Source organism: Pseudomonas sp. ok266 (assembly GCF_900110195.1).
Taxonomy (GTDB): Bacteria; Pseudomonadota; Gammaproteobacteria; order Pseudomonadales; family Pseudomonadaceae; genus Aquipseudomonas; species Aquipseudomonas neuropathica.
Window position 1 is genome coordinate 171,171 of sequence record NZ_FOCU01000009.1, and the last position, 57,671, is coordinate 228,841.

At 59.1% G+C, this 57,671-nt stretch carries 52 protein-coding genes (2 of these 52 cut by a window edge); 14 read left to right on the top strand and 38 right to left on the bottom strand.

What is annotated here, in order from left to right:
• The 14 genes from rfbA to mtnA all read right to left on the bottom strand — a co-directional run.
• On the bottom strand, window positions 1-440 hold the 5' portion of the coding sequence (rfbA, locus tag BMY54_RS18280; protein ID WP_093435282.1) for a glucose-1-phosphate thymidylyltransferase RfbA. The gene continues 451 nt to the left of window position 1, outside the view; 440 of the gene's 891 nt are visible here — the first part of the coding sequence; its start codon is at window positions 438-440; its stop codon lies off the left edge, out of view.
• Window positions 437-1,318 (bottom strand): dTDP-4-dehydrorhamnose reductase, encoded by an 882-nt coding sequence (gene rfbD, locus BMY54_RS18285; RefSeq protein WP_093435284.1) that lies wholly within the window; start codon window positions 1,316-1,318, stop codon window positions 437-439. The genes rfbA and rfbD overlap by 4 nt, the downstream gene beginning before the upstream one ends.
• Window positions 1,315-2,391 carry a dTDP-glucose 4,6-dehydratase gene (rfbB, locus tag BMY54_RS18290; protein ID WP_175559626.1) on the bottom strand — a complete coding sequence of 359 codons (1,077 nt, stop codon included), beginning with the start codon at window positions 2,389-2,391 and terminating at the stop codon, window positions 1,315-1,317. The genes rfbD and rfbB overlap by 4 nt, the downstream gene beginning before the upstream one ends.
• Before the next feature lie 223 nt (window positions 2,392-2,614).
• Window positions 2,615-2,854, bottom strand: coding sequence for a lipopolysaccharide assembly protein LapA domain-containing protein (locus tag BMY54_RS18295; RefSeq protein WP_093435289.1), 240 nt, complete (start codon window positions 2,852-2,854; stop codon window positions 2,615-2,617).
• Between the two features lie 30 nt (window positions 2,855-2,884).
• A complete protein-coding gene (gene ihfB / locus BMY54_RS18300; RefSeq protein WP_003189779.1) occupies window positions 2,885-3,181 on the bottom strand; it encodes an integration host factor subunit beta in 297 nt (98 codons plus the stop codon).
• A gap of 151 nt (window positions 3,182-3,332) precedes the next feature.
• Window positions 3,333-3,611, bottom strand: a complete 279-nt coding sequence (locus tag BMY54_RS18305; protein WP_007908433.1) for a hypothetical protein — start codon at window positions 3,609-3,611, stop codon at window positions 3,333-3,335.
• Window positions 3,612-3,814: 203 nt separating this feature from the next.
• On the bottom strand, window positions 3,815-5,500 hold the full coding sequence (gene rpsA, locus BMY54_RS18310; protein ID WP_093435292.1) for a 30S ribosomal protein S1: 1,686 nt from the start codon (window positions 5,498-5,500) through the stop codon (window positions 3,815-3,817).
• A gap of 119 nt (window positions 5,501-5,619) precedes the next feature.
• Window positions 5,620-6,309: a (d)CMP kinase gene (gene cmk, locus BMY54_RS18315; protein ID WP_064391442.1), complete on the bottom strand. Its 690-nt coding sequence runs from the start codon at window positions 6,307-6,309 to the stop codon at window positions 5,620-5,622.
• Window positions 6,306-8,513: a bifunctional prephenate dehydrogenase/3-phosphoshikimate 1-carboxyvinyltransferase gene (locus tag BMY54_RS18320; protein ID WP_256573919.1), complete on the bottom strand. Its 2,208-nt coding sequence runs from the start codon at window positions 8,511-8,513 to the stop codon at window positions 6,306-6,308. The genes cmk and BMY54_RS18320 overlap by 4 nt, the downstream gene beginning before the upstream one ends.
• A gap of 28 nt (window positions 8,514-8,541) precedes the next feature.
• Window positions 8,542-9,654: a histidinol-phosphate transaminase gene (hisC, locus tag BMY54_RS18325; RefSeq protein ID WP_093435297.1), complete on the bottom strand. Its 1,113-nt coding sequence runs from the start codon at window positions 9,652-9,654 to the stop codon at window positions 8,542-8,544.
• A gap of 12 nt (window positions 9,655-9,666) precedes the next feature.
• Window positions 9,667-10,761 (bottom strand): prephenate dehydratase, encoded by a 1,095-nt coding sequence (pheA, locus tag BMY54_RS18330; protein ID WP_016770924.1) that lies wholly within the window; start codon window positions 10,759-10,761, stop codon window positions 9,667-9,669.
• Entirely contained in the window at window positions 10,761-11,846 is a 1,086-nt protein-coding gene (gene serC / locus BMY54_RS18335; protein WP_093435299.1) for a 3-phosphoserine/phosphohydroxythreonine transaminase, read from the bottom strand. Before serC ends, pheA begins: the two co-directional genes overlap by 1 nt.
• A 223-nt stretch (window positions 11,847-12,069) precedes the next feature.
• Window positions 12,070-14,844: a DNA gyrase subunit A gene (gene gyrA, locus BMY54_RS18340; RefSeq protein ID WP_093435302.1), complete on the bottom strand. Its 2,775-nt coding sequence runs from the start codon at window positions 14,842-14,844 to the stop codon at window positions 12,070-12,072.
• A 423-nt stretch (window positions 14,845-15,267) separates the two neighbouring features.
• Window positions 15,268-16,344 (bottom strand): S-methyl-5-thioribose-1-phosphate isomerase, encoded by a 1,077-nt coding sequence (mtnA, locus tag BMY54_RS18345; protein WP_093435305.1) that lies wholly within the window; start codon window positions 16,342-16,344, stop codon window positions 15,268-15,270.
• 108 nt (window positions 16,345-16,452) lie between these two features.
• Here mtnA and BMY54_RS18350 point away from each other — a divergent pair, with 108 nt between their 5' ends.
• The 5 genes from BMY54_RS18350 (at window position 16,453) to BMY54_RS18370 (ending at window position 21,321) form a co-directional block, all read left to right on the top strand.
• Window positions 16,453-17,787: a TRZ/ATZ family hydrolase gene (locus tag BMY54_RS18350; RefSeq protein WP_093435307.1), complete on the top strand. Its 1,335-nt coding sequence runs from the start codon at window positions 16,453-16,455 to the stop codon at window positions 17,785-17,787.
• Window positions 17,788-17,843: 56 nt separating this feature from the next.
• A complete protein-coding gene (ubiG, locus tag BMY54_RS18355; protein ID WP_093435309.1) occupies window positions 17,844-18,542 on the top strand; it encodes a bifunctional 2-polyprenyl-6-hydroxyphenol methylase/3-demethylubiquinol 3-O-methyltransferase UbiG in 699 nt (232 codons plus the stop codon).
• 4 nt (window positions 18,543-18,546) lie between these two features.
• On the top strand, window positions 18,547-19,218 hold the full coding sequence (mupP, locus tag BMY54_RS18360; RefSeq protein ID WP_093435311.1) for an N-acetylmuramic acid 6-phosphate phosphatase MupP: 672 nt from the start codon (window positions 18,547-18,549) through the stop codon (window positions 19,216-19,218).
• A 72-nt stretch (window positions 19,219-19,290) separates the two neighbouring features.
• Window positions 19,291-20,031: a YciK family oxidoreductase gene (locus BMY54_RS18365; RefSeq protein WP_025113079.1), complete on the top strand. Its 741-nt coding sequence runs from the start codon at window positions 19,291-19,293 to the stop codon at window positions 20,029-20,031.
• A 363-nt stretch (window positions 20,032-20,394) separates the two neighbouring features.
• Complete coding sequence (locus tag BMY54_RS18370) at window positions 20,395-21,321, top strand: GGDEF domain-containing protein (protein ID WP_093435313.1); 927 nt, start codon at window positions 20,395-20,397, stop codon at window positions 21,319-21,321.
• A gap of 134 nt (window positions 21,322-21,455) precedes the next feature.
• Here the strand turns inward: BMY54_RS18370 and BMY54_RS18375 are convergent, their stop codons facing one another.
• From BMY54_RS18375 to BMY54_RS18405, 7 genes are all read right to left on the bottom strand, one after another.
• Complete coding sequence (locus BMY54_RS18375) at window positions 21,456-22,217, bottom strand: iron-containing redox enzyme family protein (protein ID WP_189661354.1); 762 nt, start codon at window positions 22,215-22,217, stop codon at window positions 21,456-21,458.
• Between the two features lie 79 nt (window positions 22,218-22,296).
• Window positions 22,297-24,756: an EAL domain-containing protein gene (locus tag BMY54_RS18380; protein ID WP_093435317.1), complete on the bottom strand. Its 2,460-nt coding sequence runs from the start codon at window positions 24,754-24,756 to the stop codon at window positions 22,297-22,299.
• A gap of 201 nt (window positions 24,757-24,957) precedes the next feature.
• On the bottom strand, window positions 24,958-26,784 hold the full coding sequence (locus BMY54_RS18385; RefSeq protein WP_093435319.1) for an ABC transporter ATP-binding protein: 1,827 nt from the start codon (window positions 26,782-26,784) through the stop codon (window positions 24,958-24,960).
• A complete protein-coding gene (locus BMY54_RS18390) occupies window positions 26,777-27,379 on the bottom strand; it encodes a DsbA family protein (RefSeq protein WP_175559631.1) in 603 nt (200 codons plus the stop codon). Before BMY54_RS18390 ends, BMY54_RS18385 begins: the two co-directional genes overlap by 8 nt.
• Before the next feature lie 35 nt (window positions 27,380-27,414).
• Complete coding sequence (locus BMY54_RS18395) at window positions 27,415-28,356, bottom strand: oxygen-dependent tRNA uridine(34) hydroxylase TrhO (protein WP_093435323.1); 942 nt, start codon at window positions 28,354-28,356, stop codon at window positions 27,415-27,417.
• A gap of 101 nt (window positions 28,357-28,457) precedes the next feature.
• Complete coding sequence (locus BMY54_RS18400; protein WP_064391455.1) at window positions 28,458-28,757, bottom strand: BolA family protein; 300 nt, start codon at window positions 28,755-28,757, stop codon at window positions 28,458-28,460.
• Window positions 28,758-28,769: 12 nt separating this feature from the next.
• A complete protein-coding gene (locus tag BMY54_RS18405) occupies window positions 28,770-29,291 on the bottom strand; it encodes a DUF2059 domain-containing protein (protein WP_034155305.1) in 522 nt (173 codons plus the stop codon).
• Between the two features lie 193 nt (window positions 29,292-29,484).
• Between BMY54_RS18405 and BMY54_RS18410 the strand changes: the two genes are divergently transcribed.
• Window positions 29,485-30,879 carry a class II fumarate hydratase gene (locus tag BMY54_RS18410; RefSeq protein ID WP_007908383.1) on the top strand — a complete coding sequence of 465 codons (1,395 nt, stop codon included), beginning with the start codon at window positions 29,485-29,487 and terminating at the stop codon, window positions 30,877-30,879.
• A gap of 123 nt (window positions 30,880-31,002) precedes the next feature.
• Here the strand turns inward: BMY54_RS18410 and BMY54_RS18415 are convergent, their stop codons facing one another.
• A complete protein-coding gene (locus BMY54_RS18415; protein WP_093435325.1) occupies window positions 31,003-31,962 on the bottom strand; it encodes a DMT family transporter in 960 nt (319 codons plus the stop codon).
• A gap of 210 nt (window positions 31,963-32,172) precedes the next feature.
• Here BMY54_RS18415 and BMY54_RS18420 point away from each other — a divergent pair, with 210 nt between their 5' ends.
• Entirely contained in the window at window positions 32,173-32,367 is a 195-nt protein-coding gene (locus BMY54_RS18420) for a DUF6316 family protein (RefSeq protein WP_093435328.1), read from the top strand.
• A gap of 139 nt (window positions 32,368-32,506) precedes the next feature.
• On the opposite strand, the gene BMY54_RS18425 is transcribed toward BMY54_RS18420, so the two are convergent.
• Both BMY54_RS18425 and pap read right to left on the bottom strand, forming a co-directional pair.
• Window positions 32,507-33,691, bottom strand: coding sequence for a thiolase family protein (locus BMY54_RS18425; RefSeq protein WP_093435330.1), 1,185 nt, complete (start codon window positions 33,689-33,691; stop codon window positions 32,507-32,509).
• A gap of 102 nt (window positions 33,692-33,793) precedes the next feature.
• Complete coding sequence (pap, locus tag BMY54_RS18430) at window positions 33,794-35,308, bottom strand: polyphosphate:AMP phosphotransferase (RefSeq protein WP_093435333.1); 1,515 nt, start codon at window positions 35,306-35,308, stop codon at window positions 33,794-33,796.
• 172 nt (window positions 35,309-35,480) lie between these two features.
• Here pap and mnmC point away from each other — a divergent pair, with 172 nt between their 5' ends.
• The 5 genes from mnmC to BMY54_RS18460 all read left to right on the top strand — a co-directional run bounded on the left by mnmC (window position 35,481) and on the right by BMY54_RS18460 (window position 42,885).
• Window positions 35,481-37,460 (top strand): bifunctional tRNA (5-methylaminomethyl-2-thiouridine)(34)-methyltransferase MnmC2/FAD-dependent 5-carboxymethylaminomethyl-2-thiouridine(34) oxidoreductase MnmC1, encoded by a 1,980-nt coding sequence (gene mnmC, locus BMY54_RS18435; RefSeq protein WP_093435336.1) that lies wholly within the window; start codon window positions 35,481-35,483, stop codon window positions 37,458-37,460.
• Window positions 37,461-37,622: 162 nt separating this feature from the next.
• Window positions 37,623-39,395, top strand: a complete 1,773-nt coding sequence (locus BMY54_RS18440; RefSeq protein WP_093435339.1) for an N-acetylglutaminylglutamine amidotransferase — start codon at window positions 37,623-37,625, stop codon at window positions 39,393-39,395.
• Window positions 39,396-39,398: 3 nt separating this feature from the next.
• On the top strand, window positions 39,399-41,144 hold the full coding sequence (gene ngg, locus BMY54_RS18445; protein WP_093435342.1) for an N-acetylglutaminylglutamine synthetase: 1,746 nt from the start codon (window positions 39,399-39,401) through the stop codon (window positions 41,142-41,144).
• Between the two features lie 156 nt (window positions 41,145-41,300).
• Complete coding sequence (locus tag BMY54_RS18455) at window positions 41,301-42,491, top strand: osmoprotectant NAGGN system M42 family peptidase (protein ID WP_077574040.1); 1,191 nt, start codon at window positions 41,301-41,303, stop codon at window positions 42,489-42,491.
• 166 nt (window positions 42,492-42,657) lie between these two features.
• On the top strand, window positions 42,658-42,885 hold the full coding sequence (locus tag BMY54_RS18460) for a YheU family protein (protein ID WP_003199186.1): 228 nt from the start codon (window positions 42,658-42,660) through the stop codon (window positions 42,883-42,885).
• 5 nt (window positions 42,886-42,890) lie between these two features.
• Here the strand turns inward: BMY54_RS18460 and csrA are convergent, their stop codons facing one another.
• The 3 genes from csrA to BMY54_RS18475 all read right to left on the bottom strand — a co-directional run bounded on the left by csrA (window position 42,891) and on the right by BMY54_RS18475 (window position 44,423).
• Window positions 42,891-43,076: a carbon storage regulator CsrA gene (csrA, locus tag BMY54_RS18465; protein WP_016985988.1), complete on the bottom strand. Its 186-nt coding sequence runs from the start codon at window positions 43,074-43,076 to the stop codon at window positions 42,891-42,893.
• Window positions 43,077-43,211: 135 nt separating this feature from the next.
• A complete protein-coding gene (locus BMY54_RS18470; RefSeq protein ID WP_016985989.1) occupies window positions 43,212-43,544 on the bottom strand; it encodes a YnfA family protein in 333 nt (110 codons plus the stop codon).
• 63 nt (window positions 43,545-43,607) lie between these two features.
• Window positions 43,608-44,423, bottom strand: a complete 816-nt coding sequence (locus BMY54_RS18475; protein ID WP_093435347.1) for an SDR family oxidoreductase — start codon at window positions 44,421-44,423, stop codon at window positions 43,608-43,610.
• Window positions 44,424-44,746: 323 nt separating this feature from the next.
• Here BMY54_RS18475 and BMY54_RS18480 point away from each other — a divergent pair, with 323 nt between their 5' ends.
• Window positions 44,747-44,905 (top strand): DUF3309 family protein, encoded by a 159-nt coding sequence (locus BMY54_RS18480; protein WP_175559632.1) that lies wholly within the window; start codon window positions 44,747-44,749, stop codon window positions 44,903-44,905.
• 76 nt (window positions 44,906-44,981) lie between these two features.
• On the opposite strand, the gene BMY54_RS18485 is transcribed toward BMY54_RS18480, so the two are convergent.
• The 10 genes from BMY54_RS18485 to BMY54_RS18530 all read right to left on the bottom strand — a co-directional run bounded on the left by BMY54_RS18485 (window position 44,982) and on the right by BMY54_RS18530 (window position 54,405).
• A complete protein-coding gene (locus BMY54_RS18485; RefSeq protein WP_093435350.1) occupies window positions 44,982-47,075 on the bottom strand; it encodes an LTA synthase family protein in 2,094 nt (697 codons plus the stop codon).
• Window positions 47,076-47,389: 314 nt separating this feature from the next.
• The gene (locus tag BMY54_RS18490; protein ID WP_016985992.1) at window positions 47,390-47,995 is read right to left on the bottom strand and encodes an START domain-containing protein; all 606 of its coding nucleotides are present in this window, start codon (window positions 47,993-47,995) and stop codon (window positions 47,390-47,392) included.
• Window positions 47,996-48,036: 41 nt separating this feature from the next.
• Window positions 48,037-48,291: a YkgJ family cysteine cluster protein gene (locus BMY54_RS18495; protein ID WP_007908349.1), complete on the bottom strand. Its 255-nt coding sequence runs from the start codon at window positions 48,289-48,291 to the stop codon at window positions 48,037-48,039.
• Between the two features lie 166 nt (window positions 48,292-48,457).
• On the bottom strand, window positions 48,458-48,928 hold the full coding sequence (locus BMY54_RS18500; RefSeq protein WP_093435540.1) for a translation initiation factor 2: 471 nt from the start codon (window positions 48,926-48,928) through the stop codon (window positions 48,458-48,460).
• A gap of 79 nt (window positions 48,929-49,007) precedes the next feature.
• Entirely contained in the window at window positions 49,008-50,447 is a 1,440-nt protein-coding gene (locus BMY54_RS18505; RefSeq protein WP_016985994.1) for an aminotransferase-like domain-containing protein, read from the bottom strand.
• A 201-nt stretch (window positions 50,448-50,648) separates the two neighbouring features.
• Window positions 50,649-51,461 carry an OmpA family protein gene (locus BMY54_RS18510; RefSeq protein ID WP_093435353.1) on the bottom strand — a complete coding sequence of 271 codons (813 nt, stop codon included), beginning with the start codon at window positions 51,459-51,461 and terminating at the stop codon, window positions 50,649-50,651.
• Window positions 51,458-51,814: a DUF4398 domain-containing protein gene (locus BMY54_RS18515; RefSeq protein ID WP_093435356.1), complete on the bottom strand. Its 357-nt coding sequence runs from the start codon at window positions 51,812-51,814 to the stop codon at window positions 51,458-51,460. Before BMY54_RS18515 ends, BMY54_RS18510 begins: the two co-directional genes overlap by 4 nt.
• A 9-nt stretch (window positions 51,815-51,823) precedes the next feature.
• Entirely contained in the window at window positions 51,824-52,645 is an 822-nt protein-coding gene (locus BMY54_RS18520) for a substrate-binding periplasmic protein (RefSeq protein ID WP_093435358.1), read from the bottom strand.
• A gap of 80 nt (window positions 52,646-52,725) precedes the next feature.
• Window positions 52,726-53,655 carry an electron transfer flavoprotein subunit alpha/FixB family protein gene (locus BMY54_RS18525; RefSeq protein ID WP_093435361.1) on the bottom strand — a complete coding sequence of 310 codons (930 nt, stop codon included), beginning with the start codon at window positions 53,653-53,655 and terminating at the stop codon, window positions 52,726-52,728.
• Complete coding sequence (locus tag BMY54_RS18530) at window positions 53,656-54,405, bottom strand: electron transfer flavoprotein subunit beta/FixA family protein (RefSeq protein ID WP_007908338.1); 750 nt, start codon at window positions 54,403-54,405, stop codon at window positions 53,656-53,658.
• 548 nt (window positions 54,406-54,953) lie between these two features.
• Here BMY54_RS18530 and BMY54_RS18535 point away from each other — a divergent pair.
• Window positions 54,954-56,618, top strand: a complete 1,665-nt coding sequence (locus BMY54_RS18535; protein ID WP_016985998.1) for an electron transfer flavoprotein-ubiquinone oxidoreductase — start codon at window positions 54,954-54,956, stop codon at window positions 56,616-56,618.
• 184 nt (window positions 56,619-56,802) lie between these two features.
• Here BMY54_RS18535 and BMY54_RS18540 read toward each other — a convergent pair whose 3' ends face one another.
• Window positions 56,803-57,671: the 3' portion of an AraC family transcriptional regulator gene (locus tag BMY54_RS18540; RefSeq protein WP_093435363.1), read on the bottom strand. 22 nt of this gene lie beyond the right edge of the window; the window shows 869 of its 891 coding nt (coding positions 23-891); the start codon falls outside the window, past its right edge; its stop codon occupies window positions 56,803-56,805.

The following is a 57,671-nucleotide window of genomic DNA, read 5'->3' on the forward strand; positions in this document are numbered from 1 at the left end:
CGCTCTGGATCGGAAACATGGTAGCCAAACACGGTCGCACCATCCTGCCGGGCACAGGCAGAACGCAGGTTGTCGGAGAAGTGCTGGCCGTAAAAGATGTTGTCACCGAGGATCAGGCAGCAAGGGTCGCTACCAATGAACTCTTCACCGATGATGAACGCCTGAGCCAGACCATCCGGGCTTGGTTGTTCGGCGTAGGTCAATTTGATGCCGTAGAGACTACCGTCACCCAGCAGCTTGCGGAAACATGGAAGATCTTCCGGCGTAGAGATGATCAGGATTTCACGCATTCCCGCCAGCATCAAAACTGACAGCGGATAAAAGATCATCGGTTTGTCGTAGATAGGCAACATTTGCTTCGACACACCCAGCGTCAGCGGATGCAGACGAGTACCCGAACCACCGGCGAGAATGATACCTTTACGATTTGTCGTGGTCATTTGTTCAAAACTTCCCTAAGCATTCGGGTTACACCACTTTGCCAATCCGGCAAGTGCAGAGAAAAATTGTCACGTAGTTTCTGCGTATTCAAACGTGAATTCAGAGGACGCCGTGCAGGTGTTGGATAAGCGCTGGATTCGATCGGATCTACCGTTTTAACCGCAAGCTGCTCGCCATTGGTTTGAGCAAATTCGATGACATGGCTGGCATAGCCGTGCCAGGAAACCTCACCGCCTGCTGTCAGGTGATAAAGACCCGCCAGTTCAGGGCGCTGTATCACTTGTTGAATAGCCAAAACCGTCACGTCGGCAATCAGATCAGCACCTGTCGGAGCCCCGATCTGGTCGGCAATAACGTTAAGCGTTTCGCGATCCTTGGCTAAACGCAGCATGGTTTTGGCAAAATTGTTGCCACGCGCGCCGTAAACCCAACTGGTGCGGAAGATCAGGTACTTGCAACCTGACGCAATAATCGCTTGCTCACCGGCCAGCTTACTGGCGCCATAGTGATTCACCGGGGCGGCTGCATCAGTTTCTTGCCAAGGCTGCGTACCCTGCCCGCTGAACACATAGTCGGTCGAGTAATGAACAAGCCAGCTACCCAAGGACGCAGCCTCTTCAGCCATGACCTGACTCGCCCGAGAGTTCACACGGTCTGACAGTTCGGTTTCCGACTCAGCCTTATCGACAGCGGTATAGGCCGCGGCATTGACGATTACGTCAGGTCCAACCTTGCGAATCGTCGTGCGCAGGGCGTCCAGATCAGATAAGTCACCACCGGTATTGCGATCAAGGGCAATTAATTCTCCAAGTGGTGCAAGGGCGCGTTGTAGCTCCCATCCCACCTGCCCATTCATACCCAGCAATAAAGTTCTCATGCTTTAGTCGATCGATCTGCGTAGTTCTGGTCAATCCACTGCTGGTAGCTACCGCTCTTCACGTGCTCAACCCATTCAGTGTTGGTGAGGTACCACTCGACGGTTTTGCGAATACCGGTTTCAAAAGTCTCTTCCGGTGTCCAGCCCAGCTCTCGCTGAATCTTGCTAGCGTCGATTGCATAACGTACGTCGTGGCCAGGACGATCCTGTACATAAGTAATCAGGCTGGCATGCGGACGGTGAGCTGAATCAGGACGCAACTCATCGAGCAACGCACAGAGGGTGTGCACCACTTCGATGTTTTGTTTTTCGTTATGACCGCCGATATTGTAAGTCTCACCGATCACGCCTTCGGTGACGACTTTGTACAACGCGCGCGCGTGATCTTCGACATACAGCCAGTCACGAACCTGGTTGCCTTTGCCGTAAACCGGCAGAGGCTTGCCTTCCAGCGCATTGAGAATGATCAGCGGGATCAGTTTCTCAGGGAAATGGCATGGACCGTAGTTGTTCGAGCAGTTAGTCACCAAGGTAGGCAGGCCGTAAGTACGGGCCCAGGCGCGAACCAAGTGATCGGAGCTAGCCTTGCTGGCCGAGTAAGGCGAACTTGGCTGGTATGGCGTGGTTTCGGTGAAGAGGTCTTCCGGACCTTCGAGGTCTCCGTAAACTTCGTCAGTCGAAATATGGTGGAAGCGGAAACTGGCTTTACGCGCATCATCCAGCGCGGCCCAGTAGTGGCGGGCGGCCTCGAGCAGCGTGTAAGTACCGATGATGTTGGTCTGGATAAACTCGGACGGACCAGAGATCGAGCGATCGACGTGGGATTCTGCGGCCAGGTGCATGATTGCATCTGGTTGGTGTTCACGCAGGACACGGTCGATCTGATCACGATCACAGATATCGACGCGTTCAAATGCATAGCGCGAATTCTGGCTGACTTCTGCCAGCGACTCCAGATTACCGGCGTAAGTCAGCTTATCGACGTTAACGACAGCATCGGACGTATTGGAGATTATGTGACGGATGACTGCCGAGCCGATGAACCCGGCGCCGCCGGTAACTAGAATTTTCACGCGAAACAATACCCTTGAGCTGCGGATAGCGCTGCCACTGAGCGCCATCTAATCCATGAATGCAGAGGCCAGTCGCAATTGGCATCCATCAGAGTCAGTCTGAATCGTCATGCAATAAGGCACGATCGAACAAGGGGAGCATTTTACAGCTTAATGATGGTTTTACTAATGGATAAAGACAGGCTGAGGCGCAATTTCGACAGATGCCCTGCGCCTGTCGTTTTCAGACCAGTCGCTTGCGTGCGGCTCTGGACGAACGCCCCAGAAACCAGCCCAATACAGGGCCGATCAACATGCCGATCAACAGTGCTAACACTGCAACTAGCGACACTGGCAACTGCGGGCCGGAAAAACCTAGAAACAAAAGCGAAACCGACTGCTGATTCTCAAGCACAAACGCCAGAACAATCAGAACCATCAGCAGAAGAAATACGCCAAGCAGTATGCGTTTCAGGTTACGCATTCACGCCCCCTCGAATTTGAATAGCGAAGATCAAACCCCCTCCTCCTCTTCCTCATTCACCCGATCACGCAACTCCTTACCCGGCTTGAAGTGCGGTACGAATTTACCGTCAAGGCTGACAGACTGGCCAGTCTTTGGATTGCGGCCAACACGAGGCGCACGGTAGTGCAGAGAGAAGCTGCCAAACCCACGGATCTCGATACGATCACCGGTGGCGAGGCACTGGGACATTTGCTCAAGCATGGTCTTGATGGCCAGCTCCACATCCTTGGATGAGAGTAGCCCTTGATGGGTGACAATTCGTTCGATCAACTCCGACTTCGTCATATTTTTCCCTTCTTTTTCAAGCAGCTAGATCAGCGCTTGAAAGGTTTTAGCACGCCCGGAAGATTTTGAACAGCCCAGGGATTGACATATCTTCCTCCGCGTCAAAACGCCCATTTTCAGGGCATCAAAGCAACAAACTGAGCATGCATGCCTATCGACAGATCACCAGCATGGTTCGCGTCACGTAGCCCGCCGGATTGAAGCCAAAAGGAAACTCATCTTCATCCTTGGCATCATCCGATCGCGTGATCACTTTGTAGCCCGCGCCCTTACACTCCTTAGCCGCGCGCTTCTGGCATTTCTCCCAGCCAGAGCCCAACCCAGAGCAGTCGACCTCTATACCACTGACGCCACGCACCGCATGGGTTTTGGCACTGGTCGTACAGCCAGCCAGAACCAGCACAGCCATGAGGACAATAAACTTGTTCATCCACTTCCTTATGCCAGGCAACTGCCCGACGACTACACACTTAAGACCAAGCTTAGTCGTGAATAGGCGATTGATCCGATTAAAGAAACAGACCGCCTGGAAGCCAGATTGGTTTCACCAAAACCCTCATGCAAGCCGCGAACACTAAATCGCAGGCACAAAAAAGGGCGACCGAAGTCGCCCTTTTCATGATCAAGCAGAACTTAGTTCTGTTTGGCCATTGCTTGACGCAGCAGTGCAGCCATAGTGGTATCGGCAGGAGCAGCAGCCTCACCTTCTTTCAGGCTCTGGATTGCTTCTTTCTCTTCAGCATCGTCTTTCGATTTGATCGACAGCTGAATTACACGGCTCTTACGATCAACGCTGATGATCTTGGCTTCTACTTCCTGGCCTTCTTTCAGAACGTTGCGCGCGTCTTCAACGCGGTCACGGCTGATTTCGGAGGCTTTCAGAGTCGCTTCGATATCGTCGGCCAGAACGATGATGGCGCCTTTGGCGTCAACTTCTTTCACGGTGCCAGTAACGATTGCGCCTTTGTCGTTAACCGAGACGTACTCGGAGAACGGATCGCTTTCCAGTTGCTTGATACCCAGGGAGATACGCTCGCGCTCTGGGTCAACCGACAGGATAACGGTGTCCAGCTCGTCGCCCTTCTTGAAACGACGTACGGCTTCTTCGCCCACTTCGTTCCAGGAGATGTCGGACAGGTGAACCAGACCGTCGATGCCGCCGTCCAGACCAATGAAGATACCGAAATCGGTGATCGACTTGATGGTGCCGGAGATTTTATCGCCCTTGTTGAACTGGCCAGAGAAATCTTCCCATGGGTTAGATTTGCACTGCTTGATGCCCAGGGAGATACGACGACGCTCTTCGTCGATGTCCAGAACCATAACTTCCACTTCGTCGCCGACTTGTACGACTTTCGAAGGGTGGATGTTCTTGTTGGTCCAGTCCATTTCCGAAACGTGTACCAGACCTTCAACGCCTTCTTCCAGCTCAGCGAAGCAGCCGTAGTCGGTCAGGTTGGTTACACGAGCGGTAACGCGAGTGCTTTCTGGGTAACGGGCTTTGATAGCAACCCATGGATCTTCGCCCAGTTGCTTCAGGCCCAGGGAAACACGGTTGCGTTCGCGATCGTATTTCAGAACCTTAACGTCGATTTCGTCACCAACGTTGACGATCTCGGAAGGATGCTTGATGCGCTTCCAGGCCATGTCGGTGATGTGCAGCAGGCCGTCCACGCCACCCAGATCGACGAATGCGCCGTAATCGGTGAGGTTTTTGACGATACCTTTGACTTGCTGGCCTTCCTGCAGGGATTCCAGCAGAGCTTCACGCTCGGCGGAGTTCTCGGCTTCCAGGACGCTGCGACGGGAAACGACAACGTTGTTGCGCTTCTGGTCCAGCTTGATGACCTTGAATTCCAGCTCTTTGCCTTCCAGGTGCGTGGTGTCGCGCACTGGACGGACGTCAACCAGGGAACCTGGCAGGAACGCACGGATGCCGTTAACGTCGACAGTGAAGCCGCCTTTAACCTTACCGTTGATAACGCCCTTGACCACTTCCTCGGCTGCGAAGGCTGCTTCCAGAACGATCCAGCATTCAGCGCGCTTGGCTTTTTCACGGGACAGCTTGGTTTCACCGAAACCGTCTTCAACCGAGTCCAGCGCAACGTGAACTTCGTCACCGACATTGATAGTCAGATCGCCAGCGTCGTTGTAGAACTGCTCAAGCGGGATGAGTGCTTCAGACTTCAGGCCAGCGTGAACGGTTACCCAGCGAGCTTGGTAATCGATATCAACGATAACACCGGTGATGATGGAGCCTGCCTGAAGGTTCAGGGTTTTTAGGCTTTCTTCAAAGAGTTCCGCAAAGCTTTCGCTCATTTTAATTCCTGTAAATGAGGGCGAAGGATACGCCCATCTCCACACCCCAGACGGTGTGGGTTAGTTTCATATAGAAGAAGCGTCGCAGGACTATGACTGGTCCCCTGCGGCCTTCTTGGTCACCCGGCGATATCGCGAATGGCGATCTCGCTCATGATGCGTTCAAGCACCTGATCGATGGACAACTCCGTGGAATCCAGCTGTATGGCGTCAGCCGCCGGCTTAAGCGGGGCTACCGCTCGCTGGGTGTCACGCTCGTCGCGTGCACGGATCTCATCTAGCAGACTCGACAGACTAACACCCTCGACTTTGCCCTTCAACTGCAAATATCGACGGCGCGCCCTCTCCTCGGCACTGGCGGTCAGGAAAATCTTCAGCGGTGCATCCGGAAAAACCACCGTGCCCATGTCGCGACCATCGGCCACCAGACCCGGCGCTTCCTGGAAAGCACGCTGGCGCTGCAGCAGCGCCTCACGTACGGCCGGCAATGCAGCCACTTGCGAAGCGCCGGAGCCGACGCTTTCGGTGCGGATCACATCGCTGACTTCGTCACCTTCCAGAATGATCCGTTGCAACTGACCTTCGGTCGCCGCAATGAACTGAACATCCAGATGAGCGGCAAGCTTCTTCAGCAGCTCTTCATTGGTCAGGTCGACACCATGGTTGTGCGCAGCAAATGCCAGCAAGCGGTACAACGCACCGGAATCCAGCAGGTTCCAGCCCAGACGCTTGGCCAGAATTCCGGCAACGGTGCCTTTGCCCGAGCCGCTTGGCCCATCAATGGTGATGACCGGTGCAATGTTTTTCACGACTGAGCCTCTTGTGCCACACGAATACCGACCTGCCCGCAAAGCGCGAGGAAGTTGGGGAACGACGTCGCGACGTTAGCGCAATCATGGATGCGGATCGGTGCGGTGGCGCGCAGGGAGGCCACACTGAAAGCCATCGCGATACGGTGATCGCCGTGACCATGCACTTCGCCGCCGCCAATCTGGCCGCCGTCGATGATGATGCCGTCCGGGGTCGGCTGGCATTTGACGCCCAGCGCCAATAGACCGTCCGCCATGACTTGGATGCGATCCGACTCCTTGACCCGCAGCTCTTCAGCGCCGGTCAGCACAGTGCGTCCTTCGGCACAGGCCGCCGCCACGAACAGCACCGGGAATTCGTCGATGGCCAGCGGAACCAGCTCTTCGGGAATCTCGATACCTTTGAGTTTAGCTGCCCGTACGCGCAGGTCAGCCACAGGCTCGCCGCCGACTTCACGCTGGTTTTCCAGAGTGATGTCCGCACCCATCAGGCGCAGGATGTCGATCACGCCGGTACGGGTCGGGTTGATGCCGACGTGCTCAAGCACCAGTTCCGAACCTTCAGCGATCGATGCTGCGACCAGGAAGAACGCCGACGACGAGATATCGCCCGGCACTTCAATATGGGTCGCAATCAGTTTGCCACCGGACTCAACCGATGCCGTGGCGCCATCAACGCTTACCGAATAACCGAAACCACGCAGCATACGCTCGGTATGGTCGCGAGTCGGAGCCGGCTCGGTCACGGTGGTCTTGCCCTCAGCGTACAGACCGGCGAGCAGCAGGCAGGATTTCACCTGTGCGCTAGCCATCGGCATGGTGTAAGTCAGGCCTTTGAGTTTATGCCCGCCACGAATGGTCATTGGTGGACGACCTTCGGCAGCAGTTTCGATGACCGCGCCCATTTCGCGCAGCGGATTGGCCACGCGGTTCATCGGACGCTTGGACAGCGAGGCATCGCCAGTCAAAACGCTGTCGAAGCTCTGTGCAGCCAACAGGCCGGACAGCAGACGCATCGACGTGCCGGAGTTGCCCAGATAGATCGGGCCCGGCGCCGGTTTCAGGCCGTGCAGGCCGACACCGTGAATGGTCACGCGTCCGTGGTGCGGGCCTTCGATGACTACGCCCATGTCGCGGAATGCCTGCAAGGTCGCCAGGGCGTCTTCGCCCTCAAGGAAACCTTCGACTTCGGTGACGCCTTCGGCCAGCGAGCCGAGCATGATCGAACGGTGGGAAATGGATTTGTCACCCGGTACGCGAATCCGACCGGACAGGCGGCCACCAGGTTGAGCCAGGAAGATCAGATCGTTGGAATTCATAGCGTCCACATAGGCCCTGCGGGCCAGGATTTTACTGAAATGCTCGCGGGCAACCCGGGCGCGCGTGAAGACGCCCAACAATTGGTGCCCATCCCCTGCATCGACCGCGTCGCGCAAAGCGTCGAGGTCGCTGCGAAATGTATCGAGTGTGCGCAGGACAGCCTCGCGGTTGGCGAGGAAGATGTCGTGCCACATCACCGGGTCGCTTCCGGCGATTCTTGTGAAATCGCGGAAACCGCCCGCAGCGTAACGGAAGATCTCAAGATTTTCATTGCGCTTGGCCAAAGAGTCGACCAGACCAAAGGCCAGCAGGTGCGGCAGATGACTGGTCGCGGCCAGCACTTCATCATGACGCTCGACCTGCATATGCTCGACGTCGGCGCCCAATTCGCGCCACAGACGATCGACCACAGCCAACGCCGCCGGATCGGTTTGCTCAAGCGGCGTGAGGATCACTTTGTGGCGACGGAACAGTTCGGCATTGGAGGCTTCCACCCCGCTCTGCTCGGAGCCGGCAATCGGATGGCCCGGCACGAAACGCGCCGGCATGCCGCCAAACGCCTCGGTCGCCGCGCGCACCACATTGCCTTTGGCGCTACCGACATCGGTCAGAATCGCCGCCCCCAGATCAATACTCGCCAAACGCGCGAGCACTTTTTCCATGGCCAGAATCGGCACCGCCAGCTGAATCACGTCAGCGCCCTGACAGGCCACCACCAGATCATCTTCACAACGATCGACCACACCCAACTCGACCGCCAGCTTGCGCGATTGCGGATCGAGATCGACCCCGACCACTTCGCGGCAGATGCCACTTTCACGCAAGCCCTTGGCAAACGAACCACCGATCAACCCCAGACCGACCACCACAAGGCGCCCGATCATAGGTGCAGCAGATTGCAGTGCAGTGACATCACCCACGAGCCAGAACCTTGCGCAGCGCTTCGAGGAAGCGGCTGTTTTCCGCCGGCAGACCAATGGTCACCCGCAGGTGGTTCGGCATGCCGTAGTTGGCCACCGGACGCACGATCACGCCTTCGCGCAGCAAGCCCTGAAACACCGGGGCTGCGACTTGAGCGAGATCGACGCAGATAAAGTTGCCTTTGGATTCGATCCAGCTCAGGCCCAGCTCACGGAAACCGGCCTGCAACTGCTGCATGCCTGCCTCGTTGAGTTGACGGCTTTGCGCCAGATATTCCTCATCCTTCAACGCCGCACAGGCTGCCGCCAAGGCGAGGCTGTTGACGTTGAATGGCTGGCGAACACGGTTCAGTACATCAGCCACAACCGGGGTCGACAGACCGTAGCCAACACGCAATGCCGCCAGACCATAGGCCTTGGAGAAGGTACGCGAGACCAACAGATTCGGGTAAGCGGCAAGGAAATCCAGTCCGTCCGGCAGATCACTGCCTTCGGCGTACTCAATGTACGCCTCGTCGAGCACCACCAACACGTGCTCCGGAACATCCTGCAGGAACTCGTCCAGCGCTTCTGCGCCGAACCAGGTACCGGTCGGGTTGTTCGGGTTGGCGATAAATACGACGCGGGTATTGCCATCGATGGCCGCGAGCATCGCAGGCAGATCATGCCCCCAATCCTTGGCCGGCACCACTTTGGCCTGAGCACCGACCGCCTGCGTGGCAATCGGATACACCGCAAACGCATGTTCGCTGAAAACAGCGTTCAGGCCCGGCGCCAGATAGGCACGCGCGACCAGCTCAAGAATGTCGTTGGAGCCGTTACCCAGAGTGACCTGGCTCAGCTCGACACGGCATTGCTCGGCCAGCAGGGATTTCAGCGCAAAACCGTTGCCATCCGGGTAACGCGTCAGCTCGGCCAGCTCTTCGCGGATGGCCGCCAAGGCTTTCGGACTGGCGCCTAGCGGGTTTTCGTTGCTCGCCAGTTTGACGATTTTGGCCGGATCCAGGTCCAGCTCGCGCGCCAGTTCGTCCACAGGCTTGCCCGGAACGTACGGCGAAAGTTGTTGCACGCCCGGCTGTGCCAGAGCGAGGAAATTGCCACTCATTTGCTACCGCCCTTAGAGAACTGCTTTCGGGTAGGAACCCAGCACTTTGAGTGCTACTGCTTCCTGACTGATCTTTTCCAGCACACCTTTGATCAACGGATCACGGTGGTGGCCGACGAAGTCGATGAAGAACACGTAGGTCCATTTGCCGCTGCGCGACGGACGGGTTTCGATCCGGGTCAAGTCGATCCCGTTGTCATGGAACGGCACCAGCAGCTCGTGGAGCGCACCCGGCTTGTTGCTCATCGAAACGATGATCGAAGTCTTGTCGTCACCGGTCGGCGGTACTTCCTGATTACCGATCATCAGGAAGCGCGTCGAGTTGTCCGGACGGTCTTCGATCTTCTCGGCCAGACGGGTCAGGCCATACAGACCGGCCGCCATATCACCGGCAATCGCTGCCGAGTTCCACTCGCCTTTAACCCGCTTGGCCGCTTCGGCGTTGCTCGATACCGCAACGCGCTCGACATTCGGGTAATGCGCGTCCAGCCACTTGCGGCACTGGGCCAGCGACTGCGCGTGGGAATAGATACGGCTGATACTGTCGGTCTTGGTGTTTTCACCAACCAACAGGTGATGGTGAATGCGCAGCTCGACTTCGCCACAGATAACCATGTCGTGCTCGAGGAAGCTGTCCAGCGTGTGGTTGACCGCGCCTTCGGTGGAGTTTTCCACCGGCACCACGCCAAAATTCACCGCACCGGCTGCCACTTCACGGAACACTTCGTCGATCGCCGCCATCGGCTTGCTGATCACCGCGTGACCGAAGTGCTTCATGGCTGCAGCCTGGGTGAAGGTGCCTTCAGGACCGAGGTAAGCCACTTTCAGCGGCTGCTCCAGCGCCAGGCACGAGGACATGATTTCGCGGAACAACCGCGCCATCTCTTCGTTGCCCAGCGGTCCCTGATTGCGCTCCATCACACGCTTGAGCACCTGAGCTTCGCGCTCAGGACGATAGAACACCGGCACTTCGCCTTCGGCCAGCGAGGCCATCTTTACTCGCGCGACTTCCTGGGCGCAACGCGCACGCTCACTGATCAGCTCAAGGACTTTGGTGTCCAGAGCGTCAATACGAACGCGCAGTGCCTTGAGTTCTTGCTCGGACATCAGCCGTGTTCCTTCTCGAATTCAGCCATGTACGCCACCAGCGCGTTAACGGCGGTGATGTCGACGGCGTTGTAGATGGAGGCGCGCATGCCGCCCACGGAGCGGTGGCCCTTCAGATTGAGCAAGCCGCGCTCTTCGGCACCGACCAGGAACGGCTTGTCCAGACGATCATCAGCCAGACGGAACGGCACGTTCATCCACGAGCGATCCGACTTGTTGATCGGGTTGCTGTAGAGGCCGCTGGCGTCGATGAAGTCATACAGCGTGCGCTGCTTGACGTCATTCAGTTTGGCGATGGCTTCAACGCCGCCCTGCTCTTTCAGCCACTGGAACACCAGACCAGACAGGTACCAGGCCAGTGTCGGCGGGGTGTTGTACATCGAGCCGTTATCGGCCGCGACTTTGTAGTCGAGCATCGTCGGGCACAGCGAGCGCGCCTTGCCGAGCAAGTCTTCGCGGATGATGTTGACGACGATACCGCTTGGGCCGATGTTTTTCTGTGCGCCGGCGTAGATCATGCCGAAACGCGAAATATCAACCGGACGCGAGAGGATGTCCGAAGACATGTCCGCTACCAACGGCACGTCACCGGTTTCGGGGATCCACTGAAACTCCAGACCGCCGATGGTTTCGTTCGGCGCGTAGTGAACGTAAGCGGCGTCTTTCGACAGTTTCCACTCGTTCTGGCCCGGAATGGCGAAATAGTCGTAAGGCTTGGCGGTGGCGGCAACGTTGACGTGGCCGTAGCGCGAGGCTTCTTCGATGGCTTTCTGTGACCAGATACCGGTGTCGATATAGTCGGCCGAGCCGTTTTCCGGCAGCAGGTTCAGTGGAATCTGCGCGAATTGCTGGCTGGCGCCACCTTGCAGAAACAGCACTTTGTAGTTCGACGGGATATTCAGCAGGTCACGCAGATCCTGCTCGGCCTGGGTGGCGATGGACACGAACTCATCACTGCGATGGCTCATTTCCATGACCGACAGACCCTTGCCGTGCCAATCAAGGAGTTCACCCTGGGCACGTTGCAGGACAGCTTCAGGAAGCGCCGCAGGACCGGCGCAGAAGTTATAGGCTCGCTTGCTCACATCCAATCTCGCTCTGATTTGGTGGTATCACATATCAGTCGGCGCTGATTTTATGTGGGAGCGAGCTTGCTCGCGAAGGCGGACTGACATTCAACAACGATGTCGCCTGATACTCCGCCTTCGCGAGCAAGCTCGCTCCCACATGGATCTTCATGGGCGCCGAAATTTCATACCGGACAAATAACAAGGGGGCGAATTCTCATCCGCCCCCTCGTTTGTCCGCTTATTCTTGCGGTTCTTCGTCTGCTGCGGCGTCGAGTTGCTGGTCTTCGGCAGCATCGTCGATCACGACATTGCCTTCGAATTCCTCGCCCTCTTCACCCTCAAGCTCTTCACCTTCAACTTCCGAAGGCTCCTGAACCCGCTCCAGCCCGACCAAGGTTTCATCCTTGGCCAGCTTGATCAGCGTGACGCCCTGTGTGTTACGACCCAGGCTCGACACTTCGTCGACACGGGTACGCACCAGAGTGCCCTGATCGGAGATCAACATGATTTCTTCACCGTCCTGCACCTGAACCGCGCCGACCAGACGGCCGTTACGCTCGTTGCTGACCATGGCGATAACGCCCTGACCGCCACGCTTGTATTCAGGGAACTCGGTGATCGCCGTGCGCTTGCCGTAGCCGCGCTCGGAAGCAGTGAGAATCTCGCTGCCTTCTTCTGGAATCAGCATGGAGATGAGCTTCTGTCCTTCTGGCAGACGCATACCACGCACACCGCGGGCGGTACGGCCCATGGCGCGAACTTCGGATTCCTTGAAGCGAGTCACTTTGCCGCCGTCGGAGAACAGCATGATTTCCTGCTCGCCATCGGTAATAGCGGCGGAGATCAGGATGTCACCTTCGTCCAGCTCCAGTGCGATCAGACCAACGCTGCGCTGACGGCTGAAGGCCACCAGCGGAGTCTTCTTCACGGTACCGTTGGCGGTCGACATGAAGATGAACGGGGCTTTCTTGCGGTCGGCAGCCTTGATGCGAGCACGACGTTCTTCATCGGTCTCGTTGCTGTTTTCGATTTCTTCTACATCAGCCTCGGCGCCTTCGGCTTCTTCTTCATCGGCCTGACGCTTCATGGCTTCGAGATCGACCGGCAGCATGGTGGTGATGTATTCACCTTCGCTCAATGGCAGAAGGTTGACCAGCGGACGACCACGGGCGGCGCGGGACGCTTCCGGAATTTCGTAGGTCTTGAGCCAGTAAACCTTGCCTTTGCTGGAGAACAGCAGCAGCGTGGTGTGGCTGTTGGCAACCAGCAGGTGAGCGATGTAGTCCTCATCCTTGACGCCGGTGGCCGACTTGCCTTTACCGCCACGACGCTGAGCCTGGTACGCAGCCAGTGGCTGGGTCTTGGCGTAGCCACCGTGGGAGATGGTCACGACGCGCTCTTCTTCCGGGATCATGTCACCCAGGGTCAGATCGAGACGGGCATCGAGAATCTCGGTGCGACGCTGATCGCCGTATTCGGCGCGGATCACTTCCAGCTCTTCGCGGATCACTTCCATCAGGCGCACGGCGCTGTTGAGGATGCGGATCAGCTCGCCGATCTGGTTGAGGATCTCTTGATACTCGGCCAGCAGTTTTTCGTGTTCCAGACCGGTCAGACGGTGCAGACGCAGTTCCAGAATGGCTTGCGCCTGTTCTGGCGACAGGAAGTACTTGCCTTCACGCAGACCGTATTGCGGATCGAGGTTTTCCGGACGGCACGAATCGGCACCGGCACGCTCAACCATCGCCACCACTGCCGAGGATTCCCACGGTGTGCTGACCAGCGCTTCTTTGGCTTCCGACGGCGTCGGCGAAGCCTTGATCAGGGCGATGACCGGGTCGATGTTCGACAGGGCAACGGCCTGGCCTTCGAGGATATGACCACGCTCGCGCGCCTTGCGCAGTTCGAACACGGTACGGCGGGTGACGACTTCGCGACGGTGACGGACGAAGGCTTCCAGCAGATCCTTGAGGTTCAGGATGCGTGGACGGCCGTCGATCAGCGCAACGATGTTGATGCCGAATACCGATTGCAGCTGGGTCTGGGCGTAGAGGTTGTTGAGGATCACCTCAGGCACTTCGCCGCGACGCAGTTCGATCACGACGCGCATACCGTCCTTGTCGGACTCGTCGCGCAGTTCGGTGATGCCTTCGAGCTTCTTCTCTTTGACCAGCTCGGCGATCTTCTCGATCAGACGCGCCTTGTTCAACTGGTAAGGGAGTTCGGTGATGACGATCTGCTGACGGCCACCGACCTTGTCGATGTCTTCGATGATCGAGCGGGCGCGCATGTAAATACGGCCACGACCGGTACGGTAGGCTTCGATGATGCCGGCGCGACCGTTGATGATCGCGGCGGTCGGGAAGTCCGGACCGGGGATGTATTGCATCAGTTCATCGACGGTCAGCTCAGGATTGTCGATGAGCGCCAGGCAACCGTCGATGACTTCACCGAGGTTGTGCGGCGGAATGTTGGTCGCCATGCCCACGGCGATACCGCTGGAGCCGTTGACCAGCAGGTTGGGGATACGGGTCGGCATGACCGCCGGGATCATTTCGGTGCCGTCGTAGTTCGGCACCCAATCCACGGTTTCTTTATGCAGGTCAGCCAGCAGCTCGTGCGCCAGCTTGGTCATGCGCACTTCGGTGTATCGCATGGCCGCAGCGTTGTCGCCGTCGACCGAACCGAAGTTGCCCTGACCGTCTACCAGCAGGTAGCGCAGGGAGAAAGGCTGGGCCATACGAACGATGGTGTCGTACACCGCGGTATCACCGTGCGGGTGATACTTACCGATCACGTCGCCGACAACACGGGCAGATTTCTTGTACGGCTTGTTGAAGTCGTTGCCCAGCTCGCTCATCGCGAACAGTACGCGACGGTGCACGGGCTTGAGGCCATCGCGCGCATCCGGCAGTGCACGGCCGACGATCACGCTCATCGCGTAGTCGAGGTAGGACTGTTTCAGCTCGTCTTCGATATTGACCGGGAGGATTTCTTTGGCCAGTTCGCCCATGAGAAGCCTGATTCCTTTTTCTGGTGAAACTTCGTCATATCCATATGGGACCAACGAAGCTCGTCGGGGCAGACCGAGTGCCATGCACCGACTTACGACAAATCAACATTGGATCGCGGATTTGCGCAGTAAAGACAGCTCCGTGGAGCTGCCTCGGAAAACGCCGGATGTTATCACAAGAGCCGCCACGCACCTATCCCCCTGATGCGCATGGAGCATAGTTAGTTGACCGGTGACAGGCTTAACGGGGACGAGAGAGGCTCAGAGCTTCTTTGGATGCAGAATTGGGGCTTGGTTTAGCGATGTTTATTGACATTTAGGGCCCCTTCGCGAGCAAGCTCGCTCCCACAGGGTTCTGTGGCGCTCACAAAACCTGTGGGAGCGAGCCTGCTCGCGAAGAGGACAATTCAGACATCAAGCCAATCAATGCAGGCGTTTGCGGCACATCAACTGGGCCATTTTCGCGGTATCCGGGCGCTCGACGATGCCTTTTTCGGTGACGATCGCATCGATCAGGTCGGCCGGCGTCACGTCAAATACCGGGTTGAACGCTTCAACGTCCGCGCCGACGCGCTTGCCACCCACTTCGAGCAACTCGGCGCCATCACGCTCCTCGATCGGGATGTCGTCACCGCTGGCCAGATTCATGTCGATGGTCGAACTTGGCGCCACCACCATGAAACGCACGCCGTGGTGCATGGCGTTGACCGCCAGTTGGTAGGTGCCGATCTTGTTGGCCACGTCACCGTTGGCGGTGATGCGGTCCGCACCGACGATCACCCAGGTCACGCCTTTGGTTTTCATGATGTGCGCAGCGGCGGAGTCGGCATTCAGGGTGACCGGAATGCCTTCGTTGGCCAGTTCCCAAGCGGTCAGGCGCGAACCCTGCAGCCACGGACGGGTTTCATCGGCATAAACGCGCTCGACCATGCCTTCCAGATAAGCCGCGCGAATCACCCCCAGCGCCGTACCGAACCCGCCGGTAGCCAGCGCACCGGTGTTGCAGTGAGTCAGAATCGCCTGCGCATTGCCCTGGTGCTTGCGGATCAGGTCAACGCCGAGCTGGGCCATGGTCAGGTTGGCTTCGCGGTCGCTTTCATGAATGGCAATGGCTTCGGCTTCCAGCGCCGCCAACGGGTCGGCGTTGCCTTTCAGACGATCCAGTCGATCGTGCATCCGGCCCAACGCCCAGAACAGATTGACTGCGGTCGGACGAGAATCGGCCAGCAAGGCGAAATCTTCTTCCAGCGCCGCAGCCCAGTCGCCACCTTCGGTCAGACGGGCACGGGCCGCCAGCACAATGCCATAGGCTGCGCTGATGCCGATGGCCGGCGCACCGCGCACCACCATCGAACGAATCGCCTCGGCCACGCCGGCGGCGCTGGTGTAGGCAATCCAGGTTTCCTCGAACGGCAAAATACGCTGATCCAGCAGGTGGAGCGCGCCATCTCGCCAATCGATGGCCTTTACTTTCTCCGCAGCCAACAGTCGATCGCGCATCCCTCACCCCGTACTCATGAACAAAAGCCGCCGATTATAGCGATCCCCCCGCGAAGACGCTCGGGTATACTTCGCCATCCTTTACAAAAGCACTGGAACCGCCCCTCGATGCCGAAACCTGCCATTGCGCTCGACTTATTATTGCTGCCGACCTGGCTGGTACCCGTCGAACCTGCAGGCGTTGTGCTCAAGGAGCACGGCCTGGGCATTCGCGACGGTCGCATCGTGTTTATCGGCCCGCGCGCCGAAGCATTGAAGTGTAACGCCACAGAAACCCGGGAATTGCCGGATGTGCTGCTCGCCCCCGGTCTGATCAACGCGCACGGTCACGCGGCGATGACGCTGTTTCGTGGCCTGGCCGATGATTTGCCGCTGATGACCTGGCTGGAAAATCACATCTGGCCGGCCGAGGCCAAGTGGGTCGATGAAGATTTCGTTCGCGATGGGACTGATTTGGCTATCGCCGAGCAGATCAAGGGCGGCATCACCTGTTTCTCGGACATGTATTTCTACCCGAAAGTCGCCAGCGAGCGCGTGCACAACAGCGGCATTCGCGCGCAGATCGCCATTCCAATCCTTGATTTCCCGATTCCGGGCGCCAGCAGCGCCGATGAAGCCATTCGTCAGGGCGTCGAGTTGTTCGGCGATCTCAAGCACCATGAACGGATCAAGATCACCTTCGGCCCCCATGCACCGTACACCGTCGGTGACGAAAACCTCGAGAAAATCCGAGTGATTGCCGAGGAGCTGGACGCCTCGATCCATATGCACGTGCACGAAACCGCTTTCGAAGTTCAGCAAGCGCTGGAGCAGCGCGGTGAACGTCCGCTCGCGCGCCTCGGCCGTCTCGGCCTGCTCGGCCCGCGCTTCCAGGCCGTGCACATGACCCAGATCAGCGATGACGACCTGGCGTTACTGGTAGAAAGCAACACCAGCGTGATCCACTGCCCGGAATCGAACCTGAAACTCGCCAGCGGCTTCTGCCCGGTCGAGCGTTTGTGGCAGGCTGGCGTCAACGTGGCCGTTGGCACCGATGGCGCCGCCAGCAATAACGATCTGGATCTGCTCGGCGAAACCCGTACCGCTGCGCTGCTGGCCAAAGCCGTCGCCGGTTCCGCCACCGCACTCGACGCCCATCGAGCGCTGCGCATGGCCACGCTGAATGGCGCGCGCGCACTGGGGATCGAGGCGCAAGTCGGCTCGCTGGAAATTGGCAAAGCTGCCGACATCGTCGCTTTCGACCTGTCCGGCCTGGCCCAGCAACCGGTATATGACCCGGTCTCGCAGCTTATATATGCCACCGGTCGCGATTGCGTGAAACACCTGTGGGTCGCCGGCAAGCAACTGCTCGACGACCGCCGCCTGACGCGCATGGACGAAGAGCAACTGGGCGCCACCGCCCGGACCTGGGGCCAGCGCATCAGCGGCCACACCGAATCGTAAACACCTTGGCGCAAACGCCAGGGCTACAGCACTTTTAAAGTTTTAGAGGATTAAACATGAGCAACGTCGACCACGCTGAAATCGCCAAATTCGAAGCCTTGGCCCATCGCTGGTGGGACCGCGAAAGCGAGTTCAAACCACTGCACGACATCAACCCGCTGCGGGTCAACTGGATTGACGAGCGGGTCAATCTGGCCGGCAAGAAAGTCCTCGACGTCGGTTGCGGCGGCGGCATCCTCAGCGAAGCCATGGCGCAACGCGGTGCCACGGTGATGGGCATCGACATGGGCGAAGCGCCGCTGGCGGTCGCGCAACTGCATCAACTGGAATCCGGCGTCAGCGTTGAGTACCGCCAGATCACCGCCGAAGCCCTGGCCGAAGAAATGCCGGAGCAGTTTGACGTGGTCACGTGCCTGGAAATGCTCGAGCACGTGCCGGATCCGTCGTCAGTGATCCGCGCCTGCTTCCGCATGGTCAAGCCGGGCGGTCAGGTGTTCTTCTCGACCATCAACCGCAACCCGAAGGCCTACCTGTTCGCCATCATCGGCGCTGAATACATCATGAAGCTGCTGCCGCGCGGCACCCACGATTTCAAGAAATTCATCCGCCCGTCCGAGCTGGGTGCCTGGAGCCGCATGGCCGGCCTGACCGTCAAAGACATCATCGGCCTGACCTACAACCCGCTGACCAAGCACTACAAACTGGCCAGCGACGTTGACGTCAACTACATGATCCAGACCCTGCGCGAGGAGTAAGCCGATGGCGATCAGAGCAGTTCTTTTCGACATGGACGGCACCCTGCTCGACACGGCGCCGGACTTCATCGCCATCTGCCAGGCCATGCGTGCAGATCGCGGCTTGCCGCCGATCAACGACAAGCACATCCGCGACGAGATTTCCGGTGGCGCCAAAGCCATGGTCGCGGTGACGTTTTCGATGGACCCGGAGTCGCCGGGCTTCGAAGAACTGCGTCTGGAGTTCCTTGAGCGCTATCTGGTTGGCTGCGCCGTGCACAGCAAACTGTTTGACGGCATGGGTGAACTGCTGGCCGATATCGAAAAGGCCAAGCTGATCTGGGGCGTGGTCACCAACAAACCACTGCGCTTTGCCGAGCCGATCATGCAGCAACTGGGACTGGCCGAGCGTTCGGCATTGCTGATCTGCCCGGATCACGTGAAAAACAGCAAGCCGGATCCGGAACCGTTGATCCTTGCGTGCAAGATGCTTGATCTGGATCCGGCGACGGTGCTGTTTGTCGGCGATGATTTGCGCGATATCGAATCGGGGCGCGATGCCGGGACGAAAACCGCTGCGGTGACGTTCGGTTATATCCATCCGGACGACAACCCGCGCCACTGGGGCGCGGATGTGGTGGTGGATCATCCGTCGGAGCTGCGCAAGGTGCTCGATAGCGCGCTTTGCAGTTGCTGAGACCTGACGCAGAGCGTCATTGGCTGCATTCCCACGCAGAGCGTGGGAACGATCTGACTTGATGAGGTTTTTATGTTTGATTATTCCGCTCGCCCCGAATTGCTCAAGGATCGGGTCATTCTGGTCACCGGTGCCGGTCGCGGGATCGGCGCGGCAGCCGCAAAAACCTACGCCGCCCATGGCGCTACGGTATTGCTGCTGGGCAAAACCGAAGCGAACCTGACGCAGGTGTATGACGAGATCGAGGCTGCCGGGCATCCGCAACCCGCCGTGATTCCGTTCAATCTCGAAACCGCCCTGCCCCATCAGTACGATGAGCTGGCCGCGATGATCGAGACCGAGTTCGGCCACCTCGACGGCCTGCTGCACAACGCTTCGATCATCGGCCCGCGCACGCCGATCGAACAGTTGTCCGGTGAAAACTTCATGCGCGTCATGCAAGTCAACGTCAACGCCATGTTCATGCTGACCAGCACCCTGCTGCCGCTGCTCAAGCTGTCGCAGGATGCCTCGGTGGTGTTCACCTCCAGCAGCGTCGGGCGCAAGGGCCGTGCGTACTGGGGCGCTTATGGCGTATCGAAGTTCGCCACCGAAGGCTTGATGCAAACCCTGGCCGATGAAGTCGACGGTGTCGCGCCGGTACGCTCCAACAGCATCAACCCGGGCGGCACGCGCACCAGCATGCGCGCCCAGGCGTATCCGGGGGAAAACCCGCTGAACAACCCGACACCGGAAGAAATCATGCCGGTCTACCTGTACCTGATGGGCCCGGACAGCACCGGCATCAATGGCCAGGCCTTCAACGCGCAATGACTGCCATACGTCGCTTTTGTTGCCGCGGCAGATTCCTGTCGCGGCATGCATTTGCCGCTGGCGACTGTCATATTTCAGTCAATTTTCCACCGCGCCCCTCCCCCTTGTTCAGCCAACCTGTTGATTCCAAACGGTTTAAATAAAACCGAACCGAATGGCACGACTTTCGCTCTAAATTTCCTCAAAGCATGCCGTGTGAAGGCAGTGGGGCAAGGCCGAATTCGATAGCTGACTAATCGTCTTCAGGCAGACTAAACTTACGCCAAATGTCCTACGGGACTGATGGATCAGTATGACGCGCAGCCCATAGCCGCTCTCACCCAGCCTGTAAGACAGACTTACTGCTTTAGGGGCTCACGCCATATGAAATCACCCTCCCAGACCAATGCAATTGACTTTGACAGTGCCAAATTGCAACGCCTGGGCTTTGGTCAGCTGCCTCCCCTTCTGGAGCGACCGGCCAGTCTTGCGCAATTGCGCCAGCAAATGAGCCTGCAACTGCAAACCAGCCTCGAGCCGCAACGCATCCTCGGTCTGTTTTTCCGCGAAGTTCAGCGTCTCGTGCCCCTGGACGCGCTTAGCTACGTGCATCAGGGCAGTGACCTGCGTCTGGAGTTCGGTGCCCGCGGCCACCACTCGATCAGCTATACCCTGAGCCACGAAGGCGAGCACATGGGCGAACTGGTGTTCCGTCGCAATCAACGCTTCAACGACAAGGAACAAGGTCAACTGGAGTCGTTACTGTCATCCTTGCTGTACCCGATGCGCAACGCGCTGCTTTATCGCGAGGCGACTCAGAGTGCCCTGCGCGATCCGCTGACCGGCGCCGGTAACCGCATCGCCATGGAGCAAACCCTGCAGCGGGAGATCGATATGTCTCGCCGACATCAACAACCGTTGTCGCTGCTGATGCTCGATATCGACCACTTCAAACGGGTCAACGACAGCCATGGCCACAGCGCCGGCGATGACGTGCTTAAAGCCATCGCCGCGACAATCAAGGCGCAACTGCGCAACGTCGACATGGTGTTCCGTTACGGTGGTGAGGAGTTTCTGGTGCTGCTGTCCAACACCAGCCGGGATGCGGCGGCAATGGTCGGCGAACGCCTTCGTTATGCGACGCAGGCGGCCGAATACTATGCCGATGGGCAGTTGATTGAATTGACGGTGAGCCTGGGATGTTCGACGTTGTTGCCGGGCGAATCGGCTGACAGCTTGCTGCGCCGCGCTGACAGTGCGTTGTATGTGGCCAAGCGTGAAGGTCGCAACCGCCTGGCGATGGCGGGCTAAGCCTTTCAGGCAACACAAAACAGTGTGGGAGCGAGCTTGCTCGCGAAAGCGGTGAATCAGTCAACGCAGTGCTGACTGACATGACCCCTTCGCGAGCAGGCTCGCTCCCACATTGGTATTGCGTGAGGCTTGAATCAGCTCTCGACTACCGCCCTGCGCTCTCGGTTGACCAGCAAGCGTTCCGACGTCTCCAGTTGCATGCAACGCTCCAGAAACAGATACATGTAGTCATAGCTCTTGCAGACGGCCTGACGCAACTCGGCCTGCAAGGCCTTGCTCGGGTTCATCCCGGCCAGGGTGCAGATGATTTCCAGCGCCTCCCACGGATGGGCATCGTCGTACTGGGCATGCATCTTCAACCACTTCATCGCGCGCTTGCGATCCTCTTCGGGAAACGCTGCGGCATACACGCCGGTGGAGCAGACCAGCGCCGACCACTCCCCGGTCGCGCCTTCGATGGCATAGTTGGTGGCCGCGATGGCCACAATCAACGAATCGGCTGAGCTGGTGTGCCAGCACCAATGACTCAAGGCATGCAGTTCGGGCGGCACATGTTGGGCCTGAAGGTCTTCCAGACTGACGCCATGTGCACGACTCCAGTGCACCCAATAATCCGCATGATTGAGTTCAACGCGGATATTGCGCATCAGCCAGCGCCGCGCCATGTCTTCGCCCGGATGCCGGGCAAACCTGGTTTTGGTGAGATTCTGCGCCATGTACAGCGCAAATTGCTCAACCACCGGCCAGCCCCCGATCAGGTACTGACGCATGGTTCTGGCGCTGAGCTTGTTATCACGCATGCGCAGGTAAAGTTCATGTTCGACAACCCGGCGCTTGCTCTCGCTGCAATCCGCAATGAGCTGTTGTGCCCAGGCAGGATAACTTGCAGCTTCCATGAGTGGTCCGGTTCGGTTGAATGTGTCGATCACTGTTCGGCTCCTTTTGATTTGTGATTGTAAGGATCGGCGAGAGACTTCAACGGAACGTGCCAGGCGCTTTGAATAACAGCGGTTGCGGTCTGGCGGGCCGACTTTGCAAACTGTCGCAGGTAAACAACTGTGGGCGTTCTATAACATAACCCTGAGCGTAATCCACACCAATTTCAAGCAGGGCCTGCTCGATCTGGGTTGTTTCAACAAACTCGGCAATTGTCTTTTTACCCATGACATGCCCGATGTGATTGATCACTTCGACCATTGCGCGGTTAATCGGGTCGTCCAGCATATCCTTTACGAAACTCCCGTCGATCTTCAGGAAGTCTACAGGCAAATGTTTCAGATAAGCGAATGAAGACATTCCGGCGCAAAAATCATCTAACGAAAAATAGCAACCTAAGCCTTTGAGTTCATTAATAAATCTTATTGCACTGCCCAGATTTGAAATTGCACTGGTTTCTGTAATTTCAAAACAAATCATTTCAGGCGGTATTGCATAGTTAACAAACTGTTCCCGCAGAAAGTGCAAAAACGCGTCATCTCCTATAGTAATGCCTGACAGATTAATCGCACACATTGCTAAAGGTTGTTGATGTTCTTGGGCAATACATTGAGCAATAACCTTAAATACATTCTGAACTACCCAACGATCCAGTTGACTCATCAAACCATAGCGCTCGGCGGCGGGAATGAAACTGTCCGGCAGAATCATCCGCCCGGCTTCATCGTGCAGACGCAGCAGAATCTCGATATGCCCACCGTTGTTGTCACCCGACTTGAGCGGAGCGATTTCCTGGGCGTACAGACAAAAACGGTTTTCCTCCAGGGCCATGTGCAAGCGTTGCACCCAGGCCATCTCACCAAAGCGCAGGGACAGTTCGGAATCGTCAGCGTGATAAACCTGCACGCGGTTGCGGCCCTTTTCCTTGGCCATGTAACAGGCCATATCTGCGGCACGCAATGAGGCTTCGAGGGTCGTCGGGACTTGTGCGATATGCACCAGGCCAATGCTCACGGTGGTCAGGAACGGCCGCCCCTTCCAGACAAAGTGCAGATTCTGCACAGTCTGACGCAGCGCCTCGGCAATCTTTTCCGCCGCGTCCGGCGCGCAGTTCTCCAGCAAAATGCCGAACTCATCACCACCCAGTCGCGCCAGCGTATCGCCCTCGCGCAGTCCGGACTGCAGCAACGTACATATGTGCCGCAACAACTCATCGCCGGCGGCATGGCCGCAGGTGTCGTTGACCAGTTTGAATTGATCAAGATCGAGGAACATCAGCGCATGCCGCCCGGTATGGCGGGTGAGATTGTGCAGCGCCTGCTCCAGGCGATATTCGAACTCGCGACGGTTAGCCAGCCCGGTCAGCGCGTCATGGGTGGCCTGCCACGACAGATTGGCGATGTATTGCCGTTCCTGGGTCATGTCGTGCAACACCAGCACCGTGCCACTGACCTTTCCGGCATTACGGATCGGCGCGCCGACCAGGGTCACCGACAATGTCGTGCCATCAAGGCGCTGGATCAGCTTCGAGTGCTCGCTGCCGCCACTGAGCTTGCCGCTGAGAATGTGCTCGATCAGGGTCAGCCCTTCGGACTGGGCGTTGTCGTCGAGCAGATTGAACAATGCCGCCAGCGGCAAACCCGCCGCCTGTTCGGCTTTCCAGTGGGTCATGGCTTCAGCGGCCGGGTTCATGTAATCGATAGCGCCGCTGACGTCGGTGGTAATGACGCCATCACCGATCGAATGCAAGGTAACGTGCGCCCGATCCTTCTCCAGTTGCAGCGCCTCGGCAAAGGCATGGCGCTGTTTGAGCAACTTGTGCGTGCGCCACAGGGCCAGCACGATCAGCCCCAGCGCTGTGGCGAGATTGGTCAACAGCAGCAGCCGCAGGATCATCCGCGAGCCTTCGCCCAGCGCATCGCTGAAGGCTTTCGCGGCCGGGGTCACGCCATCGTTGATGGCAAAAATGCGTGCCTTCCAACCCTGGATATCGGCGCTGCTGGCGGTGTTTTGCGAAATGCTGCGGTGCATCTCCTGCGCCACGTCATCCAGCTCGACCAGATAGGCGTCACCGACCGTCCAGCGGTCAATTGCGGTTTCCAGATAACTGAAATGGCGGAAGTTGAGGTACAGCCAGATCAGGCTGGAAACATCGTCCGGGTGGTTGCCACCCTTGAGAATGCCTTCGCGCGCCGCGGCCAGATCCGGCGGTTGATGATCCAGCGCCAGGCGCAACTGATGCCCGCCTTGCGGCACACCGATCGCAGTGCGGTACTTGAGGAAAATCGCCTCGTCACGGCTGTCGGCGTAGAGATTGAGGTAGTAAATCGCGTCTTTCTGGCCCTTGGACCAGAGGCTTTCACCAGCGACGTAACCGCGAACCGCCGAGAGCACGTAAAGACTCACGCCGCCCAATAACGCTTGAAACAACACGACGGCAATAAATGGCCAGACGATGCCCAACAACCGTGGCGTTCCGAGAGTCCGCTTTTGCTTCATGAGATCCCTTGCGCAAGCACTGCCAGATGAACACCGGAAAATCCCGCTCCTGACAGCTCAGCCTAGGCTAATTTTCGCCAAGTCAAAGGGACAGCTCTGCCGTCCTCTAGGTCGATTGTGCAAATGGCGGGACTGTACGGGCGTTCCGAGTGATTTTACTTAATGCAATTCAAGCACTAAGCACAGAAACCGGCACGAAACTCAAGGGCGCTGGATCTGCTGCAGATGACCATAGAGCTTGGCATACAGACCACCATCGGCAATCAACTGCTGATGATCGCCATCTTCAGCGACCTGACCGCCATCGAACACCAGCACGCGATCAGCCTGTTTCACCGCCGACAGTCGGTGGGCAATGATCAGCGTGGTGCGGCCATTGAGGAAGCGCGCCATGGCCTGATGCAGGTTGTACTCGGTGGCGGCGTCGAGGGCCGAGGTGGCTTCGTCGAGGATCACGACTTTCGGTTCGGCGAGGATCATCCGCGCGATGGCCAGACGTTGCCGCTGCCCGCCGGACAGGCGCACGCCGGAGCGGCCGACGATACTGTCCAGACCATTGGGCAAGGCGCGGATGGTCGCTTCGAGCTGAGCGATTTCCAGCGCCTGCCAGCACGCCTCGTCACTGCGGGTGCGGCCCATGGTCAGGTTGGCGCGCACGGTGTCGTTGAACAGCGCCGGGTGCTGCAACACCACTGCGACGTTTTCGCGAACCGTGTCCAGACCGATTTCCTGCTGGGTCGAACCGCCGAAGCGGATGGTGCCGGACAGTGGCGTATAGAGCCCGAGCAGCAATTGCACGAGGGTACTTTTGCCGCCGCCACTGGCGCCGACAATCGCAACTTTTTCACCAGGAGCAATCGACAGATTCAGTTGATCCAGCACCAGGTCATCGCCGTAGCCGAAGCTCAGGCCCTGTACCTGAATACCTACGGTGTCCCGGCCCTTGAACGGATCGACACCGCCGGGATATTGCGGCTCATCGGCGCGCGCCAGCAGTTCGTTGATCCGCGCCAGCGCCCCGCCCGCCGCGTAATAGGCGTATTGCAGATTGAGCAGTTGTTCAACCGGGCCGATCATGAACCACAGGTAGCTGAACACCGCGAGCATCTGGCCGATCGACAGGTCGGAGAACAACACCGTGAGCATCGCCGCCGCGCGGAAGATGTCGATGCCGAACTGGAACAACAAACCGCTGGCACGGTTGGAAGCGTCGGTTTTCCACTGCGAGTTGACCGCGTAGTTACGCACTTCCTGCGCGCGCAGACCGAGCCGCCCGAGGAAGAAACCCTGACGGTTGCCGGCACGGATCTCCTGAATCGCATCAAGGGTTTCGCTCAACGCCTGGGTGAAGCGCGAGGTGCTGTCGTTCTCAAGCTTCTTCAGGTGTTTGACGCGTTTGCCCAACTGCACCGTGGCGTAGATCACCAGCGGGTTGAACAGCAGAATCAGCAGCGCCAGTTTCCAGTGCATCCACATCAGGATGCTCGCGGTGCCGACCAGCGTCAGCATCGCCACCAGAAAGCGACTGAGGGTTTCGCCGACGAATTTGTCGAGGGTATCCAGATCAGTGACCAGGTGCGTCGTTACTGTGCCGCTACCGAGGCTTTCGTATTCGCCGAGGGAAATCCGCTTGAGGCGTTCGATCAGACGCACGCGAATACGATAGACGATGTCCTTGGCCAGCCGTGCAAACAGCCGCGACTGCAACACACCAAAGCACAGCGAACTGCAACGCAGGGTAAGGGTCACCAGCAACATCAGGCCGATATAGCCGGCCGCTTGCTGCCACATCGTCGGCAGCACATGGTTCATGACTTTCAGCGCGGCATCGCCATGGCCGAGCAGGACTTCGTCCACCAGCAGCGGCAACAGCAATGGAATCGGCACGCTGCACAGCGTCGCCAGCACAGCCACGCCGTTGGCAATCCATAGGGATTTTTTGTGAGTGAGTGCCAGTCGCCGGACTTCTGCCCAGCTCAGCCGGTCGACACGCTTTACGGCTGGCGTGTCATCGGCCAGGTCAGGCACAGGCGGCGCGCTCCAGCCAGCGGCCGAGCAATGGCGACAGTTCGCTGAGCGGTTGATAGCCATTGGTCAGCAGCGCCAGTTGGCCATTGCGTTCGGCGAGCAGGGTCGGGAAACCGGCGATGCCCAGATCCTGCACCCAACTGAAATCGGCCTGAGTGGCTTTGTGCTGATCGGCATGATCGAACAACGCCGCGAACTCGATGCGCGGCACACCGGCCTTCTCCGCCAACTCGACCAATACACTGGCCTGGGTGACATCGCGGCCTTCAGCGTAAAACGCCTGCTGGATCAGTCCGACCAATGTCCACGCGCAATCCGGCGCCAGACTGCGCGCCGTGACGATCGCGCGGCAGGCAGGCTCGGTGTCGTAGACAAAACCGTCAGGTAACGCACCTTCAAACTTGAACGGTTGACCGGTGGCCTCGGTGACCGCTTGCCAGTGTTCAAGAATGTAGCGACGCGTGGTCGGCTCCAGCGCCGAGCCGCTGCCGGTGCGCAAACCACCGACCACCAGATGCAACTCCACCCCGGCTGCTTGCGCCTGCTCAACCAATGCCTTGGCCACCGGAGCAAAACCCCAGCACCACGAACACATCGGATCCATCACATAGAGCAGGCGCGCAGACATGATTAAGCCTCGGTGGATGCTTGCTTGTAGTTGTAGCCGATCGGGTGCGGCATGTTGCGCGCCTTGGCCAGTTCGATCTGCTTCTGCCGGTCGATGGCGCTGCGGCGGGTTTTCTCGCTCAACGTGTCCCAGCAATGCGGGCAACTGATGCCGGCAACGTAATGCTCGCTGGTGCGATCTTCAACACTGACCGGTGTGCGACAGGCATGACATTGATCGTAGTCGCCTTCGCTGAGGTCGTGACGCACGGTCACGCGGTTGTCGAACACGAAGCAGTCGCCCTGCCACTTGGTTTCTTCCTGCGGCACCTCTTCGAGGTACTTCAGGATGCCACCCTTGAGGTGGTAAACCTCTTCGAAACCCTCGCCGAGCATGTAGCTCGAAGCTTTCTCACAGCGAATGCCACCGGTGCAGAACATTGCGACCTTCTTGTGCACGGCCGGGTCGAAGTGTTCTTTGATGTAGTCGGGGAATTCGCGAAAACTGGTGGTTTTCGGATCGATGGCGCCTTCGAAAGTGCCGATCGATACTTCGTAATCGTTACGGGTGTCGATCAACAGCACTTCCGGGTCGCTGATCAACGCGTTCCAGTCTTGCGGATCAACGTAGGTGCCGACCTTTTTGTTCGGGTCGACGCCTTCGACACCGAGGGTGACGATCTCTTTCTTCAGTTTGACCTTGGTGCGATAGAACGGCTGCTCGTCGCAGTACGACTCTTTGTGATCGATGTCGATCATGCGTGGGTCGTTCTTGAGCCAGGTGAGCAGACCGTCGATGCCTTCGCGAGTGCCGGACACCGTGCCGTTGATGCCTTCTTCGGCGATCAGCAGGGTGCCTTTGATCTGGTTGTCGACCATCGCTTGCAGCAGCGGCTCGCGCAGGTTGACGTAATCTTCGAGGGTGACGAACTTATACAGTGCCGCCACGACAATCGGTTGTGTCATGGGTATTTCTCCAGGTGGCTACCCTCGCAAAGGGTGAACCGGATTCAAAAAAAACGCGCCGGGTAAGCGGCGCGTTGCGGATTCTAGCAAAAAACCGAAGCTTAATGCTTACTGCCGCCAGCACAGGTTGGCGATGCCGGAGCGGCGCCGATCTCTGCCCATTCCTGCGGGGTGTAGGTGTGCAGCGCCAACGCATGGAACTCGCCCATCAGCTCACCGAGCGTGCCGTAGACTTTCTGGTGGCGCTTGACCCGGTTCAGGCCGTCAAACTGCGCGCTGACCACCACGGCCTTGTAGTGCGTCTGCAACCCGCGACTGTGCATGTGGCTTTCGTCCAGCACTTGCAGGTGCTCAGGCTGAAGCAGGGCCAGCGTCGATTCGATGCGTTGTTGCATGGTCATCACGAACTCCGCTTACTTCTTCTTGGCCGGCGCAGCAGCGCCTTTCGGGTCCAGCTCTTTGGTCATGTCGTCGAGCAGCTTGTTGACGACAGGCACGGCGCTTTCCAGTTTGGCCTGGGTCATCTGGGCCGATTGCTGGGTCAGCTGCGGCATTTTTTCCAGGACTTTCTTGCCCAGTGGCGACTGGTAGAACGCGACCAGGTCTTTCAGCTCGGATTCGCTGAAGTTGCTGGTGTAAAGCTTGACCATGTCAGGCTTGAGCTTGTTCCAGCCGATGGCCTGGTCCAGGGCGGCGTTGGCCTTGGCCTGGTAGGTTTCCAGTACGGCTTTCTTGGCTTCCGGGGCTTTGGTCTGTTCAAAACGCTGAGCGAACATTTGCTGCACTTGCATGTACACCGGAGTGCCCAGCTTGTCAGCGTGCGCCAGGGTCAGGAAAGCTTCAGCACTGGCGTTGTGGCTGGCGGTATCGGCAAGCACCTGGCCGCTGGCGCAAACCAGTGCAACCGCGGTGCAGATGGCACGAAGACGAGTCATCGAGTTTCCTTTTCAGCTAGGCGAGGTAAAACCCCAAGGGCGACCATTCTGCGCCTAAAAAACCTCGTGGCTCAACCCCCGAGCCTTGCCGTGCTTGATTGGCCGGGTTTTACCGGTCAACAATCGGTTCGAGGGAACCACCACGGCCGATGCCGGCCTAAACTGCGCAAACAGACCAACAGGAGTGTGCACGATGAGCCGTATCGAAACCGACAGCCTGGGCCAGATCGAAGTCCCGGACGACGCCTACTGGGGTGCTCAGACGCAACGCTCGCTGATCAACTTCGCCATTGGTCAGGAACGCATGCCGCTGCCGGTACTGCACGCTCTGGCCCTGATCAAGAAAGCCGCTGCACGGGTCAACGACCGTAACGGCGATTTGCCCGCCGACATCGCCCGCCTGATCGAACAGGCTGCCGACGAAGTGCTCGACGGCCAGCACGACGACCAGTTTCCGCTCGTCGTTTGGCAGACCGGCAGCGGCACGCAGAGCAACATGAACGTCAACGAAGTCATCGCCGGGCGCGCCAACGAACTGGCCGGCAACCCGCGCGGCGGCAAGACGCCGGTGCACCCGAACGATCACGTCAACCGCTCGCAAAGCTCCAACGACTGCTTCCCCACCGCCATGAGCATTGCCACCGCCCAGGCCGTGCAGGAACAACTGCTGCCGGCGATTGCCGAGTTGTCTGGCGGCCTCGCCGAACTGGCCGCGCGGCACATGAAACTGGTGAAAACCGGTCGCACGCACATGATGGATGCGACGCCGATCACCTTCGGTCAGGAGTTGTCCGGGTTCATCGCGCAACTGGATTACGCCGAACGCGCAATCCGCGCCGCGCTGCCAGCGGTGTGTGAACTGGCCCAGGGCGGCACCGCGGTCGGCACCGGGCTGAATTCGCCGCATGGTTTTGGTGAGGCGATTGCTGCAGAACTGGCGGCGCTGTCCGGCCTGCCCTTCGTCACCGCGCCGAACAAGTTCGCCGCCCTCGCCGGCCACGAACCCCTGACCAGCCTGTCCGGCGCGCTGAAAACCCTCGCCGTGGCGCTGATGAAAATCGCCAACGACCTGCGCCTGCTCGGCTCCGGCCCACGCGCAGGTTTTGCCGAAGTGCGGCTGCCGGCAAATGAGCCGGGCAGCTCGATCATGCCCGGCAAGGTCAACCCGACCCAGTGCGAGGCATTGTCGATGCTCGCCTGTCAGGTGCTGGGCAACGACGTGACCATCGGCATTGCCGCGAGTCAGGGTCACTTGCAGTTGAACGTGTTCAAACCGGTGATCATCCACAACCTGCTGCAATCGATCCGCCTGCTCGCCGATGGCTGCAGCAACTTCCAGCAGCACTGCATTGCCGGGCTGGAGCCGGACGCCGAAGTCATGGCCCGACACCTGGAGCGCGGGCTGATGCTGGTGACGGCACTGAATCCGCACATTGGTTATGACAAGTCGGCGGAGATCGCCAAGAAGGCTTACAGCGAAGGGCTGACCTTGCGTGAGGCGGCGTTGGCGTTGGGCTATCTGACGGATGAAGAGTTTGATGCGTGGGTGCGGCCGGAGAATATGATCGAGGCAGGCGCCAAGGGTTAAGTTTTGTAGAGCCTGAAAGTCCGTCTTCGCGAGCAAGCTCGCTCCCACATTTGGGCGCATTTCCAACATGAGAATGCAGTCGAATGTGGGAGCGAGCTTGCTCGCGAATGGGGGCGACGCGGTTTAACTGGCTGCCATCTTCAACCGCCGCGCCTTCAACCCGGCAATCAACGAAGGCCCCAACGCCACCAGCGCCGACCCCAGCACCACCAGCACCGCCCCGCCATAACCCAACCCGTTGATCTGCTCGGCATGCACATATTCGGGCCAGATCCCCGCCGCAATCGCTACTGCGCCAAAGGTCACCAACGGCGTGATCGCCAACGTCGCACTCACCCGCGACGCTTCCCAATGCGCCAGCGCTTCAGCGAACGCGCCATAGGCAATCAACGTGTTCATGCAGCACGCCAGCAGCAGCCAGCCCTGCAACGGGCTGAGGTTCAGCGCTTCGAGCGGATGCACCCACGGCGTCAGCAACAGTGCGCAGAACAGGTAGATCACCATCATCACTTGCAACGAATTCCATACCGTCAGCAATTGCTTCTGACCCAGCGCATAAAAGGTCCACACCGTCGACGCCAACAGCACCAGCAACACCCCGGCGGTGTAATCCGACAACGAGGTCAGCAGCTCTGCCAGTCGTTGATTGAAAAACAGCACGAAACCGATCAACAGCACCGCCAACCCGATTCCCTGACCAATACTGAAACGCTCCTTGAACACAAACAGACTGGCGATCAACAACATGATCGGGCCCATCTGCACCACCAGTTGCGCGGTGCCGGGGCTGAGCAAATTGAGCCCCATCAGGTACAGCACATAGTTGCCGACCAGCCCGAGTACCGCCATCAGCACCAGCCAACCACCCCTGGGACCCAGCACTTTGCGATTGGGCAGACGTTTCACCGCCGCCAGATAGATGAACAGACAGCCACCGGACACCAGCAGACGAAACCAGGTCACCGTGACCGGGTCCATCACCAGCAGCACCTGTTTGAGTTTGATCGGCAGGATGCCCCACAGAAACGCGGTCAGCAGCGCCAGGAACAAGCCGTACACCCAGCGACCCGATGAAATGTGCATGGAAACCCCAAAGCCTGCTGACAAGTGCGCTCATTCTAGGCGCGCCATGAACCGACACACAGGGACAGTTAAGGCCAGGACGCGAATGAAACTGTTCAGGTCGCAGCATTAAATTGACGTCGCGCCGTTGATCGGCTGTACAGGCGCGCCAAATGCTTCAGGCATAAGCTCAATGGATCCCTTTCAGCGCACCAGCCAAGGAGACCGATCATGTTAGCAATGCGCGCGCAGGACAGCGCCCCCGCCACGCACTTTCGCAGTGATCGCTTGTGCCGGGTCAATGGCGAACTGTTTTTCAGCACTCGGGAAAATACCCTTGAGGGGCCGTTCGACAGTCCCGAGAAGGCTGAGCAGGAAATAAAGGCGTATATCGCGCGGATGCAGCTACAGGATTCCAACCGGTAAACCCGGTAGATCCCTTCGCGAGCAAGCTCGCTCCCACATTGGATCTCTGGTGTACACAAAATCAGTGTTCACTGAAGATCTACTGTGGGAGCGAGCTTGCTCGCGAAGAGGGCTGAACAGACAACTAGTGAATTGAGGATTAACGCACCGCCTCAAACAGCCCCGTCGCGCCCATCCCGCCGCCCACGCACATGGTGACGATGCCGTAACGCAGATTACGCCGCTGCAACTCCCGCACCAGATGCCCGACCTGCCGCGACCCGGTCATGCCAAACGGGTGACCAATGGAAATCGAGCCGCCATTGACGTTGTATTTCTGATTATCGATCTCCAGCCGATCCCGGCTGTACAGGCACTGCGAAGCAAACGCCTCGTTCAGTTCCCACAGATCGATATCCGCCACCTGCAAGCCTTTGGCCTTGAGCAGCTTCGGCACCGAGAACACCGGGCCGATACCCATTTCGTCCGGCTCGCAACCGGCCACGGTGAAGCCGCGGAAAAATGCTTTCGGCTTGAGGCCCAACTGCAAGGCTTTCTCCAAGCTCATCACCAGCGTCATCGACGCACCGTCGGACAGCTGCGAGGAGTTGCCCGCCGTCACCGAACCATCCTCGGCGAACACCGGTTTCAATCCGGCGAGACTTTCATAGGTGGTGTCCGGGCGATTGCAGTCGTCGCGATCAACCACACCGTCGAGAATCTGCACTGCACCGGTGTTTTTGTCCTCGACGCGATACTTCACCGCCATCGGCACGATTTCATCGTTGAACAGTCCCGCAGCCTGCGCCTGAGCGGTGCGGATCTGGCTCTGCAATGAATAGCGATCCTGCGCTTCACGGCTGACGCCATAACGCCGCGCGACCACTTCGGCGGTCTGGCCCATCGAGTAGTAGATGCCCGGCGTTTGCTGCTTCAGCAGCGGGTTGATCAGGTGATCGTTGTTGACGCTTTTCATCGTCAGGCTGATCGACTCGACGCCGCCGGCCACGATGATGTCGCTGCAACCCGAAGCGATCTGGTTGGCAGCAATCGCAATCGCCTGCAAGCCCGACGAACAGAAACGGTTGAGGGTCATGCCGGCGGTGCCGGTGCCCAAACGCGACAGCACCGCGACGTTACGACCGATGTTGTAGCCCTGCGCGCCTTCGTTGGAGCCGGCGCCGACAATGCAGTCCTCGACGCTGGCCGGATCGATGTCGTTGCGCTCAAGCAGCGCGTTGACGCAATGGGCCGCCATGTCATCGGGACGGGTCTGGTTGAACTTGCCGCGAAAGGACTTGGCCAGGCCAGTCCGCACGCTGTCGACGATCACCACTTCACGCATGGCATACCTCATTGTTGTAGTCGGTTGAGAGTGGACCGAGCATAAGTCCACCGCATCAACCACCGCGACAATCATTCACCCCGCGTATGCGCGTCTATCGGCTCAGTCCTTGTGTTTCTTCGCGTGCTTGTCGGATTTCTCGAAGGCCTGTTCCAGTGCACGGTTGATCGTGCGCAACACCTTCACCCGGGCCCAGCGCTTGTCATTGGCCTCGATCAGCGTCCATGGCGAGATCTCCGAGCTGGTGCGGTCGACCATATCGCCGACTGCAGCGCGATAGGCGTCCCACTTGTCGCGGTTGCGCCAGTCGTCTTCGGTGATCTTGAAGCGTTTGAAGGGGATCGCTTCGCGCGCCTGGAAACGCTCCATCTGCGTATCTTTATCAATAGCCAGCCAGAACTTGACGACGATCACTCCGGCGTCGGACAGCTGCTCTTCAAAATCGTTGATTTCGCCGTAGGCACGCAACCAGTCGGCCGGCGTGCAGAAACCCTCAATCCGCTCTACCAGCACCCGGCCGTACCAAGAGCGGTCGAACACGGTGAACTTGCCGCGCGCCGGAATGTGCCGCCAAAAGCGCCACAAGTACGGCTGAGCGCGCTCCTCCTCAGTCGGTGCGGCGATCGGCACGATGTTGTATTGCCGTGGATCGAGCGCCGCCGCGACCCGACGGATCGCCCCGCCCTTGCCGGCGGCATCGTTGCCTTCGAACACCGCCACCAGCGCGTGGCGGCGCATGCGTTTGTCGCGCATCAGCCCAGACAAGCGCGCCTGCTCGGTGATCAGTTGTTCTTCGTAGTCTTTCTTCTCCAGACGCTGGGTCAGGTCGAGGCTGTCGAGCAGGTTCAACTGATCGACCGGCGTGCCCAACGGCGCGGCGCTGACATCGTGCGGATGCACGTCCGGACGCTTCAGCGCATTTTGCAAACCTTCGAGGAGAATCTTGCCGACCGCCAGGCTGCGATAGTTGGCGTCGGCGCCTTCGATCACATGCCACGGCGCGTAATCGCGACTGGTACGGCGCAGCACGCGCTCGCCGTATTTGACGAACTTGTCGTAGGTTTCCGATTGCTGCCAGTCCAGCGGGCTGATGCGCCAGCTGTGCAGCGGATCATCGGCCAACGCTTTGAGCCGGGCCTTCATCTGTTTCTTGGACAGGTGAAACCAGAACTTGAAGATCAGAGCGCCTTCATCGCAGAGCATCTTTTCCAGACGCTCGGCGCCGGCGATCGCCTGATCCAGACGCGGATCCTTGAACAAGCCATGCACCCGCCCCTGCAGCATCTGGCTGTACCAGTTGCCGAAAAAGATGCCCATGCGCCCCTTGGCCGGGAGCATTCGCCAGTAGCGCCACGCCGGTGGCCGCGACAACTCTTCATCGGTCTGCTGATCGAACGTGCGCACTTCGATCAGGCGCGGGTCCATCCACTCGTTGAGCAACTTGACCGTCTCGCCCTTGCCCGCGCCTTCAATGCCGTTGATCAGGATGATCACCGGAAAACGCTTCTGCTGCTGCAGTTCGAACTGAGCTTCGAGCAAGGCTTCACGCAATGCTGGGACGGCCGCATCAAAGGTGTCTTTGTCGATGGCGTGACCGATTTCAGCGGATTCAAACATGGGACGGCTCCTTCCAGGATTCAGCAAGACTAGCGGATTGGGCACAGCAGCGGCGCAGAAATTCCCACGGCTGGCGGATTGTCCGTGAGTCAACGGGCGCAAGCCTTGCCATGGATCAAGCAGCCCCTGCGCGATCGGCTAGAATGGCCGCCTTGTCGTTGCCGAGCCTGCCATGAAACCTGTATTGCCCCACGCCCAACTCGATTGGGATGACCACGGACGCCCGCGTTCGCGGGTATTCGATGACGTGTACTTTTCCGACCAGTCAGGGCTGGAAGAAACCCGTTACGTGTTCCTCGAACAGAACCGCCTGGCCGAGCGTTTTGCCGCGCTGCCGGCGGGTGGGCGACTGGTCATCGGCGAAACCGGGTTTGGCACCGGGCTGAATTTTCTTTGCGCCTGGCAGTTGTTCGAGCAGCACGCCATGGCGGGTGCGCGCCTGCATTTCGTCAGCGTCGAAAAATACCCGCTGAGCCCTGCCGACCTGAAACGTGCGCTTGCCCTATGGCCGGAACTCAAGCCACTGGCCGATCAGTTACTACGGCATTACGTGGCGATCCATACCGGCTTTCAGCGCATCACCCTGGCCCACGGCCGCGTGACGCTGACGCTGTTGATCGGCGATGCCCTGGAACAACTGCCGCAGCTCGACGCGCAGATTGATGCGTGGTTTCTCGACGGTTTCGCCCCGGCAAAAAACCCCGACATGTGGACTGCCGAACTGTTTGTCGAGCTGGCGCGACTGGCAGCGCCCGGCTCAACCATCAGCACCTTCACCAGTACCGGTTGGGTTCGCCGTTTGCTCAACGCTGCCGGGTTCAAAATGAAGCGCACGCCGGGCATCGGTCACAAGTGGGAAATCCTCCGTGGCGAGTTTCTCGGCTGGCCGGCGGAAGTGACGCCGCCGACACCGGAAAAACCCTGGTTCGCTCGTCCTGCACCGATCGCGGCTGAACGTCGAGCGCTGGTGATTGGCGCCGGTCTCGCCGGCTGCGCCACGGCGTCCAGCCTGGCCGCACGTGGCTGGCAGGTGACGTTGCTCGAACGCCATGCGGCGGTGGCGCAAGAAGCCTCGGGCAATCCGCAGGGCGTGCTGTACCTGAAATTGTCCGCCCACGGCACGGCACTGTCGCAACTGATCGTCAGCGGTTTCGGTTACACCCGACGCCTGCTGGAAACCCTGCAACGCGGCACCGACTGGGACGCTTGCGGCGTGCTGCAACTGGCGTTCAATGCCAAGGAAGCCGAGCGTCACGCCCAGTTGGCCGAAGCCTTCCCGGAAGACCTGTTGCAGTGGCTGGATCAGCCCGAGGCGCAGGCCCGTGCCGGGGTCGGTCTGGCCCATGGCGGCTTGTACTATCCCGAAGGCGGTTGGGTGCATCCGCCGGCGTTGTGTCAGGCGCAAGCGGCGCAGGCGAACATCGAACTGCTCAATCATTGCCAAGCACTGCAACTGCGCAGGGTCGATGACCAGTGGCAAGCCCGCGACGGTGACCGCTTGCTCGCCAGCGCGCCGGTCGTGGTGTTGGCCGGTGCCGCCGACATCAAATGTTTTGCGCAGAGCGCCGAGTTACCGCTCAAGCGCATTCGCGGGCAGATCACCCGCCTCGCCGAAACCGCAGAAAGCCAGGCACTGGCCACTGTGGTCTGCGCCGAAGGCTACGTCGCGCCTGCCCGTCTGGGCGAACACACGCTCGGCGCCAGTTTCGACTTCAACAGCGATGACCTGACGCCGACCACCGCCGAACACGTGGGCAATCTGGCGATGCTCGAAGAGATCTCAAGCGATCTGGTTACGCGTCTGCACATCAGTGAACAGCCGGTCGAAAATCTTCAGGGCCGCGCAGCCTTTCGCTGCACCAGCCCTGACTATTTGCCGATTGTCGGCCCCCTCGCCGACCGCGAAGCGTTCCTCGACACCTACTCGGCGCTGAGCAAAGACGCCCGCCAAGTGCCGGACATCGCCTGCCCTTGGCTGGACGGTTTATACGTCAACAGCGGCCACGGCTCTCGCGGGCTGATCACCGCGCCACTGTCTGGCGAACTGCTCGCCGCATGGCTGGACAATGAACCTCTGCCGCTGCCACGCAGTGTCGCCGAAGCCTGTCACCCCAACCGCTTTGCGTTACGTCGGTTGATTCGCGGCAAATGAAGTGAAGACCACGGGCCATGACGTTGGCCCACTGGTCTGACGGCGCCGCTTATAACTTATCGTTCTAAAACTCCCACAACCGCACCGGGTCAGTTTCTGAGTACCGGCCATTTCGGCCGCTGAAGAAACACCCTCCCCAACGGAAAAACCGGTAAGGACTTTATGTGCGGATTAGCTGGCGAGTTACGTTTTGATCAACAACCTGCAGACCTTGCAGCGATCGAGAGAATCACCCATCACCTGGCCCCTCGCGGCCCCGACGCGTGGGGCTTCCATGCCCAAGGGCCGATTGCCCTGGGTCACCGTCGCCTGAAAATCATGGACCTGTCGGACGGCTCGGCGCAGCCGATGATCGACAGCCAGCTGGGCTTGTCCCTGGCCTTCAACGGCGCGATCTACAACTTCCCGGAACTGCGTGCCGAACTTGAAGCGCTGGGTTACGCGTTCTACTCCGGTGGCGACACCGAAGTGCTGCTCAAGGGCTACCACGCCTGGGGCGAAGCGCTGCTGCCGAAGCTCAATGGCATGTTCGCGTTTGCCATTTGGGAACGCGACGCCAAACGCCTGTTCATCGCCCGCGACCGTCTCGGCGTGAAGCCTTTGTACCTGTCGCGTACTGGCCAGCGTCTGCGCTTTGCCTCGGCGTTGCCAGCGTTGCTCAAGGGCGGCGACATCAACCCGATCCTCGATCCGGTGGCGCTCAATCATTACCTGAATTTCCATGCCGTGGTCCCCGCGCCACGCACCCTGCTAGCCGGCATCGAAAAACTGCCACCGGCGACCTGGATGCGCGTTGAAGCCGATGGCACCACCGAACAGAAAACCTGGTGGACCCTGCCTTACGGCCCACACGATGATGAGAAAAATCTGACCCTCGAAGATTGGGTTGATCGCGTCCTCGACAGCACCCGCGAAGCGGTGGCGATTCGTCAACGCGCGGCAGTGGATGTCGGTGTGCTGCTGTCCGGCGGCGTCGATTCGAGCATGCTCGTCGGCCTGTTGCGTGAAGTCGGCGTCGACAACCTTTCGACCTTTTCCATCGGTTTCCAGGATGCCGGCGGCGAACGCGGTGACGAATTCCAGTACTCGGATCTGATCGCCAAACACTACGGCACTCAGCATCATCAACTGCGCATCGACGAGAAAGAAATCATCGAGCAATTGCCCGCCGCGTTCCGCGCGATGAGCGAGCCGATGGTCAGCCATGACTGCATCGCCTTCTATCTGCTATCGCGCGAAGTGGCCAAGCACTGCAAAGTGGTGCAGAGCGGCCAGGGTGCTGACGAATTGTTCGCCGGTTATCACTGGTACCCGCAAGTCGACGGTGCGGCGGATCCGTACGCGGCGTATCGCAATGCGTTTTTCGACCGCAGCTACGATGACTACGCCGCCACCGTGCAGCCCAAATGGCTCACCGCGAACGATGCAGCCGGCGACTTTGTGAAAGAACATTTCGCCCAGCCCGGCGCCGATGCGGCGGTGGACAAAGCCTTGCGTCTGGACAGCACGGTGATGCTGGTCGATGACCCGGTCAAACGCGTCGACAACATGACCATGGCCTGGGGCCTGGAGGCGCGTACGCCGTTTCTCGACTATCGACTGGTAGAACTCTCGGCCCGAGTGCCTGGCCAATTCAAGCTGCCTGACGGCGGCAAACAAGTGCTCAAAGAAGCCGCGCGCCGAGTCATCCCGAGTGAGGTGATCGACCGTAAAAAAGGCTACTTCCCGGTGCCGGGCCTCAAGCACTTGCAGGGCGACACGCTGAACTGGGTGCGCGAACTGCTGCTCGATCCGAGTCAGGATCGCGGTCTGTTCAACCCGGCCATGCTCGACAAATTGCTAACCGATCCGCAAGGCCAACTGACGCCGTTGCGCGGTTCGAAGTTGTGGCAACTGGCTGCCCTGAACCTGTGGCTCAGTGAACAAGGAATCTGATTGATGAAACCCCACGCCACGGCCATCAACCAACGGCTGCTACGCGGTCAGACGCCGTCCTATGAACGCTTGCAGGCGCGTCTGGCCGAAGATGGCAGCATGCTGGCCGCCGACCCGATCGCCGTCCATTGCGGCTGGGGCCGGTTGCTGATCGGCCACACGTTTCCCGACCCGGCATCGCTGGCGCAGGAGCTGCTCAAAGAGCAGCCCGGCGAGCGTGATATCGCGCTGTACGTCGCGGCGCCGCAGCAGATCCTCGGCCTGGAACCGACGCAACTGTTTCTCGACCCGTCGGACACCCTGCGCCTGTGGTTCAGCGATTACCGCCAGGCCACCCGTGTGTTTCGCGGCTTTCGTATTCGCCGCGCGCAAAGTGAGGCGGACTGGCAGGCGATCAATCTGTTGTACCAGGCGCGCGGCATGTTGCCGATCGATGCCACGCGGCTCACTCCGCATCATCAGGGCGGCCCGGTGTACTGGCTGGCCGAGGATGAAGACAGCGGCGCGGTGATCGGCAGCGTCATGGGCCTGAACCATCAAAAGGCTTTCAACGACCCGGAAAACGGCAGCAGCCTGTGGTGCCTGGCGGTTGATCCGCAATGCTCGCGGCCGGGTGTTGGTGAAGTGCTGGTGCGGCACCTGATCGAGCACTTCATGAGTCGCGGCTTGAGCTATCTGGATCTGTCAGTTCTGCATGACAACCGGCAGGCGAAAAACCTCTACGCCAAGCTCGGCTTTCGCAATCTGTCGACCTTCGCCATCAAGCGCAAAAACGGCATCAACCAGCCGCTTTTCCTCGGCCCGGGGCCAGAAGCGCAGTTCAATCCGTATGCGCGGATCATCGTTGAAGAAGCTCATCGACGCGGCATCGACGTACAAGTGGATGACGCCGATGCCGGGCTGTTCACTCTCAGCCACGGCGGGCGTCGCGTGCGTTGCCGCGAATCGCTGAGCGACCTGACCAGCGCGATCAGCATGAGCCTGTGCCAAGACAAAAGCCTGACCCACAAAGTGCTCAAAGGCGCCGGACTGAACCTGCCCTCGCAGCAACTGGCCGGTAATGCCGACGACAATCTGGCCTTCCTCGACGAGCATCAACGGGTGGTGGTCAAACCGCTCGACGGTGAACAGGGCCAAGGCGTAGCAGTGGATTTGCAGAGCATCGAAGAGGTGCAGCAAGCCATCGAAACGGCGAAGCAATTTGACAGCCGCGTGCTGCTCGAAAGCTTCCACGAAGGGCTTGATCTGCGGATTCTGGTGATTGGCTTTGAAGTGGTGGCGGCGGCGATTCGCAAGCCGGCGGAAGTGGTCGGCGATGGCCAGCATTCGGTGGGCGCGTTGATCGAGGCGCAGAGCCGTCGTCGGCAAGCGGCGACCAGTGGCGAAAGCAAGATCCCGCTGGATCACGAAACCCAGCGCACCCTGCATGCGGCCGGTTATGACTACAGCAGCATTCTGCCGGCCGGCGAGCACCTGTTTGTGCGGCGTACGGCGAATCTGCACACCGGCGGCACGCTGGAAGATGTCACGGCGATTCTGCACCCAACCCTGGTCGACGCCGCTGTGCGAGCCGCGCGGGCGCTGGACATTCCAATGGTCGGGCTCGACTTGATGGTGCCGGCGGCGGATCAGCCCGAGTACGTGTTTATCGAGGCCAACGAACGTGCCGGGCTGGCTAACCATGAGCCGCAGCCGACGGCGGAGCGCTTTGTCGATTTGTTGTTTCCGCACAGTCAGCCGGCTATTTAACCCTTTCCTGATCGTTCCCACGTCGAGGCGTCGAACCGTCTGCGTGGGAACGCCTCACCGGACGCTCTGCGTCCACTCTTGGGACGCAGAGCGTCCCCGGCTGCATTCCCACGCAGAGCGTGGGAACGATCAGTGCTCAACCCATCAGGAGTTTCCATGACCACGCAAATCCCCGAACCGGATCTCAACTACCTGCAAAAAGTCCTGCTGGAAATGCTCGCCATTCCCAGCCCCACCGGGTTTACCGACACCATCGTGCGTTACGTCGCCGAGCGTCTGGAAGAGCTCGGCATTCCCTTTGAAATGACTCGACGCGGTACCATTCGCGCCACGCTCAAAGGCAAGAAGAACAGCCCCGACCGCGCCGTTTCCGCGCACCTGGACACCATCGGCGCCGCCGTTCGTGCGATCAAGGACAACGGCCGCCTGACCCTCGCCCCGGTTGGCTGCTGGTCGAGCCGCTTTGCCGAGGGCAGCCGCGTCAGCCTGTTTACCGACAACGGCGTGATTCGCGGCAGTGTCTTGCCGTTGATGGCGTCCGGGCATGCCTTCAACACTGCCGTTGATGAAATGCCGATCAGTTGGGATCACGTCGAACTGCGTCTGGATGCCTACTGTGCGACCAAGGCTGACTGCGATTCGCTGGGCATCAGCATCGGCGACGTGGTGGCATTCGATCCGCTGCCGGAATTCACCGAAAGCGGTCACATCAGCGCCCGTCACCTCGATGACAAGGCCGGCGTTGCGGCGCTGCTCGCGGCACTCAAAGCCATCGTCGACAGCGGCCAGGAGCTGATGATCGACTGCCACCCGCTGTTCACCATCACCGAGGAAACCGGCAGCGGCGCGGCGGCGGCGCTGCCGTGGGACGTCAGCGAATTCGTCGGCATCGACATCGCGCCGGTCGCTCCCGGCCAGCACTCCAGCGAGCATGCGGTGAGTGTGGCGATGCAGGATTCTGGCGGCCCGTACGATTATCACCTGTCGCGACATTTGCTGCGTCTGGCCGGTGAAAACGAACTGCCGGTGCGCCGCGACCTGTTCCGCTATTACTTCAGCGATGCGCACTCGGCGGTGACCGCCGGCCACGACATCCGCACCGCCCTGCTCGCGTTTGGCTGCGATGCGACCCATGGTTATGAGCGCACGCACATCGACAGTCTGGCGGCGTTGAGTCGTTTGCTGGGCGCTTACATTCTGAGCCCGCCGGTGTTCGCCAGCGATGCGGCGCCAGCGAATGCTTCACTGGATCGCTTCAGTCATCAGATTGAGCATGACACACAGATGGAGAGCGATACGCGAGTACCGTCGGTGGACAGTCTGGTGGGCCAGCGTTCCGACAGTTAAATCTTTGTTGGCAGAACCATCGCCTTCGCGAGCAGGCTCCCACATTTGGAATGCGTTCCCCTGTAGGAGTGAGCCTGCTCGCGATGAGGTCGGTACAGGCAACACAAAACTGGCAGGCAACCCGCAATCGCCGTAGCATCCCGCCATTGATTCAGCCGAGGTGCCCATGCTTATTCCCCACGACCAACTTGAAGTCGACACCCTCACCCGCCTCATCGAGGATTTCGTCACCCGCGACGGTACCGACAACGGTGATGACACGCCGCTGGAAACCCGCGTGCTGCGCGTGCGTCAGGCATTGACCAAAGGCCAGGCGCTAATCGTCTTCGACCCGGAAAGCGAGCAGTGCCAGTTGATGCTCAAGCACGACGTGCCCAAGCATCTGTTCGACTGAAATCCTCAGCGAACTTTCTGCGTGGCTTGCTTGCGCTGAATCCGCTCATAGACCTCCGCGCGGTGCACGTTGACCTTTTGTGGCGCCTCGACGCCAAATCGCACGCTGGCACCGTTCACTGACAGAACGCGCAAGGTGATGTCATCACCGATTGAAATCAACTCACCAACGACACGGCTGAGTACAAGCATGAGATTCGTCCTTCAGGGTTAGCGAACCCTGAAGATGCGCGGCTTGCCGCGCCTCTTCAATGCACGGCGAGCAAATCAGTCTTGCCTTACACCCATGATCGCCCCGAGCTGTCAGACACTTCCCACAAAAGCTCTTCAGGCAGCAGAAAAGCGTGGCCCGAACAGAATCACGCTGGCGCCGATCACGCACAGCGCCACGCCGATCCAGTCCGAACCCAAGGGACGCACGCGCTCGACCACCATCAGCCAGCCAATCGAAGTGACAATGTAGATGCCGCCATAAGCGGCGTAGGCACGACCGGCATAGTTGGCTTCAACACGGGTCAGCAACAGTGCGAACAGGGTCAGGCTGAGCAGCGCAGGAATCACCCACAAGGCACTTTTGCCCTGACGCAGCCACATGAAGAAGGCGAAACAACCGGCGATTTCAAACAGCGCCGCAAGAAAGAACCACAGGTAATTGAGCATTGATGCGTCTCGACAAGGTGACCAGTGCGGCCACCCTAACGACGCTGTCTGCAACGGGCAAGGTCAGCCGTTGTTCTGTTTGGCTTTGGCGCGCATCTTCTCCGCCATTGAAGTCATTTCGTTGTAGAGCAGTTGCGGGTTCTTCTGCTTCAGCGCCCAGGCCATGCGCCCTTGTTCGTGGGGCAGGATCATGAACTCGCCAGCGGCGACTTGCTGATAGATGTAGTCAGCGATATCCGCCGCCGTAATTGGCGAACTTTCCAGCAACTTGCCGACCTGCGCTTTCATCGCCGGGGTCGGCCCACGGAACGAATCGAGCAAATTGGTCTGGAAGAACGAGGGGCAAACCACGTGCACACCGACTTCCTGCTGCGCCAGTTCGATCAGCAGACTTTCCGACAGTGCCACCACGCCGGCCTTGGCCACGTTGTAGTTGCTCATCGCCGGGCCTTGCATCAGTGCCGCCATGGAGGCGATGTTGATGATTTTGCCTTTGCTTTGTTCAAGCAGTGGCAGGAACGCCTTGCAGCCCTTGACCACGCCCATCAGGTTGATCGCGATCTGCCAGTCCCAGTCTTCCAGCGACAGTTCGCTGAAAAAGCCACCCGAGGCCACGCCGGCGTTGTTGACGATGATGTCGATGCCGCCGAGCTTTTCTTCACAGGCCTGAGCGAACGCGGTGAGCTGGCTGTAATCACGCACATCGCAGCGCTGGGTAAAACCGTCGCCACCGGCCTCGCGGACCATTTTCAGGGTTTCCTGCAGACCGGGTTCGCTGACGTCGGACAAGGCCAGTTGCCAGCCTTCACGGGCCCAGCGCAGCGCGATTTCGCGACCCAGGCCCGAGCCCGCACCAGTGATCATCATGCGATTTTGCATAGCAGACAGCCTTGTTGTTCCGGGGAAGATGCGCGGAGTGTAGCGAAGGATCGGCGCGCGCCCACGCTCCATCAAGTTGCTGAATGCAAGATCAAAAGATCGCAGCCTTCGGCAGCTCCTACTTGGATTCGTGTAGGCGCTGTCGAGTGAAACGAGGCTGCGATCTTTTCGCTGCAAAGGAAATAATCGAGCAATCCAAATACATTAAAAAAACATTGAATTTTCCTTCATGCGCACCGGTCGGAAATTGTAAGCCGTCTGGAATTACTTAGTCTCCAGTCGCCCTTGAATACCAAGACTTCTCGAACGCTATCAACAAGGAAATCAACATGGGCACAATTCTAATCATTATCCTGATCCTGTTGCTGATCGGTGGTCTGCCGGTCTTCCCGCACTCCAGAAGTTGGGGTTATGGTCCTTCGGGCATTATCGGCGTGGTGTTGGTGGTGCTGTTGGTACTGCTGTTACTCGGTCGGATATAACGCTTCAAGCGCAATAAAAAAGAGGCCCTGTTCAGGGCCTCTTTTTTATTGCGTGGATTTTACTGTCGGCAAGCGATCAATCAGGCTTGCCGTTGATGACACCGGCAGTGTTGTCCATCAGGCTTTTGGTCGCCGTTTGCAGGAACGCTTCGAGTTTGAGTTTCAACTCGGCAGTGCGCGGTGCATTCGGAACGATCTCGGCATGTGGATTGGCACCCAACTGGTATTGCCAGATCTTCGGCCCCATTTCCTTGTCCTTCGGCAGGACCAGAATCTGGTCGGCGGTGACGATGGCAGTGGTCTGCTCGCTGCCCGACGGCTTGATCACCCCGAAACCGGTGTCGCCTTCCGGCAGATTGAGCAGGTCACGGCCCCAGCACTGATGACGCACTTCGCCACCGAGACGGCCCATGATGGTCGGCACAATGTCGATCTGCGTCCCCACGGTGTGGTCACGGGTGCCGAACTTCTCCTGAATACCAGGCGCGATCATCAGCATCGGCACGTTGAAGCGGCCCAAGTCCATTTCGGTGATCTGGCGCTCGTTGCCGAAGCCGTGGTCGCCGACGATGACGAACAGGGTTTCCTTGAAGTACGGCTCTTTGCGCGCCTTCTCGAAGAACTGACCCAGCGCCCAGTCGGAGTAGCGCATGGCGGTCAAGTGTTCGTTGAGGCTGCCGCGATCGGTCACACGCTCGACCGGCAATGGCGTCGGCAAGGCGTATGGCGTGTGGTTGGACAGCGTTTGCAGCAAGGCATAGAACGGCTTGCCGTTTTCACGCTTCTTCAACTCGATCAGACCACGATCGAACATGTCCTGATCGGACACGCCCCAGGTCGGGTCGGAGAAGACCGGGTTGACGAAGTCGTTACGACCAACGAAGTTGGTCATGCCCTGGTTGCTGAAGAAGCCCGACTGGTTGTCCCAGGCGAAGTCGCCGTTGTACACGTAGACGTCGTCATACTTGCGCGCGCTGAGCAGCTGCGGCAGGCCGGAGAGCTTGTGGCTGCCTTCCGGGGTCTGCATCAGGTATTCGAAACCTGGCAGATTCGGGAAGCAGGCCATGGTCGCGAACATGCCCTGGTGGGTGTGCGTACCGTTGGAGAAGAAGCGGTCGAACAGCAGGCCTTCCTTTGACAGTTTGTCCAGGTATGGCGTGATGTTGCCCGGCGCACCCAGCGCACCGACCGAGTGACCGGCCATGCTTTCCATCAGGATCACGACAACGTTCTTGATCGGCAGGGTCTTGTCGGCCGGTGGCGTGTATTCACGGCGTACGGCGGCGATATCGGCATCGACCAGTTTGTCGTCCGGCATCAGCAGCATATCGCGCACGACCTTCTGCGCTTGCTCCTGCGGCAGTGTAGCTTTCCAGATGTTGTTGCGGTCTTCGCCCATACGGTCCTTGGCGGCCGCGATCAGCGACAGCGTGCCGTTGAGGCCGAGCTGGTTGGCGAAGTTGGAGTCGGTGGTGTACACGTCACCCCAGCGCAGTGGCGGGCCTTGACGCAAGGTGCCGCGGGCGGCAACTACACAGATCAACAGGCAGACCACGAACACCGCCAGACGGGTGTACCACGGTGCAACTTGACGGGTACCGACACTGCCACCGCTGAACGGGCCGCGCGGACGCGTGGCACGGTCGGCGCCTTTGAACGCGAGGGTTAGAATGACGGTGCCGATCACCCACGCGAGCAGGTAGCGCACCACCGGAAAACCGTACCAGAGCATGCTCATCACGGTTTTCGGGTCTTCTTTCACGTACTGGAACACCAGGCCGTTGAGGCGCTGGTGGAACTCGCGGTAGAAGTCCATCTCCATCAGGCCGAGGAACAGCGCGATGCTTGAGGCGATGGTCAGCCACAAGCGGAAGAAGCCGCGTGCGGCCATGGCGCGGGCACTGAACAGCGCCAGTACCAGCGGAATGCACACGTAAACCACCAGGCGCAGGTCGAAACGCAGGCCGTTGGCGAAGGCTTCGAGGAAGGTCGAAGCCGGGGTGTCGAGGATCATCTCGCGGTTGTAGACCAGCAGCGCGAGGCGCAGCACGGAAAACATCACCATCATGACCAGCGCGCAAAGCAGCGTGTAGGCCAGATGCGATTTGACGGTCGGTTGCAGCAGGCGAGCAGAAGATCGCTGCTGATTCAGGGCGTCCGGGTTTGCCATGTCGTTTTAGGACCCATTGGAAGTTGAAGTTGCAAAAATACAGCGGCGCCAGGCCCTCTATTGGTCATTCCAGACCCCGGGGCTTGCGCGGTGCGCAAATGTTGCACGATCACCCGCACCATTGCCATTGATTACTGCCCTGCCGCCCGACACTTTCATTTAGTGCAGCCGCGAACCGGGGCAGCGTGCAAACAGCGCGGGCGAATTGTCAGGAACACTTTGTGAAAATTTCGTGCAACGCATATCTGGAAACACAATATAGATACAAAACAAAACGCCCCGAATCGATCGGGGCGTTTTGTTGCAACGCGAGATTACTTCTCGGCGCGTTCTTTCAAGGCTTTGAGGGTATTGAACGGTGCATCGACGACAAACTTGTTGGCAATCATCGACGGCACGCTACCACCCGGCTCGGTATGCACCTGATAGGTCACTTCAACCTGATCACCTTTGGGTACGAATTTCCAGAAGCCTTTGACCTGCGCTACACGGACAAAGCCTTTCTCTTCCGGAATGTACTTGGGCAGACCTTCGAGGTTACGGGTCAGGCTGCCATCGGCGCCTTCAACGGTGGTGATGTGCAGCACCGAATCACGCGGGGTCACCGGCCAAGGCGTGTTGAACTGGGTGTAGGTCCAGCTCTGATCGCCCTCGTGCTTGAGCAGTTTCTGGGTCTTGCATTCGTGAATCCAGGCGCACGCGCCGGAGACGTCTTCCTGCAGTGCGCGCAGTTTGGCGACGGTGGTTTTCATCAGCGCAACGCCCTGGTAGGACTTGTAGTCCGAACCTGGCACTTCACTCAGGGACACCTTGATGCCGTCCTCGTTCTTGGCGACTTTCCAGTCTTCAGCCTGAGCGACGGAGGTAGCCAGCACAGCGGTCAAACCACACAACACAGCGATACGATGCAGCGAACCCATAGTCTTATTCCTTATTGTTGAAGTTCCGTTCGTTTGACACATCACGCCGCCGTCATCTGCTCCCACCAGCCAATCAGCCTGATCGCTTCTTCCGAGCTGCTGCCACAGACTTCGACATCCGCCGCGAAGCCGGAACAGACTGCCGGGCGCTCGGGGCGGCCGAAAATGCTGCACAGGTTTTCGACCGAGAGTTGCACGCAACGTTCGCCGGCAGGTTTGCCATCAGGCATGCCGGGAATTGGCGAACTGATGGAAGGGGCAATGCAGCAAGCGCCACAGCCTTCACGGCATTTCATGACGAACAATTCCTCGCGACGGGCGATGTGTAAAAGGGACGCGGAACAGAGTAACCGCTAAAACGGCTGTTTTAAATTCCCTGAACCGGGGTTTTTACCGATAACTGAATGTGACTGACCAGTCTCCGACAAAGCGTCTGGTCTGCGGGTCACAGATGGCCTGCAGTCACTGCTTGAATTCAAAATCCAGCGCAGCACCTTCGACTTCACGGCGCTCTTCGTTGCGCAGTTGCAACTGCATTTCGTTGCTGAGCAAACGTCCGTTGAGCTGGAAGCCGTTGTTCTTCTCGCCAAACATCTGCGGCAGGATCGGCTCGCGCTTGGGCAATTCAACCGTGCCCTTGGGCTTCAATTCCTCGACCATGTCCTTGGGCAGGCTCAAATCGAGTTTGGCCGACGGCAACTTGGTTTTTACCACTTCACTGGCGGGTTTCGATTTCGAGGCGACTGGCTTGCGCTTCTTGATGATTTTTTGCTGAGGTTTCTTCGCCGGAGTTGCCTTCTGCGCTGGCGTGTTTTTTTTCGCCGGGCTCATCGCCGCCGGTTTTTCCTGAGCCGCAGCGGCCACGACGCCAGGCGCATGACCGATCATCAGCAAACCCAGCAAAACCCAAGCGGCAGGAGCAATCGCTTTCATGAACCCAACAGTGGCAAACGGCAGATGGCCATATGCTCGCTTGTTGGGCGCCACAAGACAAGCATCAGCCACCGCTCGTTCAGAATCCGCCAGCGGTTTCCTGACACAGTTGCGTCGCCAGCAAGCCAAGGGTCATCAACGCCCGCTCCGCCTCGCGGTTCCACGGAATCCCGCAGTTCAGGCGAATACAGTGGTTGAACTGCTCGGTATTACTGAAGATCAGTCCCGGCGCAATGCTGATGCCCTGCTGCAGGGCGCGCACATGCAATTCCTGAGTATTCACCCTACCCGGCAAGCTCACCCAGAGGATGAAACCGCCCGTAGGCCGGGTCATTTGCGTGCCTTCGGGGAAGTACTGCTGCACCGCCAACTGGAACGCGCTGAGGTTTTTTCGGTATTCCTGGCGGATGTACCGTAAATGCCGGTCATAACCGCCGTTTTCCAGATAAGCGGCAATCGCCATCTGCGTCACGCTGCACGCCGAGTGGGTGCTGAAGGTCTGCAGGCGCTGGATTTCCTGCTGATATTTGCCAGCGATCATCCAGCCGATGCGCACACCGGGTGACAAGGTTTTGGAGAAGCTCGAACAGTAGATCACCCGATCCAGTCGGTCATAAGCCTTGAGCGCTTTGGTTTTGCCCTGCTCGAACATCAACTCGCCGTAGATGTCGTCTTCGACAATCTGGATGTCGAAGTCCGAGGCCAGACGCAGCAACTGTTTCTGCCGCTCTTCGGGCATGGTGCCGCCCAGCGGATTGCTCAGGCGCGTGGTCAGCACCAGCGCCTTGATCGACCATTGGTTGGCGGCCAGTTGCAAGGCTTCGAGGCTCATGCCAGTGGCCGGATCGCTAGGGATTTCGATGACCTTCAAGCCGAGCAGATCGGCCAATTGCAGCAAACCGTAATAGGTCGGTGATTCGGCGGCGATCAGATCGCCCGGCCGGGTCAGCACACGCAAAGACATCTGCAAGGCATCGACACAACCGTGGGTGATGACCACTTCCGACGGATCGACCACCACACCGGCGTCGCGCATGCGGATCGCCACTTGCCGGCGCAGCGGCTCAAAACCGGGGCTGAACATGTAGCTGAAAGCACGCGGACTATGGAAGCGGGTGACCTTGGCCAGTTGCTGATGCAGTGCGCGCACTGGCAGGTAATCGACACTCGGCACGGCCGCACCCAGCGGGAACACGCCTTCGCGGCGTGATTCGACCAGAACCTGTTGAATGATGCTGCTGCGGGTAACCAACCCCGGCCGCTCGACACGGGCGATGTCCGGCGTCGGCGCCGTCAGTGCCGGCGTCTGGTGCACGTAATAACCGGACTGCGGGCGCGCCCGAATCAGCCCCTGATCTTCGAGATTGGCGTAAGCCTGCAACACCGTCGCATGGCTGACGTTGAGCTGCGAACTCATCTTGCGCACCGAAGGCACGCGCTCCCCCGGTTGATAGACCCCACGGCGGATGTCTTCGGCCAGTTGCTGAGCAATACGTTGGTAGAGCAAGAGATTGGTCATGACGCAGCACTCGATTTCACGGGCATTTTATTCTTGTGTGAAACAATACCGGAACAGTTTAGAAGTGTACTGGGACAGTTGCCACATTACTCGACCATACAGTGCGGTGTCTGCCCCCTACTGTACGGATTGCGAGCCAATCGACAGACGTAAAAAAGCCCGGCACTGCATGACAGCCCGGGCTTTCCAGAGACGCAACCCTTAACGGGCGGCGCCGAGCTGGCCTTTTTCATCGGAGAAGACAATTTCAACCCGACGATTCTGTGCCCGCCCACGCTCGGAAGCGTTGGCGTCCACCGGGTATTCGTCGCCGTAGCCTTCGACCTGAATGCGTTTGTCGTCGATGCCCAGGTCCATCAACACGTCCGCCACCGATTGTGCGCGGTCACGGGACAGCTTGAGGTTCTCCTGTTTGCCGCCGGTGCTGTCGGTGTAGCCCTCGATGCGCACTACACGTTTGGGGTTCAGTTGCAGGAACTGGACGATTTTCAGCACAACACGGTTGGCCGAGTTTTTCAGCTCTGCTTCACCGGTGTCGAACAGTACATCGCCGAGGGTCATCACCAGACCACGGTCGGTCTGCGTGGTGGCCAGTGCAACGATCTGTTCTTCCAGCCACTTGCCCTGCTGCTGCACGCTAAGCAATTTCGATTCACGCAAGGCCAGTTGCAGGCGCTGGCGGTCCAGTTCGAGCTTGGCCGCGCGCTCCTCATTGAGCACCTGATTGGTATGCTCGCGGGCGATTTCGCTGTAGCGCTGGCTCAGGTAGGCGTAGTGCACAACATCGGAACCGCTGCCCCAATAGGTCGACAGGCGATCGGCACGAGCCAGGGACTCACCGGCGCGGATCACGTCTTTCGGCGCGATGCGCAGCACGTTGGAGTCTTCCTTGACCTTCTGGAAGTCGGCGCTGGCTTCTTGCAGAGCGGATTCGCTGTGTTGACCGGCGCAGCCGTACAGGCTGACGCAACCGGCGAGGATCAGGCCGCCTACAACTTTCGACTTGAGACTCATTGGGCATCTCCCAGTTGCTTGCGCAGACGGACGATACGGGTGTTAAGCACATTCACCTGTTCTTGACTTTTTTGCGTCAGCACTTTGGCTTCGGCCAGACGTGCATCCAGTTCAGCCTGCTCCGAACGCATACGCGCGTTCCGATAGGACTGGTCAGCCATGTTGCCTTTGGCGCGGTTGTACTTGGTTTCGGCCAGTTTCATTTCCGGCACTTCGTCGGCGGTGGCGCCAACAGCCTTGGCCTGGGTGATGGCTTGCTCGGTCAGGCGCATTTGTTCATTGGGTGCCGGATCGGTCGCGCAACCGGCCAGGGCCAGAACGGCCACAGCCGCGAAAAGAGGTCGAATACTCACTAAGAATCCCTACTGTTTTGGGGCACTGACGGGTTGTGGCGGCTGTTGCTGCTGCGCCTTCCAGCGCTCGATGTTGCGTTGCAGCGCGGCTTCCGTCAGTCCGGACGCGGGCAATTCTGTCATCTTTTTGGCCAACTGTCCGCGCAACCACGGATCGTTGCATGCCGAGTTATGCGAAACCGCGAGGAACAGCCCCGGCCGGTCGACCGGTTGCTCGAACACCAACAGGTCATTGGCCATACCCAATGCCTGCGCGGCGGCCATGCCCGAGTAGCGGCCGGCGAGTACATATTCCACTTCGCCCAAGAGCAGTTTCTGTAGCGCCTGAGTGAGGTTGGCTGTCCGGGTCAGGGTCAGATTCTGCTCGGCGAAAGTGCCAAATGCCTGGGTCATACGAGACTTTTCCGACAACGCACCGACGTGACCGTGCAGGTCTTTGGCCTCGCTGTAGACCAGCGTCGAGCCTTTGCGGGTCCACACCAGATAGTCGTTTTCCAGCAACGGCGGATGGATGTAGTCGAGGTTTTCCAGCTCATTGAGGGTCAGCGGCGCGTCGGCGAGCATGTCCATGCGCCCGCTGCGCACTTCATCGAGGGCTTGCGAACGTTTGCCGGCGTAGAGCAATTCGACTTTGATGCCGAGGTCTTTGGCGACTTGTTGCAGCAGATCAGCGCTGGCACCGATCAACTGCTTGGGATTCTGCGGGTCCTGCCACAGGTACGGCGGCGCATCCGGGCTACCGGTGACGACGAGGCGCTCGCATTTGCCAGTGGCCATCGCCAACCCCGGCAACAGGGCCAACCCCCACAACCATCCGCAACGCAGATCCATGGCAACACACTCCCACTCAAATCCGAGACAAAAAAAAGCCCGACCAACAGGCCGGGCTCTTTATAAGTGAAGCCGCTGGATTAGACCAGCTTCTCCAGCTCAGGGACGGCTTCGAACAGATCAGCCACGAGACCGTAATCGGCCACCTGGAAGATCGGCGCTTCTTCGTCCTTGTTGATCGCAACGATCACTTTGGAGTCTTTCATACCGGCCAAATGCTGGATCGCGCCGGAGATACCGACGGCGATGTACAGCTGTGGCGCAACGATCTTGCCGGTCTGACCGACTTGCATATCGTTCGGTACGAAACCTGCGTCGACGGCGGCGCGCGAAGCACCCACCGCAGCGCCCAGCTTGTCGGCCAGAGCGTACAGGTGCTTGAAGTTGTCGCCGTTCTGCATGCCGCGGCCGCCGGAAACGACGATCTTGGCAGCGGTCAGTTCCGGACGATCGGACTTGGCCAGTTCTTCGTTGACGAAGCTGGAAGTGCCGGCGTTGTGCGCAGCAGCAACGGCTTCAACAGCAGCCGAACCACCTTCAGCGGCAACCGGATCGAAACCGGTGGCACGCACGGTGATCACTTTGATCGCAGCGGTCGACTGCACGGTAGCGATAGCGTTACCGGCGTAGATCGGACGCTTGAACGTGTCAGCGCTTTCGACCGAGATGATCTCGGAGATCTGGTCAACGTCCAACTGCGCAGCAACGCGCGGCAGGATGTTTTTGCCGTTGGAGGTGGCGGCAGCCAGGATGTGGCTGTAACCAGCGCCCAGCTCAGCTACCAACGGAGCAACGTTTTCCGGCAGCTGATGCGCGTAAGCCGCGTTGTCAGCATTCAGGACTTTGCTCACGCCAGCGATTTTCGCTGCGGCTTCAGCCACGGCGCCAGCGCCTTGACCTGCAACCAGAACGTGGACGTCGCCGCCGATTTTGACCGCAGCAGCCACGGTGTTCAGTGTGGCCGGAGCCAGCACTTTGTTGTCGTGTTCAGCAATAACCAAGATAGTCATTTAGATTACCTTCGCTTCGTTTTTCAGTTTCTCAACCAATTCAGCTACCGACTTAACCTTGATGCCCGCGCTGCGTGCAGCCGGCGCTTCGACTTTCAGGGTCTTGTTGGTGGAGGCGGTGGAAACGCCCAAAGCGTCCGGAGTCAGCACTTCGAGAGGCTTCTTCTTGGCTTTCATGATGTTTGGCAGGGACGCGTAGCGCGGCTCGTTCAAACGCAGGTCGGTAGTGACGATTGCCGGCAGTTTCAGGGAAACCGTCTGCGCGCCGCCGTCGATTTCACGGGTCACGGCAACGCTGTCGCCGGAGACTTCGACTTTCGAGGCGAACGTGCCCTGACCGTAGCCGCTCAGTGCAGCAAGCATCTGGCCGGTCTGGTTGTTGTCGCTGTCGATCGCCTGTTTGCCGAGGATAACCAGTTGCGGCTGTTCCTTGTCGACCACAGCCTTGAGCAGCTTGGCCACGGCGAGCGAGGTCAGATCTTCAGCGGATTCGACGAGGATGGCACGGTCGGCACCCAGAGCCAGTGCGGTACGCAGTTGCTCCTGAGCGGTGGTCGGGCCGATGGAGACGACGACGATTTCAGTCGCAACACCTTTCTCTTTCAGGCGTACGGCTTCTTCCACTGCGATTTCGCAGAACGGGTTCATCGACATCTTGACGTTGGCGAGATCGACGCCGGAATTGTCCGCCTTGACGCGAACCTTGACGTTGTAATCCACAACGCGTTTGACAGCTACAAGAACCTTCATGGATTCCTCGTTACTCTCCGGTGAAAAGAAAGTCGCCTAGGCGAACCTGGCGGTTGATGCTCATCAGGCTAAAGGGCACCTCTAAAAACGCCGACTTGGGTGTCTGGTGGCTGCACAGTGTGAGGACCTGCGACCGTTCGTCAGGGGTGACCGACGAGTCATTGATCTTCACGCTGTGTAAACTGCGCGCCGGACTGCGCTGCGCATCACCTTCTACTGCCTGTGCCCTGTCTTTAGACGTGCTCTTGAAACCGCCAGTCTGCCTACGACGAGCGCAAAACCGCCCGTATCTTGACCGGAACGCCTATTCCGGTCAATACAGCAAAATGACCATTCATAAGCCGCGCTTCTTTGATTTCTCTGGGCTGGAGCCGATTCAAACAAACGTTTGTATTGGACGCTCGGAGTGGTGTAGATATAATGCGCCGCCTAGAGAGAAAGGTCGGTCTCCAATATTCCCCTTGACGTTAACGTAAAGGAATAGCGGATGCGACATCAAACCTCCAAATTAGAAAAAAAACTGTTGAGCCTTGAGTAGGAGATAGCCTGTGGAACGCGAATACATGGAATTCGACGTGGTCATCGTCGGTGCCGGCCCCGCTGGCCTGTCCGCCGCCTGCCGTCTAAAGCAGAAGGCCGCCGAAGCCGGTAAGGAAATCAGCGTCTGCGTGGTCGAAAAAGGCTCCGAAGTCGGCGCACACATCCTGTCCGGTGCCGTATTCGAACCACGCGCTCTGAACGAACTGTTCCCGGACTGGAAAGAACTTGGCGCTCCGCTGAACACGCCAGTGACCCGCGACGATATTTTCGTGCTGAAAAACGCCGAAAACGCGCAGAAGATTCCAGACTTCTTTGTGCCCAAGACCATGCACAACGAAGGCAACTACATTATTTCCCTCGGCAACCTGTGCCGCTGGCTCGCCCAGCAGGCCGAGAACCTTGGCGTGGAAATCTACCCGGGTTTCGCCGCTCAGGAAGCGCTGATCGACGAACAAGGCGTGGTGCGCGGGATCATCACTGGTGATCTGGGCGTCGACCGTGAAGGCAACCCGAAAGAAGGCCTGTACACCCCCGGCATGGAACTGCGTGGCAAGTACACGCTGTTCGCCGAAGGCTGCCGTGGCCACATCGGCAAGCAACTGATCAAGCGCTACAACCTCGACAGCGATGCCGACGCCCAGCACTACGGCATCGGCCTGAAAGAAATCTGGGAAATCGACCCGGCCAAACATCAGCCAGGCCTGGTGGTGCATACCGCCGGTTGGCCGCTGGACATAATGGGCACCGAAAACACCGGTGGCTCGTTCCTCTATCACCTGGAAAACAACCAGGTGGTGGTTGGTCTGATCGTTGACCTGTCCTACAGCAACACTTACCTGTCGCCGTTCGACGAGTTCCAGCGCCTCAAGCATCACCCGGTGCTGGCGCAGTACCTGGAAGGCGGCAAGCGCATCAGCTACGGCGCGCGCGCGATCTGCAAAGGTGGCCTGAACTCGCTGCCGAAAATGGTCTTCAAGGGCGGCGCGTTGATCGGTTGCGACCTCGGCACCCTGAACTTCGCCAAGATCAAGGGCAGCCACACCGCGATGAAGTCCGGCATGCTCGCCGCTGAATCGGTGGCTGACGCGCTGTTCGCGGAAAAGGACGGCACTGAAGAGCTGACCACTTACGTCGACGCGTTCAAGAAGAGCTGGCTCTACGACGAACTGTTCGCCAGCCGTAACTTCGGCCCGGCGATCCACAAGTTCGGCGCCATCGTTGGCGGCGGTTTCAACTGGCTGGACCAGAACATCTTCGGCGGCAAACTGCCGTTCACCCTGCACGACACCAAGCCGGACTACGCCTGCCTCAAGCTCGCCGCCGACTGCAAAAAGATCGACTACCCGAAACCCGACGGCAAACTCAGCTTCGACAAACTGAGCTCGGTGTTCATCTCCGGTACCAACCACGAAGAAGAGCAGCCGTGCCACCTGAAGCTGACCGACCCGAGCATCCCGATCAGCAAGAACCTGCCGCTGTACGACGAACCGGCGCAGCGCTACTGCCCGGCCGGTGTGTACGAAGTGATCACCAAGGAAGACGGCGAGAAGCGCTTCCAGATCAACGCGCAGAACTGCGTGCACTGCAAGACCTGTGACATCAAGGACCCTTCGCAGAACATCACCTGGGTCACGCCGGAAGGCGCTGGCGGCCCGACTTACCCAAATATGTAAGTCGAACCGCTGAACATCAAGGCTCCCGAATCGGGGGCCTTTTTGTTGCCCAAAACTCCTCTGACACCACAAAACAACTGTGGGAGCGAGCCTGCTCGCGAAAGCGGTGTGTCATATAAAAATGATGTCGACTGATGCACCGCATTCGCGAGCAGGCTCGCTCCCACAGGGGATTATCGTCTAATCAGGCAGCGCGTTCGTCACCCGGACTACGCTCAAAGTAACGCTTGTACTCGCGGCTGAATTGCGAAGTACTCTGATACCCCACCCGATGCGCCACCTGCGCCACACCCAGGCCTTCGGCGACCAACAACGTCTGCGCCTTCAGTAACCTCAGGCGCTTCAGATACTGCACCGGCGACAACAACGTGCTGCGTTTGAAATGCTCATGAAAGGTCGACACGCTCATGTTCGCGCAACCGGCCAGCGTTTCAACGTTCAACGGCTCGGTGTAATGCGCATGCAGATGACTGATCGACGCCGCCACCCGCGCGAATTGCCCTTGCTGCTCGACCAATGCCCGCAACACATCGGCCTGCGGCCCGCGCAACGCCACGAACAACAACTCACGCACCCGTGCCGGCCCGAGAATCTGGCATTCCAGCGGATCGTGCAGGCAACTGAGCAAACGCTCGACACAGCCGCGCATGTCATCGTCGAGCACCACCGAGGTCATCGACTCCGGCGTCTGCGCCGGGATATGCCGGCCCGGCGCCAGCCCCATGGCCAGCACCAGCTCACCGAGCAAGACCCGATCAATCGCCACCGACACCCCGAGCAACGGCGCATCCGGCAAGGCAAACGTCTCGCATTCGAACGGCACCGGCAGCGCCTGAATCAGATAGTGCCCGGCGCCGTACTCCATGGTGCGCGGCCCGAGAAACGCCAGTTTGCTGCCCTGGGCGATGATCATCAGGCTCGGTTCGTAAATGTGCGGGCCACGGGCAACGTCGCAACTGGCACGCAACACCTGCACACCCGGCAGCCCGGTCTGGCTGTAACCATCGCGCAGCGCCAGCGGTTCAATAAGCGAAACCAGCCGGGCATTGGCAT

Bases quoted from the DNA above. Each gene is read 5' to 3' on its own strand.
- BMY54_RS18500 (WP_093435540.1), bottom strand. From the start codon at position 48,928: ATGAAAGCGATTGCTCCTGCCGCTTGGGTTTTGCTGGGTTTGCTGATG.
- rfbD (WP_093435284.1), bottom strand. From the start codon at position 1,318: ATGAGAACTTTATTGCTGGGTATGAATGGGCAGGTGGGATGGGAGCTA.
- hisC (WP_093435297.1), bottom strand. From the start codon at position 9,654: ATGAGTGGCAATTTCCTCGCTCTGGCACAGCCGGGCGTGCAACAACTT.
- BMY54_RS18455 (WP_077574040.1), top strand. From the start codon at position 41,301: ATGACCACGCAAATCCCCGAACCGGATCTCAACTACCTGCAAAAAGTC.
- mupP (WP_093435311.1), top strand. From the start codon at position 18,547: ATGGCGATCAGAGCAGTTCTTTTCGACATGGACGGCACCCTGCTCGAC.
- ubiG (WP_093435309.1), top strand. From the start codon at position 17,844: ATGAGCAACGTCGACCACGCTGAAATCGCCAAATTCGAAGCCTTGGCC.
- ngg (WP_093435342.1), top strand. From the start codon at position 39,399: ATGAAACCCCACGCCACGGCCATCAACCAACGGCTGCTACGCGGTCAG.
- rpsA (WP_093435292.1), bottom strand. From the start codon at position 5,500: ATGAGCGAAAGCTTTGCGGAACTCTTTGAAGAAAGCCTAAAAACCCTG.
- BMY54_RS18425 (WP_093435330.1), bottom strand. From the start codon at position 33,691: ATGCGTGAAGTGGTGATCGTCGACAGCGTGCGGACTGGCCTGGCCAAG.
- BMY54_RS18375 (WP_189661354.1), bottom strand. From the start codon at position 22,217: ATGGAAGCTGCAAGTTATCCTGCCTGGGCACAACAGCTCATTGCGGAT.
- BMY54_RS18395 (WP_093435323.1), bottom strand. From the start codon at position 28,356: ATGACACAACCGATTGTCGTGGCGGCACTGTATAAGTTCGTCACCCTC.
- csrA (WP_016985988.1), bottom strand. From the start codon at position 43,076: ATGCTTGTACTCAGCCGTGTCGTTGGTGAGTTGATTTCAATCGGTGAT.
- BMY54_RS18420 (WP_093435328.1), top strand. From the start codon at position 32,173: ATGTTAGCAATGCGCGCGCAGGACAGCGCCCCCGCCACGCACTTTCGC.
- pheA (WP_016770924.1), bottom strand. From the start codon at position 10,761: ATGTCCGAGCAAGAACTCAAGGCACTGCGCGTTCGTATTGACGCTCTG.
- BMY54_RS18495 (WP_007908349.1), bottom strand. From the start codon at position 48,291: ATGAAATGCCGTGAAGGCTGTGGCGCTTGCTGCATTGCCCCTTCCATC.
- BMY54_RS18390 (WP_175559631.1), bottom strand. From the start codon at position 27,379: ATGTGTTCGTGGTGCTGGGGTTTTGCTCCGGTGGCCAAGGCATTGGTT.
- BMY54_RS18470 (WP_016985989.1), bottom strand. From the start codon at position 43,544: ATGCTCAATTACCTGTGGTTCTTTCTTGCGGCGCTGTTTGAAATCGCC.
- BMY54_RS18380 (WP_093435317.1), bottom strand. From the start codon at position 24,756: ATGAAGCAAAAGCGGACTCTCGGAACGCCACGGTTGTTGGGCATCGTC.
- ihfB (WP_003189779.1), bottom strand. From the start codon at position 3,181: ATGACGAAGTCGGAGTTGATCGAACGAATTGTCACCCATCAAGGGCTA.
- BMY54_RS18530 (WP_007908338.1), bottom strand. From the start codon at position 54,405: ATGAAGGTTCTTGTAGCTGTCAAACGCGTTGTGGATTACAACGTCAAG.
- BMY54_RS18400 (WP_064391455.1), bottom strand. From the start codon at position 28,757: ATGACCATGCAACAACGCATCGAATCGACGCTGGCCCTGCTTCAGCCT.
- pap (WP_093435333.1), bottom strand. From the start codon at position 35,308: ATGTTTGAATCCGCTGAAATCGGTCACGCCATCGACAAAGACACCTTT.
- BMY54_RS18410 (WP_007908383.1), top strand. From the start codon at position 29,485: ATGAGCCGTATCGAAACCGACAGCCTGGGCCAGATCGAAGTCCCGGAC.
- BMY54_RS18405 (WP_034155305.1), bottom strand. From the start codon at position 29,291: ATGACTCGTCTTCGTGCCATCTGCACCGCGGTTGCACTGGTTTGCGCC.
- BMY54_RS18370 (WP_093435313.1), top strand. From the start codon at position 20,395: ATGAAATCACCCTCCCAGACCAATGCAATTGACTTTGACAGTGCCAAA.
- mtnA (WP_093435305.1), bottom strand. From the start codon at position 16,344: ATGCGCGATCGACTGTTGGCTGCGGAGAAAGTAAAGGCCATCGATTGG.
- BMY54_RS18525 (WP_093435361.1), bottom strand. From the start codon at position 53,655: ATGACTATCTTGGTTATTGCTGAACACGACAACAAAGTGCTGGCTCCG.
- BMY54_RS18440 (WP_093435339.1), top strand. From the start codon at position 37,623: ATGTGCGGATTAGCTGGCGAGTTACGTTTTGATCAACAACCTGCAGAC.
- BMY54_RS18490 (WP_016985992.1), bottom strand. From the start codon at position 47,995: ATGGGTTCGCTGCATCGTATCGCTGTGTTGTGTGGTTTGACCGCTGTG.
- BMY54_RS18485 (WP_093435350.1), bottom strand. From the start codon at position 47,075: ATGGCAAACCCGGACGCCCTGAATCAGCAGCGATCTTCTGCTCGCCTG.
- BMY54_RS18350 (WP_093435307.1), top strand. From the start codon at position 16,453: ATGCCGAAACCTGCCATTGCGCTCGACTTATTATTGCTGCCGACCTGG.
- BMY54_RS18320 (WP_256573919.1), bottom strand. From the start codon at position 8,513: ATGATCGGGCGCCTTGTGGTGGTCGGTCTGGGGTTGATCGGTGGTTCG.
- BMY54_RS18460 (WP_003199186.1), top strand. From the start codon at position 42,658: ATGCTTATTCCCCACGACCAACTTGAAGTCGACACCCTCACCCGCCTC.
- BMY54_RS18365 (WP_025113079.1), top strand. From the start codon at position 19,291: ATGTTTGATTATTCCGCTCGCCCCGAATTGCTCAAGGATCGGGTCATT.
- BMY54_RS18505 (WP_016985994.1), bottom strand. From the start codon at position 50,447: ATGACCAATCTCTTGCTCTACCAACGTATTGCTCAGCAACTGGCCGAA.
- BMY54_RS18520 (WP_093435358.1), bottom strand. From the start codon at position 52,645: ATGGATCTGCGTTGCGGATGGTTGTGGGGGTTGGCCCTGTTGCCGGGG.
- gyrA (WP_093435302.1), bottom strand. From the start codon at position 14,844: ATGGGCGAACTGGCCAAAGAAATCCTCCCGGTCAATATCGAAGACGAG.
- mnmC (WP_093435336.1), top strand. From the start codon at position 35,481: ATGAAACCTGTATTGCCCCACGCCCAACTCGATTGGGATGACCACGGA.
- BMY54_RS18295 (WP_093435289.1), bottom strand. From the start codon at position 2,854: ATGCGTAACCTGAAACGCATACTGCTTGGCGTATTTCTTCTGCTGATG.
- BMY54_RS18475 (WP_093435347.1), bottom strand. From the start codon at position 44,423: ATGCAAAATCGCATGATGATCACTGGTGCGGGCTCGGGCCTGGGTCGC.
- BMY54_RS18415 (WP_093435325.1), bottom strand. From the start codon at position 31,962: ATGCACATTTCATCGGGTCGCTGGGTGTACGGCTTGTTCCTGGCGCTG.
- BMY54_RS18510 (WP_093435353.1), bottom strand. From the start codon at position 51,461: ATGAGTCTCAAGTCGAAAGTTGTAGGCGGCCTGATCCTCGCCGGTTGC.
- BMY54_RS18305 (WP_007908433.1), bottom strand. From the start codon at position 3,611: ATGAACAAGTTTATTGTCCTCATGGCTGTGCTGGTTCTGGCTGGCTGT.